The organism is Haladaptatus halobius (genome assembly GCF_020618475.1).
GTDB classification, from domain to species: domain Archaea; phylum Halobacteriota; class Halobacteria; order Halobacteriales; family Haladaptataceae; genus Haladaptatus; species Haladaptatus halobius.
This window is the reverse complement of the sequence record NZ_CP085336.1, coordinates 341,522-397,760: the sequence shown is the minus strand read 5'-3', so window position 1 is coordinate 397,760 and position 56,239 is coordinate 341,522. Positions and strand designations below refer to the sequence as shown.

The following is a 56,239-nucleotide window of genomic DNA, read 5'->3' as shown; positions in this document are numbered from 1 at the left end:
GCCCTCGAACTCCACGAGCACCTCCGTGAAGGCACGGGTTTCTATGAGGCACTCACTGATCTTGAACTTTAGATCGAGACCCTGGAAGATAGCTACGCGGAGTGGCATCCAGCACCGTACTCGTTTCACGGAATGCTCAATCTCTTTCTCTATCTGGAAGTCACCGGGGACAGCTATCGGACACTCACCCGCCACCCAGAACTCGCAGGCATATTCGGGCTCACCCGCATCCCCGACGAGTCAGTCCTCTCTCGGACGTGGCGCAACCGCTTCGACAATGATGTTCGTGGATATATCACCGCCAGCGCACACTATTTAGTCAAGGAGATCTACAATGAGAACCCCCCGTTCCCGAAGTTCGACCATTGGAGGAAGTGAAGCAATCATCCGAGGATGCTTCTGAACCCCCCGAGGGTGCTACCGAGTTCTCCGACGAGGAAATCTATCGAACAACTCGTCTCGCTCGTGATCATGGTTTTGGCTCGTTCGACTCAGGGAGAGCCCAGAACGCGATCTACGATGATACGCAATTCTTCGAGCTCCAGACGTTCATCGGAATGGTCGGTTGTGGTACCCCACAAGGCGCGGCTCGATTCAAATTCCGTCGAGGCAAAGAGCACGGACCTCATGGAGATACGCACCTTCGCGCAGTCAAGCAATTCATAGACCGGTGACGGAACGGTCTCTTTACGAGGAGTCTGATTTACTCGGAATTGATGATCTGGGTGAGGACTGCGCGAAGCTCATCACTGAGCTTCAATTGCCGGATCTCGGCCTCAACATCGAGATCAATATTCTCAACTTGTTCTTCGGTATCAGATGTTTGCTCAAGCATGCTTGCGTGATGCAAATAGGAAAGACGCAGTAGGAAGACTGCCTGTTTAATGTCGTCTTCGGATTCGATAGCAAAGGTTGTTGCACGGTTCGGAACCACGTGATGTTTCTCAGTGTGACCTTCCACAAGCAACTGTTCTCGAAGCAGTTGTGGATAGCTGATATCCACCAACCCCAGTTGATGCGGATGGACGTGTCCGATCTCTCTCTGTCCGACACTGAACATGGTTGAGTTGAATCGTCCGTCGCCAGTCGTGACCCCCGGCCACAACGACACTATTTCAATAACCTGTTCGACATATTGTTTGATATCTTGATTATCGCCGGCTGGCAATGCTTTTGGAAATCGATCATCTTCTGGCATGGATATACTACAAGTCAGAGAGAGGAGCGCATGTATCGTAGTTTCTCATGCGAACACCTTCGCGCACTCGATAAGACGAGTCACTGAGCAAGAGCCAGACTATGTGATGATACGTCACGAGAGTATTCGAAGTACTTATGCGCCTGGAGAAGAGGGAAAACGCAAAAGTAAGTCTCAGTCTATTCAACTAATTCTGCGAAGAATTCCTTGATGATGGTCTCTTCAGCGTTATGGAGCACGACACTTGCGGTCGACTTGCTGACGCCCAGTTCGTCGGCAAGGTCGGTGAGCGAAGACTCTCGTGGGGTATCGTAATAACCGCACTCGATGGCTTCGGTCATGAAATGGTGTTGGCGGTCGGTCAATAGATCGGTCGGATCGGTCGATTGTGTGACTGACATAATTTCATATGTGAGGCCAGTCGCGTCTAATTCATCTTTGAACTTCGATAGTCGCTCCTGTGAGGTGGTTATATCGGAGATCACCCATCCATTGCGAATGGTCAAGGGGAAGCGTGGCAGGTTCTCCGAGGCGATCAGGGCACGATACGGTGGGGGTATGAATGGGAGCGAGTATTGAATGAGCAGGGTCTGTTCATCGGCATGCAGTAAGTCATACGATGTCAACCAGGGTGCTTCGTCGAGATCTCGAATGAGCGCTTCGGTGTCCGATGTCTGAATTTCGAGGATCGCTAGCAGCCCATCCTCTGTCGGATTACTGGCTAGGATTCGGAACTCATCGTCCGGATGTTGAGCTGAGAGGGCAGCTGGTCCACCAGGAATTTTTGCCTTCAATTGTGCTCTGGGCATATATCGTCTATTAGGTTGTCAGGGTTATTCATGTAATCGCGAACATATTCGAGCGACTAGCGACAGCACTAACTTGCTCTGTCGGTAGCATTCGTCAGCAGTTACTCGAACCAGAGTGTACTTTATGCACTTTATTTGGCCCAACGAGGGGTAACGAACTCGGCGGTGGCTCAAGGAAAGTATTTAGCCAGTAATGACCGACCAGCCGTAGCTCCCAGATAGCACCCGTCTCCGCATGAAGAAGATGCCAATCAAGTCATGAATACGAACATGTTAGAGTGAACATCCACGATTCTTCTCACCAGAATTGTAATGTGATGTCATCCGATACCGAATCTCGGCAGACCACGACCGAGTCGCCAACGCAATCTAGCCATACCCATAGGAGTTCGCACACACAAGATATACCGCAAGATGACGGCTCACAGCCCGACCAAAACCTAGATTCAGTTCGGACAACGGCAGCCCGTCGACGATTCCTTCAATTACTGGGAACTGGGGGTGTGCTATCCATAGCGGGGTGTGCAAACAGCACTGGCAAGGCAGCAAAGGGGCAGGTGAGTTATCAAGATCACCCCAAAGGAAATCAACAATGCTCGAACTGTCAGTTTTATAGGACGGCGGAAAATGGTGATGCTACAGGCACGTGTACCCGAGTGAAGGGAGAAATAGCTCCTGATGCGTGGTGTAACGTCTACTCTAAGGGGTGAACAGGATCAACGGCTCTGATTTCCCCGACAGCGATACAACGAACAGCCAATCAAGAGCAGTGAACAAACGAAGTTAGGATTTGACCAGCAGTTGCTAGAATGGATCTCCGATAAGTAATCGAGTTGCAAATCACTCGGCCGATTTTTTATTTCTGCTCAGATGGACGACCGTGCTCCCCCGCACAGTGAGCAAGTTCGCGCTGAGTGGTGTATTGACTTGCCCTCTCATCGATATTAATCACTGGAACGGGTGCTTCCTGATGGATGCGAGTGAAAGTTTGCTCGAGGAACGATTGGTTGGGGGGAGTCTGCTCGTGTGTGCTCAGAACGATGCAGTCGATCAGGTTCGCTGCGACATAATCAAGAATCGCTTCATGCGGCCTACCGTGAAGTACATCGATCGCGGACACGCATCCGTGGTTTCGGTTCACTGGGTAGTGAGGTGATAACCGAGAGGAGGATCGCTCCGGTTGTCTGTGTTCGTTCTGACCGCCACCATCGTCGGTCCGGATGATCACACCTGAGTCAAGACAATCGAGGACATCGATGCGATGAACCGTTGCTTCGGACGCTTCACTAAAGACGAGCTCCCATTCGGCGATCCGTTTCGCTCGCTCGCTGCCATCCGTGAGCACAAGAATCGATTCATATGGGAGTGTATCGTGCTGACTGCTAGTTGGCAGCATTGCTCAATTATGATTTCCAAGAGCTCTATACTATATTCACGAACACCTTCGACCGAATCTTCATGACACGTCTGTTCCTATGATCTGGCCTAGTTAATTATCGCCGTAAGTTCAACCCTCCCGTTACAGGAACGATTGTTCCGTTGACGTTACCATTGGCTGGAGATCCGAGAAATACGACAAGATCAGCAACATCCTCGGGCGTCGTGATTTGCCTCGAGGGCGTCTGCTCCGCAATTGCCTCGCGGTCGGATTGAGGCACTTGCTCAAGATTTTTCTCGGTCAGCACCATGCCCGGCATCACGACATTTGAGAGGATCCCCGTCTCACCAAGTTCGGTGGCCAACACGCGGGTCAAGCCGTGGATGCCAGCTTTGGCTGTTGCGTAGGGGGCCATGTTTTCTGATCCGATTTCGGCTGAGCTTGAGGAGATATTGATGATCCGTCCCCAGTCAGCGTCTCGCATGGCCGGAAGTGCTGTTTGGACTGTTTGAAAGACTCCATCCTGAATTCCATGAACCAACCGCTGCCACTCTCCCAGTTGAATATCTCCAAACGGAATGGGGCGGATATCCGATGGAACAGCGTTGTTCACGAGCACATTGATCGTCCCCCAGTGATCGATCACCGCTTGCACCGCTGTGTCAATCGATTCGTGATTGGTCATGTCGTATTGTATGATAAATGCGTCCCCACCCGCCTCGCGCACGCGATCAGCGGTTTCCTCTGCCCCATCCCGATTAGTGTGATAGGTAATCGCCACGCGGGCTTCTTCCCGGCCGAAGGCGATGGCGATTGCCCGGCCAATTCCAGAGGAGCTTCCTGACACCAATACTACGCGATTCTGTAAACCTGTTGTTTTCGGCGTCATCAAACGCTGATTGGTTCGGCTGCCACACGAATGTTCAGTCGAACATGTTCCTCTTGACATCAATTAAAACATGTTCGAGTAAACACCCACGTCACACGCTCGCCAACTGTGTTCTGTGAAATCATCCAATACCAAAACACAGCAGAGTGCACATCAGTCACTTCGCACTGAGAGCGAACAAAGAACCGATATCAGAGGCACACGAGGGGATCAGTCGATGGAGTCGACAATTGTTGAAACCACTAATCTCACCAAGCTCTACGATGATATTACCGCTGTAGATAGTCTCGATCTGACTGTACAGCGAGGCGAGGTGTATGGATTTCTCGGTCCTAATGGAGCAGGCAAGACGACAACACTGCGGATGCTGCTCGGTCTCATTCGGCCAACTTCTGGTACGGCTACTGTGCTTGGTGAGCAGCCAGGAACCGCGACGGGGCTTGCACGGGTCGGAGCACTAGTGGAATCACCTGCCTTCTATCCCTACCTCACAGGGAGGCGCAATCTACATGTACTAGCACGATACGCTGGTATCTCATTATCTCGAGTTGAGACCGTGTTGGACGAGGTCGAGTTGACCGATCGGGCGAGAGATCAGTTCAAGACGTACTCCTTAGGTATGAAGCAACGGTTGGGGGTAGCTGCGGCCCTATTAAAGAATCCCGAGTTACTGATTCTCGACGAGCCGACGAACGGTCTGGATCCAAAGGGGATGACGGAGATGCGCACACTCATCCGGAATATCGGCCAGGGGGAGCGGACGGTATTGCTCTCTAGTCACCTGATGGGTGAAGTGGAACAAATTTGTGATCGAATTGGGGTAATACAGAACGGTGAGCTGATCGCCGAGGGAAGAGTTGACGAGCTTCGAGGCCACGCCGAATTGCTCGTGCGAGCTGAGCCGCTGGATCAGGCTAAACAGCTCCTGGAAGGGATGATTGGAGATGAACACGTACAAGAGTCCGATGGTGCACTTCTGCTGACTCCAGATACTGTGCAGGCGGGTGAGATCACGCGAGTATTGGTTATGGGCGGAATGACAGTCCAGGAAGTGCGACCTGTTGAGCGATCGCTCGAAGACACATTCCTGGAATTAACTGGAGGAAGTCAATAAATGGCCGAAATGACTAAAATGTCGACAACCATCTCGGGCAGTTTCATGGCGGAATTGGACAAAGCAATCCGAAGACCAGCCATTTGGGTCGTAATTATGGTTGGAACCACACTGTCAGTAGCCTTCAACTATGGAGTTTCGTATGTTACCTATACTAACCCTGGGAGCGGCGTTTCCGCTGCCGCACAGCGGGAGATGTTGACAACCATGTTGCCAGGCCAGTTGATCGCGACAGTGATCGCTGGTTTCCCAGTCTTCGCCAGTGCGTTCGCACTCGTGCTCGGCGTACTTATCATGGGCAGCGAGTTCAGTTGGGGTACATTTAAAACGACTCTTGTCCAGCGACCGGGACGGCTAAGCGTGCTAACCGGCAAGCTACTGGTACTCTCCGGTGTTGTACTCGCATTTGTGCTTGCAGTGTTTGTATCTGCTGCGATAAGTAGCTACATTATCGCCACAATCGAGAATGCATCAGTGATCTGGCCATCGATATGGGACGTTCTGGTAGCGATCGGTGGCGGATGGTTGATTCTAGCTGTCTGGGCGGCGGCTGGGGCCGCGCTCGCCACCCTATTTCGGGGAACATCACTCGCCATTGGACTCGGGTTAGTCCACCTCCTACTAGTGGAAGGAGTCCTTGACGTTGGTAGCCAAACATCAAATATCTTAGCTGATCTCTCGGCGGCCCTACCGCGGTCGAATGCGAGTTCGCTAGCTGCTGCGGTGATTCCGTCCTCATCAGAGGTAAGCGAAGCTGGTGTTGAAGCAACCGTTGGCTCGACTCAAGCCACGCTCGTACTCATTGCATACCTCGTCGGATTCGTATTGGTTACCAGTCTGGTCTTTTATAACCGCGACGTGACGTGATTGTCTAATCGTTCGAGTACACTCCTCTCTCAGGGAAATCGACACTCTTCGGTGCAATTTTCAACACGGGCCAATGAGTGAGCTAGCCGTCCGAGCCACTACCGCCTTCATTGGCTTCCGAGATGGGTTCCATCCGAGTACTGGGCAGACGCCGTGATATCGCTTACCAGAAACATCCGCCTATCAACGAACATGTTAGAGTGAACATCCAGGGCACGTGCCGACCTTGTCGTTCTCACGATGGTAACCGTCTATACACTGATGGACATCCTGCACGTGCTAGTCGGTGGCGTGTGGGCCGGCTGGACCGTGTTTATGGCTGCGCTCATTATTCCGTCGGCACGTGACGGCCGTCTCGACGTCGAGGCACTCACGTGGCTGACGGGGCGGTTTGCCCGGTTTTCGCAGATAGCTCCAATCCTCATGCTTCTGACTGGGGGTTACATGGTGAGTCAAGGGGCCATCACCGACGCACCACTGAATTCGCTACAAGGTCAGCTAGTGGTGACGATGGTTGGCCTCTGGCTCGTTCTCTCGGCCCTGAGTAACATGGCAAGTCGGCGGCTCGTCGCAGGTATCGAGCCTGGTGGTGTCGAACCTGCCGCACGCAGCGCTGCCAAGTCGTTCTACGTCGCGGGCGGTGTCGCCCTTGCGCTGTTACTCGTCGGGGGGTGGCTCTAGGGAAGATTGAATCACAGGTTGACAGTTCTCGTCACCTACACCTGTTTATGAGATCGTTCAGAGCCAGCACGACCGGCCAGCAACCTGCATCACCACGCGAACTACGCGCAGCAACACTACTCAATGATAGATAGAACTCCCACAGAATCACGGACGCATCAATCGAAGGACACGGCAGAGTAATTCTATGTCGTCGGCATTCATGGAGCGATCGAACAGCACGAAATCGCTCGTCAGGCGCTGACTCAGGCGCTGGCAGGGGCTGAGAACGCAGGGGCAGCAACCACTCTCCTCGACCTCTCGGCCTTGACGCTCCCGCTCTTCAATCCGGATCACCCAGAACCACGCGTTGCAGTCGTCGTCAGGCGTTGCATTTCCCTGGCTGATGCCGTTCTGCTTGCCACCTCATCTCGGCATAACTCATACTCGACACAACTGAAGAATGCACTAGAGTACTGCGGATCCGATGAGTTCCACGGCATGCCCGTGGGATTACTTGGCGTTGCTCGTAAATCGGAATCCACACCTGCGTTAGATCAGCTCCAAACGATTTGCACGACGCTCGATGCACAGATACTCACAACGCGGGTCGGTATTGCGATCGAGGCAACGTGCGAGGACAACGAGTTGCCTCGTGACTGTGTGACCGACCTCTGGACATTGGGTCAGCAGGTCGTTGAATGGATTTCTCCCTGAGTGGTCGAGCAACGTTTCACCCACGATATGACTTCTTGACACCTGGCAAGCCATGGCTCGGAGAGAGATAGCACTACCGCGTTCCAGTTTCGCGAACATATTCGAGCGAATACCCACGGAACGCGCCTTCTTACTGAACGACGAGGCTACAACGATGCAGAGCCACCAACGCACAACAGAGACCGACCACGAACAGACGTTGGCAATCGAGGCGATCGGCCTCGAGCTGACATATTCGAACAGTACTGAGGCAGTGAGGGACGTCTCACTCGAAATTCCGGCCGGCGAATGCTTCGGATTTCTCGGGGCGAACGGTGCTGGAAAGACCACGACAATCAAAATGCTCACGACATTACTCCAGCCAACGTCGGGACAGATTACCGTCAATGGATACGATGCCATCACGGAATCCGAAGCAGTTCGCGAATCGATCGGCTATATGCCCCAACAAACGAGTGTCGACCCGGCACTCACCGTCCGCGAAAATCTCAGATTCGCCTGCCGCGCCTACGGTGTTCCGACCGCCGAACATGGAGCCCGGATCGACGACCTTCTCGAACTTGTCGGTCTCAGCTCCAAGGTAGACGACCGCGCGCAGACGCTCTCCGGCGGGCAGAAAAAGCGCCTCGATGCTGCAATGGCGTTGGTTCACCAGCCTCCAATCGTTTTCCTTGATGAGCCGACGACGGGCCTAGATCCAGCGGCACGCACTCGTCTTTGGGAGTACTTTCGCGAGATCAATCAACGAGGAACAACCATCTTCCTCACGACCCAATATTTGGAAGAAGCCGACGCACTCTGTTCTGATCTTGCGGTCATCCTCGACGGTGAGATTATTGCAACCGGCTCGCCCGCAGACCTCAAAGCTGAAATCGGTGGCGAGGCCATCGAGATCACACTCGCCAATCCGAGCGAGACATCCGTCGAACACGTCCGAGCGATCATCGAGGAGTCCGAGGTGATGACCTCAGATGATATCGAGACTATTCAACCGACAGAAGACGGACTCAGCGTGAAGTCCACCGACGCCCGCGAATTCGGAACCAATCTCCTCGTGCGACTCACAGAGGCTGACGTCACGATTACCGAGTTTACCATCCGCTCGCCGACACTCGACGATGTTTTCCTCGCATTGACTGACGAGCCGGTCAACGATGTTGGAGATCAAGACGTCTACCCGACCGATCATCACACGGAGGCACGAGAATGACGACGTCCTCACACCCCGAGGATGAACTTGACTATCCTCCCGAGAAACCTCCCGGCAACGGCTTTTTCGGAGATTTCTGGACGAATTTCCTCCGCTGGAACCTGAAGAAAGTGCGCGAACCGTTCGTTCTCGTCTTCGCACTGGTACAGCCACTCATCTTCCTCGTGCTGTTCAGCCAGGTGTTCGGCCAACTCGCTGCGGACGCCGTGCCAGGAGGTGACTACGTCGCGTATCTCGTCCCGGCGATTGTCATTCAAGTTGCACTGATTACGGCGGCTGGCTCGGGAACGGGATTCGTTCAGGATATCGAGTCCGGAATGTTCGAGAAGACGCTCGTTTCACCGATGAGCCGCGCCGCCGTGTTCAGCGGAAAAGTCCTCTCTGATCTTCTACTAATCGTGGTGCCGACCTTGATCATGGTGGTGCTCGGGCACGTGGCCGGTGCACCGGTGACAACCGGCGTGCTCGGTATATTCGGTCTCCTTGCCGTGGCAGTCGTGTTCTCGGTGTGGTTCATGGCATTTTCGAACATCCTCGCCGTTGTGACCGGTAGCACCCGTGTGACGGGCATTGTGACGAACCTTGTTCAGTTCCCGTTGTTGTTTGCGAGCACAGCATTCGTTCCAGTAGACGCATTGCCAGGATGGCTCCAGACTGTGAGTTCGGTAAATCCGATTACATATGGGGTGGATGCCGCACGGGTGATCATGCTTTCCGGCTGGGACTGGGGCATCATCTTCCAGTCGCTCGTGGTGCTCGGGATGCTCGATTTACTGTTCGGCATGTTGGCCGTGTACTTCCTCAATCGCGCAGCAAGTGCAACCGTCCGTTAGATCGTACCTGCTTCACCCAGCTGTTCACATGTCTAACTCCCATCACGGAGTCCAATGAACTTCCTGCTTTGGCCAGGCTCGGTAGAAGAACATGTTCGAGCGAACTCCTACAACACATCCAACCGTCTTTCAGATATGGATTCATCCACCGACGACACGGAGCATGCCGAGTATCGTTCAACGAAATTAGGATCCGAGTCACCGGCCGAATCACGAGAGTCATCCACAGCAGAGCATGCCGTCGTTGCTGATTCTACGTATTCGAGAGCACAGTTCATCGAACCATCGTCACTCGGCTATATTCATATCGGGGCCACGGTACGTCCTCGCTCACTGCCGCTTACGCTGCTGCCAAACGGGCGCGAGAAGACAGAACTTTTGACCCGCCTGAAGGAACGGGCACGCCACCTCGAAGAACTTGAAGCAGTCGAGACTGCGGCCATCTTCGAGACAGCTGCCATGCCGCCACTGCATCGGCTCCCATATATCAAGGAGCACAAAGACTCGATCCACCTTGCTCGATTCGACGTTGCCGTACTCATCGAGACGAAATCGCCTGTGGCGGCACGCGAAGTCCAGGACACACAGGCCTATCAGTCCCTCATGGACGCTATCCAGAACGCAGCGACGGACGTTCATGTCATGGCCGCACGTAATGAAAAGCGCATTGGTGATGTCGACAAGACCAAGCAGGGCGTGTTCATCTTCAACTACTTCGTTGCCGACGACCCCGATGTGATGTTGGAATTGTTCGACTATCTAGCCGGAGGCTATGTGGCTGAAACCGGCCTTGATAACTCGACACTACTCGTTCCGCTCGATAATGAAAACGCCGATTATATCGCCATCAACAATGCCCGATGGGACATCGGGATCCTCCGATTCCTCTGGCGCGAATTGACAAATAAATCTCTCCGAAGCTTTGTCCAGACAAACCTCAAAGCGAATCAAGTTGGAGCTATGCCTGTCTTGTATCGGCTTGCATGATTAGAGAGCGATTCGAAGCAGGGTTCTAACCACCTCTACCGTGAATGCCTCGATTTAGAAACAGCCTATCTGATTGCGTCTGTCTGTACGGCGATTATTTCCCCCACCTCTATTTATTATACTACACATCTAAATGTGCACGATACTCGAACGAACGTGTTCGCGAAAACATTGGTACAAGATCGGCACCTATCGACGCTTGATGACAGCAGAACCGAAATCGAACCTAAGAATCAAGCAGTCGGTTGGAAGAGTACCCATTAGCAGTCCAGAAGACGAGAGAGAACCATGACTGAACAGGCTACACAGACACCATCTCAAATCCAAGAGGCAAACATACAATGGCTAACTCTTCAGCGCGCTGTCGCCCTTGGAATGGTTATCGTAGTCCTGATTCCGATGGTTATTGTCTTACAGCAGGTTATCCCTCCTCTCGCCGTTGCTGGCGTGTTGTTTGGTACTGCGTTCGCACTTACATGGCGACGTCCGCGTGCTGCCGCGCTCGCAATCGGTGTCGTCTCCGTATTGTGGTTATTGTTTCAACTGGCCAACTTCTCGCAGGTTTTCTCCATCCTCACTCTGCCATCCGAAACGCTGTTCTTTCTCGCTACGCTGAGCACTCTCGTATTACCCATTGCTGGGCTCGTTGGTCTCCTTGGGCTGGTAATGGAGCTGTCCGATACGCTCGCGATTCGGACATTGCAGGCAACGGGAATCGTCCTACTTGGCGGGATAGCAGTTGCTCTACTAACTATTGTGTAACTGTCCTCACACCCAATCCTTCTGCATTTGTTCCTCAGTGGAGGAGTTGTTCTATTATATAGACTACTGGACGTAGTCGGCAGTGTTCTTATGCGTGATATGGTTTCGCACTACTGTGTTGTGCCTTTGAACAAGTCAAAGCCTGTGTTGTATACCTGCTCAATTCAATTGTATTGGATTAATTCGTAAAATCTCTGATAACCGGTAGAATACGGCAAGCTCAGATGAAATAGTCTCTGCTGCCCAGAATGTGTATATACACGTATCGCATAGCGTTCATGTGGATCTCTCCGCCACCAAGGACTGCCACTGCTTCGCAGCCCGCCGCCGCGCACGAGAGATAACGCGACTCTACGAGGAGAGGCTCCGCCCGCACGGACTCCGGGCGACGCAGTTCTCCGTGCTCGCTGCGCTCGCGTTGAAAGACCCGATCCCCCTCAGAGAGCTCGCTGACGTTCTGGGCTTGGAGCGCACGACGCTCACCCGGAGCGTCAATCGCCTCGGGGACGAGGGGTGGGTCGCCGACACCGAGTCGGAGGACGCCCGGGAGCGCCGCCTACGGTTGACCCCGGCCGGCCGTGAGAAGGTCGAGAGCGCCTATCCAGCGTGGAAGGAGGCCCAGGATGAGGTGGACCGGCAAGTCGAGCCGCTGGAGACGGAGTAAGACTACAACAGGAGACATGACCATGACAGACAGCGGACTCGAACTACCGGCCGTCGTATCGCGAGACGAGTGGCGCGAAGCCCGCAGAGAACTGCTCGAAAAGGAGAAGGAGCTCACCCGGAAACGGGACGAACTGAACGCAAAACGCCGTCGGCTGCCAATGGTGGCGATTGACGAGGACTACGTCTTCGAGGGGTCGGACGGCGAGGCGAGCCTGCTCGACCTGTTTGATGGACGTCGTCAACTCATCGTCTACCACTTCATGTTCGATCCGGAGTGGGAGGAGGGCTGTCCGAGCTGCTCGACCTGGGCCGACCACATCACACGGAGCCACTGCAACCACCTCTGTGCCCGCGGCACCACCCTGGCGCTGGTCTCCCGAGCACCGCTGGCCAAGATTGAGCCTTTCAAGGAGCGAATGGGATGGACAATCCCCTGGTACTCCTCGTCCGGCAGTGACTTCAACTACGACTTCCACGTCACTACGGATGAGGCCGTCGCCCCCGTCGAGTATAACTTCATGAACGCAGCGATGCTCGAACGGAAGCATCTCGACTACCATCTAGAGGGCGAACAGCCCGGCATCAGCGTCTTCCTGCGAGATGGCGACACGGTCTATCACACCTACTCGACGTACGGGCGGGGCACCGAACAGGTCGGCGGTGCGAACTACTTCCTGGACCTGACAGCACTCGGTCGGCAGGAGGACTGGGAGGAGCCGAAGGGTCGTGTGATAGGGCTCGGGGCTCAGGCCGGCAGTGGTCGGATTCGGTACCCGGACGAATACGACGAAAGCGAAGAATAGGCCGAGTCGTTCGTTGAGGGAGAGGACGGATAACCAATGATTTTCGGTACTGGACGCCACGTCAGTCCCCGGTCGACGTCGAGAGACCATAACTACAGAAGTTGGCTAGGTAAATTCATTATACATAGCTATTTGCGAGATTTAGGCATTCGGTGTTGATTTCGAGCCCAGCTGTGCATGAGCAAGCTACCAAGTCGACCTTAGACCCCTCGAAGATAGAATTAGCTACAGAAGAGTGGCTCGTATGATTTTCGACTCGGCTTTTCGTAGATGCTCGGCTGCCGTGCTCGATGCACATCCTATCCGTGCCGCGATATCCTCGTAGGTTCCCTGGCGAGGGATATCATAGTACCCAATGTCTTTTGCAGCTTCAAGGGCCTCGTGCTGTCGCTCAGAGAGTAACGGTTCCGACAAACCTGGTATCGCCCCCAATCCACTCACTTCATTGACTTTCACCTCGAATGGAGCAGGAACTTTTGCGACAGCTGCCTGTACCTCGTCGGTCGGGCCGAACAACGAGATCGTTACAGAACCATCACCGTACATGTAGGGGGGAACCATCAGCAGGCTTCCGCGGGTAAGGGTTGCGAAGAGCTGCTGTGATAGCTCGTTCAACTCGGTCTGAAAATATGTGTAAAAGCAGCTGTCACCGGTCTCCATGATCGCAAAGTCCAGCACTTCCGCTTTCTGCTGTATCTGGTTTCGAAAGACGTCGACATCACCCTCGATATAGATCAGCAGCCCAAGACGGGTATCCGAGGCGTTCAAATGGAGACCGACGACTCGATCGAGATACGGTGCATTAGAGAGCTCCTGGAACATCGAAGCGCTCTCATCTTGGCCGCCGCCCGCTTTGATCGTCAGCCGGAGATGTTTCATACGGTAGAATCCTCACAATGCCTTTTAAACCCCCGTTGAACTCTGGCAGCAGCGCTACAACGACAAGGAGATAATCACCAGTTACCATGCAAGTATTCATCGCAGGATCGACTGGTGTACTCGGTCGACGACTTGTCACGGAATTCGGGGATCGCGGACATTCCGTTATCGGACTCACACGAGATGCTACCGGTGATGAAATCGTCGAAGCGCGTGGCGGTGAACCTCGTCGCGGGGACCTGTTCGATGAGGCGTCGATACTTCAAGCCGCGGAAGGTGCTGACACCATCATCCATGCTGCAACGGCGATACCGACCGACTCAGCCACCCCCGAAGCGTGGGAGCTCAATAATCGAGTTCGGACAGAAGGGGCAGAGGCACTTACAAAAGCGGCAGTCGAAGTTGATGCTGACCAGTATCTCCAACAAAGCATCGTTTACGTGGCTCGTCAACCCGATGGAAGTGCATACGATGAGAGTTCGGCACCCAATCCGGTTCCTTGGACGCAGTCTGCGCTCGACGCCGAAGAGATCGCGGTAGAAGCTGGCGAGCAGCATGGCTTCGACGTATCGGTTCTTCGGTGTGGCAACTTCTACGGAGTGGATTCCTATTATACGCGAGCTGACGGGGAGGGTCTTATTCATGGTGAACGACCGATAATCGAGGGAACACAGGAAACATTGCTCTCGTATCTTCATGCGGACGATGCAGCCAGAGCATTCGTCGCCGCTGCGGAGGCTACGCAAAGCGGTCTGTGGCATGTCGTTGATGATGAACCGATGAGCGACGCTGAGTATGTCTCGATCCTTGCAGAGCGACTTGACGCATCGGCTCCAGGGCACATTTCGAACGAAGCAGCTCGTGAGGCGATGGGTGACATTACTGTGGAATTGCTAACGAACGCGTGGCCGACATCGAACGACAAGTTTCGGAGGGAGATTGGCTGGGAACCGACGTATCCGACATGCCGAGAAGGGCTTACTCAGGTCGTGAACGAATGGGAATCGGAAGGGTTCCTTCCCGACTCAGAATAACACCATTTCCATACGTCGAGAATTCCGGTCTCAATGCATAGCAACCGAGTTCTTTTCCAATAGGTGGTTCTATTGAATCCGCAGAGAGCGGTGGATTTCAGCGGATTCATCTCGGATATCACCACCATCGCGCAGTCTCGATGTGAGCATTGCGAGGACTACGCCGACATCGAGACGCTGGTCTGTCAGCTGCCGGTCGATCACCTCACGTTCGCCGCACACGACGCATTCGCGCCGTACTCGGGATCATATTCGATGGTGCTACTGGTTCGGGCGTGCCTGCTCAAGGAGATCAACGGCTGGAACGAAACTACCCTCCACGACTACCTGCGAGCGCATCCTGTGATCCGCCGTAGGCTCGGCTTCGAGACGCTCCCGGACCAATCGACGTTCTGGCGGGCATGGAACGAACGTTTCAGTGTGGAACTGTGCGACGCCGTGCAGGAGTGCGCTGACAGAATCATTACAGCTGCGCGTGCCTGCGATGTTTCGCTTCCCGACCGGATCGGCACTGACGAACCGGATGAACCACAGCCCGACGAGCGTCCGAAACACCAGCTCATCGCCGAGACAACCGATGAGGTCTGGCAGCAGGCGAAACCGTTCGTCTGCGATACGTTCGCGCTTGATCGCGGGCAGAACTGGCAGATCCACGAGAACGCCTTCTGGGAGCAACACGCCTACATGGGGATGCGTGAGGACTTGTATGCCCGGAGCGGCCCGGCCTCGTTTTTTCTCGACGACAGTCGAGTCTCTCACTCGGAGCGGCGATCGCTACGTGTTGGATACCGGCGCAGAGCGCATTGCGGCGAACCACGTTGTGGTAGCGACTGGGCCGTATCACCACCCAAACGTTCCCGTTTCGCGCCAAGACTTGCCCCGTCGATCACCCAATTCCACTCGAGCGAGTACCAGAACCCCGACCAGCTGCCCGAGGGCGACGTTCTCGTCGTCGGAGCTGGCAACTCCGGAGCTGAAATCGCCATCGAGCTTGCCGCTGACAGACGTGTTTGGCTCTCTGGACGAGATACCGGCCACCTCCCTCAATGGGATTCTGATGACCTCCCTCGCTGGTTGTTTTGGTTTGACGGGCGCATCTTCAAGTGGCTGTTCAGCGATCTACTGACGGTTAATACGTGGCTCGGTCGAAAGCTGAAAGAGCGCAGGCAGGAGGGAGGCGACCCGTTGATTCGTCTCACACCCGAAGATCTCCAACAGACAGGCATCAAGCGGATTCCCCGGGTGGAGGGGGTGGTGGACGGCACGCCACGTCTCACCGATGGGCGACGCCTCGATGTGGCCGCCGTGATCTGGGCAACAGGGTTCCGCCCGGACTTCAGCTGGATTGAGGTTCCAGGGCTAAGCCGTGGTGCGGACGGCTCCCTCATCCACGACCGAGGAGTAGTGGATGATGAACTAGGCCTGTACTTCCTCGGCCTGCCCTACTAGCGTTCGCTCCTCTCGGCCACTCTCGTCGGTGTTGGGGCTGATGCTCGGTATATCGCTGCCCACATACGAATGCGGGCCGACGCCGGCGGGACGGAATGACCCGTCAGATGATGCTCGAGGCGCAAGTCAGACTTCATCTCCGAGACGACCGGAATAGGTCTCCGACAATGGGAGCCGTTCAAAGTCGGTCGTCCTTCGTCCAGATTCGATAGAGATTCAGATTGATCACCTATAAACTATTTACATAGTCTCTCTGAAGCTGATCCATTGAGCTCTTATCGACCGACATGACCGATCGCTCGAGCCAGCTCGTGGGTGTCCTCCATGGAAGTGGCCATCGTGAACGCGTCGACTGTTTCGGCCCACTCCTCGTACTCGTCATACGACAGAAACGCGTGTCCGTAAGGGCAGAAGAGGCCGTAGGCGACGATCGGACTCACGACGTCCTTGGGTGGTTCCTCAACGGTGGCGTCGACCCCGAACGAGAACACGGCGTCCGATGGCTCGGCGTCAATGCCGGATTCCGTCACCGTCAGTTCAATCGCCTCGTCGCTCACGGGGCCTCGCGTCTCGATCTCAACGGTGTCGACCTCATCGGCGAGGAACGGTGCGATGATCGGATCCTGGACGCACTGGTAGTGCTGGGTCTTTCCGCTGAACCGTGCTCGGTGCGGAGACTCCTCTGTCGTACAGAGCATGTCCAGGTCAACGTCGATGTCGTCTCGGTCCGCGATCTGTGACATCGCGTTCACCCAGTCACCAAACGTCTCTGGTCGGTCGTCCAGCCCAAGCGCGAGCTTGAGCCGCTCGCCGAGCGGTGCTGGGATGTCTGGACCGCGATACACTGTTTCAGGGTCGGAATTATCCATTCGTGGTGCCTCCAACCGTGTCGACGTCCCTTCGCTCTGAGAGTGTTGCTCCCAGTATATGGGAGGGGTTTTTGTCGGGTCTTTATGCGGCGGGTGGCCGTGGTCGGCTGGCTAATTGTGTCCTTGGGGTACCTTCCGCAGCAATGGCACGACGTTTGCGGGGGATAATGGTGCGGAGACACTGTCAGTCACCGAAGCCCATTGCTCGTAGGTTGCCTCGCTCTCGAAGGCGTTGGTGTACTGGCAGATCGACGCCTGAATCTTGGTATTATCTTCTTGGACGGACCACGCGGCGAGCGAGCCAACGGCCTTGATGTCTTCAACGTCTAGGCTCGACCCGAAACAGATCAGTGCTCCCTCGGGTGACACCTCCACGGCGTCGTTACTGACAGTGATCGTCACTGGGGTGGCAGCCACGGGGTCGATCGAGCGGACAGTGACCGTATCCTGCTCTTCGAACACCGCTGCCTGGAGAGCGTCCAGTACACAGTACGTGTAGCGGATGCGCCCGTTCACGTGTACCTCGTGGCGCGTCGGAGATTCACTGTATAGATGCGTGAGCCCCACCGTGAGGTCATTCGTCGAGTACTGTTCGACCACCGCCGTCCACCACTCCTCCAGCGTCGCCGGGGGCGCGTCGAGGTCAGTCACGGCAGCCGCATGTTCGGCGAAGTCAGTCGGCAGTTCAGTTCGTCCGTTCGTCAGATCGGATTCAGTATCCATTGCAGGAATATGTACGTCAAAGCGGTCGAAGATTCTGCCTCCCACTCAACAGGGGGGGTTTATGTTGATAGCGGAGTTGTCCGTCGACTTCGCCGTGAAGCTAGAGAAGTAGAACCCGGTACTACCCCGAGCGAGCCAGTGGTCTCGGCCGGTGCATTTGACCACCTTCCATGAGTGTTCTAGAAAAGATAGCGAAGTCAATTGCTCTCCAACGACTGGATGGATTTCAAGAGAGCCCACAATTCCAGCGACAGATACCTATGGAATGATCTATCCAGAGTGTTTTAAACCCTCCCAGTATATGGGTAGCAAGGCCTATCGACCAAGCTACCCACATCATCGTAAGGAACGTCGCACAACGCTCACCGAATAACGACATAACCAAAAACTTCCTACACCATGCGCGAAGCAATCATTCACATTCCACACGCGGAATACGAAACAGTCGGACTGGGAGAAATCATCTCTTTGATTCGAGAGGCCGGGCTTCGAGATATCACGGAACTCGCTTGTGAGAGCGAGGGGTGCCTCGTCGTCATAACAGTGGCGGCACCGATGGCTGAAGACGAACTAGGCGCAATTGACTATTTGGAGTGGTGGGAACGACTCTCCGACGGGGGGAACCAGGTGGTATATCTTTTCAAAATCAGTTTCTCGGGCTTCGATGAGGACATCCAACCCATGCTCACTTCGGACGTCTCAAGCGACGAAATCCGTGTCGACGATAATGGAATCGACGTTGCCCTGGTCGGCTCACAGGAAGACATCGCGCAAGAAATTAACGAGTACGGCGATGCGGGGATGACTGTGCTCCTCGAGCGCATCGCCGATTATGGTGGCCCAAAGAATACTCTGGACGCGTTGACGGATCGCCAGCGGGAGATCCTCCAGACGGCGTACGAACTAGGTTATTTCGACGTACCGCGGAGTGGCTCGACGGCTGACGTCGCCGACACGCTCGAATTGGACCCGTCGACAGTCGCCGAGCATCTCCAGCGAGCCGAACGAAACCTGATGGCAAATCTGCTAACTCCCCCGTAGGTCTCCTCGTTACTCAGCAGCTAAGTCGTTACTTCGATGAAATGGACGACAGATTTTGATGATACGGTATGAGTTCTGATTGACACTTGTATCAGAGAGGAGGTATATAAACCCACCCACTATCTTTGGAAGAGAGGATATGCTGGTCTCGTGGCGTAGGTTAAGTCGATGTCAGAGATAACACCAGATGCGGTCTCCGAACGACTCGAACAAGGCGATTCTAACCTCGTCCTTCTCGATATCCGCCCCAAGGACGGATTCGACGACTGGCATATCCCCGGAAGTGAGCACATCGACGTCTACGACGACTTGAAGACCGACCCCGGGTCAGCGACGGAGGCGCTCGAACGACTCCCGCAAGGAGCAGAGATCGTTACTGTCTGTGGGGTGGGGAAGGTATCGGCGGTTGCGACGGATGTGCTGCAGGAGATGGGGTACGAGGCGATTACGCTTGCCGACGGCATGCAGGGCTGGGGTCGCGTCCATCGCTCCGCGCCGATACCAATCGATACCGGTGAATTGATCCAGGTTGATCGCCCGGGTACCGGATGCCTTTCCTACATCTTCATCGCTGATAGGGAAGCTATCATCGTCGACCCGAGCAGGTACATCGACCGGTACGAGGCAGTCTTGGAGCGGTACGGCGCGAGGTTGACGGCCGTGCTCGAAACCCACGCTCATGCCGACCACATCTCCGGTGCCCACGACCTGGCTGATAATCACGATGCGCCGTATTATCTCCATCCCGCTGATAGCGGCAGCCTCGCGGGTACGACCGACCTCGAAGACGGACAACAGATCGCCGTCGGCACCGCTGAAATTGACGTCATCCACACGCCTGGCCACACCGAAGGGAGTGTGACGTTCGGCATTGGGAACGGGGCGCTTCTGACCGGCGATACGCTCTTCCTCGAGAGCGTCGGCCGCCCGGATCTCGAGGGCGGAGACGAGACCGCCGTTCGAACCCGTGCGGCGATACTCTACGCAAGTCTTCAACAGCTTATTGACAAACCGGATAAAGCGGTCGTGCTTCCCGCCCATGATCCAGAGTCTCCCACTCCGCCGACGAGTGCCACGCTCGTCAAAGTCCGCGAGCGAAACGACATCCTTGATCACGACCAAGCGGAGTTCGTCAACACCATCACGACGAATATCCCGGAAACGCCTCCTAATCACGACCAGATCAAACGGGCGAACGTCGGGAAAACGACGCTGGAGGAGGACGAAGCTCGCCAGCTCGAACTCGGACCAAACCAGTGCGCCGCAGAGTAATTGTTTTCGAATATGCCAGCAAAGTCAGCCGAATATACGCAGGAAATCCGCGAGCACTTCTCATAGGTTTCCCTGCACGTTTTCCCCGTCTTCGCCACTGAGCTCACGATCAGAGCGGCTCGATACGACACGAGAGCGAGTCCCAACGGGATCGACACGCCCACTACCAGATCGCAAACCATTGGTCGCTGACATCGCTCGATGCTCCGGAACACCACGCGAATGCTGATCGCCCCCGTCCGCGAAAACGTCGAGTTCGACGAAAGCCAGTCAAGAACACCTGTGGAGAGTACGACGTCCACTACCTGAATCCGACACGTATCTTCGGAAGTAGCGACGAGGCTGGGATGAGTATATAAATGTACCCAGTATTGTGGGAGTTAGCTCAATTACTTTCGATCACGTAGTCTCCCGCAGTGAATTCGCATGGAAACCCTCCGTATGTCGTCGCACCGGCTTAAAAACAACATTACAGATGCCACCTCATTGCTCGTGACACTCGTGTGGATGCTGGCATTGTTCACTGGACAAGACTGGTGGCTCGCAGCACTCCTCATCGGCTACATAGCGATTGTCCCATTTGTTGCGTTACTCTTCAGTGACGAACCTGACCGAGAAACGTGGTGGAATACCTGCTCTGGCTGGTGCACAGGAATGCTCTCGAATGCACCCACCGAGACGGTGCCCACTGAGATTGAAGAGAGCGAAGAGACGCCACTTGACACACTCCAGCGGCGCTACGCCCGTGGCGAACTGACGGACGAGCAATTCGAACGGAAGCTCGACCAATTACTAGAAATGGAAACCCTTGAAGACGTAGCAGATCGCGCACGCATCCGTGAACGAGAAATGTAAACATGCATTTGCGGTTTGTATCCGTACTTATACAGTCGGTAGCATTGGCACAGATCTCGAGAGTCGGTAGAATCACGTTTCAATATACGATAACCATATTCTAGATTCGTCCCTATTGCTCTACAACCGTGGGTCTGTCGATACAATCCTATTCTTCTAGAGAGAGCTCCGGTGCAATTCAACGACTGGCTCTAATCCACTGCCATCGGCTGTTTCTCGCCAAATCACCTCCACAACATTGTAGACATCACCTTTGAGGCGCACGATCTCGTTCTTTCGAGGTGGTATATCCATCTCATAGATGAGTTCTTCAACTCCATTCGCATCGATGGTGACCTGCATGTGAATGTGCTGGATAACTTTCTATCCAATATTAATATTTTCTTATAATATGGTATCGGCCACATCATAACGTAACAACCCTACAACAGCAAGTATCCATTATCCATATTCAGACTGAACTCAGATGGAAAACTCACCTGACAAAACAATATAATTTTGCCCGAGATTGATTTTTCTAGTAACGACATGATAAGCACACTTCTTCGGAGGAGTCCGAATTTATTCATCAACTGTCCGTAGCTTCCGTCTGTTGTCGGAATCAATTCGACCTCCTCAAATAGTATTCTAGCACTGGTCGAATAGAGAATTGAATCATCTGCTACGTCACTCACTGGATGCTGAGAAAGCGGCAATGGAATTGAGCGGCGACTCTCGGTAGATGGACACGAATCCCGAACGTAGGAGTAATTCTGTGGACGTGCATCAGTAGTGTGAAAGCATGCCTCCCACGTTGTCGGGTGAAGGCTGATAGGTTCCTCTGTGAGCGAGCCCAATTCTTTTCCCCACCCGACAAAGTGCGTTAGTCACTCATACTCTTAGGCACTCTAGTCACGTGATGCCAGTGAGAATATACTTCACCTTCTGGATTCATGCAACTGGAGCGCACACCCACATTCCTGGAGAGAGATTATGCCTGTCATCCGCACATAACCCACTTCCCCACGTTTTCTTCTCTTACATTAATTTATCACGTGTTCCAACTGACTAGAGGGGACGTCTATTACACATTCCTTGAACGAAGAGCGGGAATATTCACTGGGCAGATTACTCTTCATCCTCGATAATGTATTCGACGAGAAGTTTTGGTACCTCGTGTTTTGAGTGATCACGGCGAAAATGGGTTTCTAATCCATCCGACGGTACTTCCTTGCAGAGGGGACAGTCGTACGAAAATCGTTGGGCTTTCATGCTATACTGTGACTATATCGTGCGTATGAAAAGATGTAGTGCCATGATGTAACATCGTGTCGCCGACTTTCTGGCGCTCGAACCTAACTCCTCAATTCAATAGAAATAATGGCTAGTGCTTTCAGCTCTAGTCAGATGGATGTCCAGCTATGTATCGTCACTTTCGTCGGACATGGCAAGATCATCAGGCATGGCAAGCTGGAGATAGGGCGTCAGCTGGTCAACCGTCTCTAAAAGAGTAATCGTTTCAGCATCAACATCATAGCGAATGATGCCCGCATCACCTAATTTCGGCAACTGTTGGTGGTGAAGACCAGTAAGAATACGCTCATACTGGTCATACGTGGGCTTGTCTTCCCAGATCGCGATTTGTTCGGTCAGTTCACTTAGTGAGACTGCGCCAACTTTCTGCGAGAGATACTGGAGGATATATCGGCGCCGATCGTGGGCAAGCAATTCAAAGACGGCTGTCGGCGGGAGAGTGCCATTATCGGTACTGCCTGCAGATGACCCAGGTGTTTTGGTTGTTCTCATTGGTTGATTGTTTCTCAACTGGCTAATTGATCGATGACTCACGATCGTGACGTTGACTTCAGGGAAGTCTACTGTTGAAAGGGAAAAGGAGGTACTTAAACATTGTCGACATCTATATAGGATATTCAGATATTGCACCTAGTGCTACAGTAGATATTCTTACCACGCTTGGGCAGCAGTCTTACTCCTCAATGAACTCCAAGTCATCCACCGAGTGCTTCTCAGAGCGACGTTTGGTAATTTGAATTGTCCAGTCTGGTGCGGCCTCAACTGGGAGGTTTATCTTCCACTCCCCCTCGACTGCTGCACCGTTTGCGAATGCTTCTAAGAGGAGTGCGTTCAGATCTTGCTCAAATGCAACTGTTGCTGCACTTTTTTCTGGGAGAGAATCATTTGTATCCATTAGTTGTCTGTGGCGATCTGTTGAAGGAGAGTTCTCCAACTTCACACTCCTTAAAAGTGCTACACAGATATATCCATATCGACGACTGCCCGACAACAGATTCATATTAGGCGGCTAATATCCTCCAGGAATTAGATTAATTCTATTATTAACTAGGATAAAATTGAGATCATATACAACTATCGACAACAGCACACTCGAAATTGGTTAATCGATCCTTTGAGCCCTCCGACAAACAGAATACCTTACACCCTGTCAATCGTCGAGTCGCGAACGTTCTAGCGTTGCCTTTGAATTTTCAAGTCGAGACCTCATTCGGAGAGTCGTTCGGTATGTCAGAGGCACGGAGAAGCACGATCGTGCTTCTCGCGTGTGCACAGCAGTTGGCGATGTGTCGCGGAGGACTTGCAGTAGGGCTGGTGATGGCGCCAGCAGGCCTGCATCCATTGGCCATCGTGAGATTGACCGTTCCAGCGACATCACAGCATCTCGTCCACGACTTTTTATACTTCTTGACTGTAATTCGCTAGAGCATCTCAAGGATGTTTCAAAGGGTGTTCTCTAAAAGTCCCCTCAGTATAGGTAGCTCCTCACTTGTATGCTATACTGTGATCAACTTGTCGTGGGTACACTGCTGACGTAACAGTCATCGAAGACGACATGACGTTTTGGGACACAACTGTAAACGAACACCGTCTACGTCCGTTTCGTCCGCTGGAGTAATCTTACTAGCCTCACGATTACGCCCCCATTGTTGTAACAGACGTCGTAATATTTTCACCTTTTGCAACAGTTTACGAGATCCGTTCCGCCACGATCTTTTCTCAGTGTCCCGGCGTGACGTCCGGTTACAGTTTTAGTGGCATCTCTGTCCGCGATGTGGCAACTCCCGTGTCGAAACCCAGTGCTGGCAATAGCTCCTCATGAGATCTAGGAGAGACACCGGAAATAACTCCATCATAGGTACTTCATGAGGGAATGCTAGAAAGCAGTAGCACAGAAGGATGGAATCTCAATCGAACTCCTGGCACTGGTTAGAACGTGGGAGATAGTAGGTGTTAGCTATTGTGACCACGTTCGTCGAGTGGAAGACAATGTGCGTTACCGACAAACTCACTGTGATCCACCCGGCAATAAATGTATGCTAGTCACCCACTTAGTAGTTAGGTTCTTGGAGTCAGTAAGAGGGGGATCGGGGCACACGAATAGTCTTCTCATGGGTGTCTCCTCCTCGGAAGGGTTAATTAGCCAACCAAAAGCTATAGATTGAAGCAAGTGAATCAAAACGCCATAGCTACGCTCGTTGTCAGCCTGAACGGTGGGAGAGCGGTGGTGAAGCCGTGAGTGTGCTGCCCTCGTTCGTCGGGTGAAAATGATGGGTTCTAGCGCCAGGGTCTCTATGTGGCTCCCCCACCCGACAAACGGTGGTGGGCTCTCACATGCTTAGTTGCTCTGGCCACATAACAGCAGTGAGGAGAAGAACGAGCATCTAGCCAGCTTACCGCTGACTAGCCATGATTGACGAAGTTATAGAATATTCATACCACGATACCTGTCACTGCGCAGCCTTGCGGTTTTTCACTCGACGTGTTACATGTATTATCATACATTATTATTATTCATCCTCGCGGACACGGGCGTAAAGCCCTTCATCCTCCCATATTTCGAGCGTAACCCCTTTTATCTCGAGCTCGACGGAATTGATCGTGTCCGGGCGGTGAGCGAACAGGTCATTGAGGGCGTCGGGATCGACGTAGTCGTAGAATCGGAACCTTGGTGAGTCTAAGTCAATGCTGTCGCAATCGGCCAGTGCTTCGAGGGCGATCTCACTCGCGTTTGTGGGGGTTCCCCCGGTCGGTGTCTCAGGCATAGCGTCCGGATTTGAATGTTCCATGCTTTTCTCCGGGGCCCCAACACTGAGTAGTACACTGCTGTGAAAATTAGTAAAAATGACGGCCAAAGTGAAACTGATGCGAGATACCACGCCTCTCAAAGGAGGTCAAGATCATTCCCACTATTTAGTGAAGTCGTCTAACTGATCGCCTGCATACCTGATCCGGCCTTCTGGATGATCGCGCTCAAGCCAGCCACTTTCTTCGAGTTGGCGGAGGACCTGCCGAATCGTGCTGTTTGACAGTGGATTTTCCGAAAAGTGCAGGTGCTCTTTGAGATCGGGAAGGCGAAATGCTCTTTCCTCGCTCGCCACTTGCAGGACTACCACGACGATTTGCGTCGCCCAGTGCGTCGCCATCAGTAAGAGAACACATGAACTATCAAAATACGTATATAGCGCCTCTCGCTGATTTGTGATCTAAAACTACTCGAACGCCGAATCACACTCTTCGGTTCAGTTAAGGGAGATCTGAGACGTCCTCGATTTGTTGTGCGGCCGCCCGGTATTCTGCGTACAGGTTCATTGCCCACGCGTAGAGCGTTGAGTCAGTGCTTTCGAGGCAGGCAGAGAATTGTCCATTTTCATCGTGCGTTCCAACGAACACACGCTCATCTAAGAGAGTTAGTCCAAACGAACCCACTTGTATGTCTGGAGTCGCGTGAGCGCTCGGTGGACGGTCGGCCGCGAACATGAACAGCGATCTGCTAACGTCCCCGGCTTTTGCGGTTGATTCGCCACTTCATGGAGGAGTTGATACCGTACAGATGAGCTCGCGAGGAAATTTACGTAGTCATGAGGAGGCATAGCCAGTACCATATATGGCCATTCAGTAAAATCATTTGATCCCCGATTTCGTCGCCAGTGACCGACGATAACAACCGCTCCCACTACAGCTGCAGTCACCTGCTCGATGATTCAGTTTACCACTGAATATTCTACTGATTGAGATAAAACAACACCATCAACGGATGAGTAGAGACCTGTTTAGAATCTTTATGGAAATACTAGATGAGGGCATCTCCTGAAACAGATGTAGAATCTCGTAATCAATAACAATCTCTTTTACAACGTTGGGGGTGTCATGGATAGCTAGAGAATTGAAGAGACCACTGGATATCGAAGAGCGTATCACCACGAGCGATCCGATCCGCATGGTTATCATGGCAGATACCTAATGTCGTTATGGATTCCGAAAGGAACTGTAATTCATGACATCCAACAAGAACAACACACGATGGCCAACAGGTAGAAATGTATACCAAGTACGACTATAAGCGTGAGATCGAACGGAAAATTTTCCATAGTTGTGAATTCTCTTCCCGTCTTTTCCACTATGTATTCTTTCGCTAGTTTTTCATTATTCCATACAGCCAAAAACAAGAAGACAGAGCTCGTGAATAGTATCAGTACGCCATGCCAGAGACCCTCAGTGCGCGCATCCGAACTCTCCAGGACGCACAGCCAACGCAATATGGGCTACTCTCGACGTATTATCGGGAGGTTCACCAGGCACTTGAAACATGCCAGCGCAACTATCCGTGCGTGAGTCAACTCTATGAGACACTTGATGAACCCGAGCTCGATCGGCGCATGCTTGGGACTATCCTTTCACTGCTCGTTCAGCTCGACGTCCTCGATTTCTATAGTGAGCGAAACAACAGTAATCGGTATGATCTCACGCAGTATGATCAGACGGCGATGCAGGAACTAGCAGATGTTCTTGAAACGGAAGCCCATTGATAGTCATGCTTTGGAAAATCGTGCGTACGTGAGTTGGACCATTTCGAGTATGATGTTCACTCCCACTTAGCCCATAAACGGAAGTAGAACCACCCCGAGACCCCCCGATCAATCTGTGTGCAACCCGTAGTGCAAAATTATTGCTCCGAGTACAACTCAGCGAGTATTCCGTAGAAGCCGATCATAAGTCCACCGACTACTAGATTCTAAGAAATTCGGCCACATCCACTTAGGCATTTGATAGGGTGTCACTCCGACAGTGTCGCATTGGGCTTGAAGCAGGCCACTTTGGTTAAGACAGTGGCTAGCGTATACCTATCAGACAAGCGTGGAAGAATGTCTGACATGAGTTGGGTGGGCAAAAATGCCAAACAATAACGATATGACAGCATCAGAAATGAACGCCAAGCAAGAACAGGGAAACGTCACAACAGGACTCTCAATGTCGCTGGATGGATTTATCGCCGGCCCCAATGATAGTCCTGAACAGCCCCTGGGCGACGGCGGCGAGCGACTCTTTGAGTGGTACTCGAGCGGCGACACCGGCTACACGATGCCGAGTGGGACGATGACAGTCACGGTCTCACCAGTCAGCGCCAAGCATCTTCAAGAGGAGTTCGAAAAAGTAGGGGCGTTGGTGACGGGACGAAGGACGTTCGACATCACAAACGGGTGGGATGGACAACACCCATTGGATGTCCCGGTCTTCGTTGTCACCCATACAATCCCAGAAGAATGGAAGACCGAAGACTCACCGTTCACGTTCGTCACGGACGGCGTTGAAAGTGCCGTCGAACAGGCAAAGGACGTTGCCGGTGAGAGGAATGTCGCTGTGGGTGCTGCGAGTCTTGTTCAACAATGCCTCAACGAGGGACTCCTTGACGAAATCCATATCGATCTAGTACCTGTCCTGCTCGGCGATGGAGTCCGACTGTTTGACCACCTCGACACGGGTCCAATCGAGCTCGAAGAAACAAGTGTGATTGAGGCCCCGGATGTAACGCATCTCGGATACCGAGTCAAAAAAGGAGACGAAAAATGAGCGACGTTCTTGTCGATATCGGAATGTCGCTTGATGGGTTCATCGCCGGGCCGAATGCCAGCCCGCAGAACGCTTTGGGCGACGAGGGTCACCGAATCCACCAGTGGATGGACAATATCGAAGGCTGGCGTGAGCGTCAAGGTCGCAGCGGTGGCGAGACGAATACAGACGACGAAGTCGTCAGGGAGTATTTCACTCGCGTTGGTGCGTACGTGATGGGCCGTCGGATGTTCGATGAGGGAGAGAAGGGCTGGCCGAATCCTCCACCCTTCCAAGCACCAGTGTTCATCCTCACCCACGAGTCGAGAGAACCGTGGAAACGGCAGGGTGGAACGACCTTCACATTCGTCACAGACGGTATCGAGAGCGCCCTTGAGCAGGCAACAGCGGCCGCAGGTGAAAAGGACGTCAAGATCGCAGGCGGCGCGAACGTCGTCCGGCAGTTCCTCGAAGTCGGGTTGATCGACGAACTCCAAATCCACCTCGCTCCTGTGCTGCTCGGCGATGGGGTGCGATTGTTCGATCACACTAGTAGCGAACCTATCGAGCTGGACATTACGCGAGTCATCGACTCCCCCAAGGTCACGCACCTTGGATACCTAGTCATAACGGAGAAGTAACATGGCAAAGTTAGTCGTCTCGGAGTACGTATCGGTGGACGGTGTGATGGAAGCCCCAGGTGGGGGAGAAGAATTCGAGCACGGTGGTTGGACGTTCCAGTTCGACCGTGGACCCGAAGGTGACGAGTTCAAACTCAATGAACTGCGCGCAAGCGACGCGCTTCTACTGGGTCGGGTGACCTATGAGGGGTTTGCAGCGGCTTGGCCCTCCATGACCGATGAGCAAGGGTTCGCCGACAAGTTCAACAGCATGCCCAAGTACGTCGTTTCGACGACGCTCGAAGAACCTCTCGAGTGGAACAACTCGACGCTGATCGAGGAGAACGTCGCGGATGAAGTCTCCAAGTTGAAACAAGAACTGGACGGGGACATCTTGGTCAACGGTAGCGCACAGCTTGTTCACACATTAATGGAACACGATTTAGTGGATGAGTATCGACTCATGGTCTTCCCTATCGTCTTGGGTAGTGGGAAGCGCCTCTTTGGAGACACAAGCGACACGACTCCTCTGCAACTCCAGAAAACAAAGACGGTCGGTTCAGGCATCGTCATCCTCACCTACCAGCCGGCAGGAGAGGAGGCGGAGGAATAAACGGAAACAGGACGGTGACGAGAGTCACTCCGGAGGTCCTCGCTCTCGTGTTAAAGGAACTCTTCTCTAACTGAAGGGGTACTCGATTGAAAGTGGAGAAATCAGTATGACAAACAATAACGACACACAGACGCCACGTCAGTATCTTAGTATTGCAGAATCAAGTGAGCTGATCCGAGAGCAAAAAATTTCGCCTAGCGAGCTTGTTACAGTATGCTTAGAAAGAATTGAACAGCTTGATCCGACCCTCAATGCGTTTATTACGGTCACTGCTGACCAGGCAGCGGAAGACGCGGAAAGAGCTGACGCAGAAATACAAAGTGGCAACTGGCAAGGTTCGCTGCATGGCATTCCAGTTGGTTTCAAAGATATGTATGATACCGCTGGGATCAGAACGACTGCGGGCTTTAGCGGGTTTGTCAATCGCGTGCCAGTAAGAGATGCAGAAGTGATAACGACAGTGAAAGAAGCGAGGGCGATAGCGCTCGGCAAAACGAATATGCACGAGTTGGCGATGGGAACCACCTCGGTCACGAGCCATTTTGGAACCGTTCACAACCCATGGAACGAAGGGTATATCGCAGGAGGATCATCAGGCGGTTCTGCAGCAGCCGTCGCTGCTGGGTTATGTTATGCGACGATCGACACCGATGCTATCGGCTCTTGCCGGTTGCCGGCGGCATGTTGTGGTGTCACAGGCTTCAAACCAACTTCTGGTCTACTCAGTACGAAGGGTATCCTCGAAGGCGAGGAGGCTGATGAAGCAATCATTCGACTTAGTCACACCGCAGTAATGTGTCGGACAGCCGAAGATGCGGCCATTTTGCTAAATGAACTTGCAGATCAATACGCGAATTATAGTGCAGTTCCGGTTGACTCCTGGCCTGATAATGAGACGGCGAAAAACACGAGAATTGGAATTGTTACAAATTATGCGGCAACGGAAGAGGTGGAGACTGTATTCAGAAACGCTATTGAAACGTTCCAGTCGATAGGGGCGATAACCAGTGATGTTGCTGTTCCATTCGATGTTCCCTCGTTCAATATCGAGAATATTGAAGAAGATCGCAACACGATCTCACAACTTCTGTTCGACGATATTGATGCTCTAATATTACCCACCACTACGGAACTGCCCCTCCGTATTGAGGAGGCGATAGAGAAACCGCCCGACGAATTTTCCGCTGAAAATACATTTTTCTGTAATTACTATGGTTTGCCAGCAATAACTATTCCATGTGGGTTCAGCGAACACGGCTTGCCGATCGGATTGCAGATCGTCGGACCGAGAAACGGTGAGGAAAATATCTTGGAATTAGCTCACAAATATCAGCAAGTAACTCGATGGCATAATCAACACCCTATGAACGAACATTGAAAATTGAGCTGAAGAGTGGGGCCACAGCAAAAAACGCGGCTGAACAGAGGAAGAGCCCGATAACAATGAGGAGTATCTGTAACTGTGTCTGCGGGTTGGGATCTGAGCTGATTGACGGGACTAACGTCTTCATTATGAATATTTGATCCCTACTCGGAATTCTATAACGTTATGGCACGCGTGCGAGCAGGGGAGGACATGGCGGGGTGAGAGTGGATCTAGAGTGATGGCGCCAGATCCAGGGGGAGCCTCATTCAGGTCTTGTCAGAGGCAACCTCGCCACACCGAGAGTCTTTGCGGAGACAGTAAATACTTTGTGGTGGTATTCGAAAAGAAAACAGTCGTCGACACGACCATAAAATGAATCTTCAATATTCGTCCTCCAGCGGGTCATTGGACAGTTAGCGGAAGTGCAATCCGCCGGGTCACCGCCCTCGGCGAAGCAAATTTCGTCTGTTCAAATACGATGCTGCGCTGGATCCTTGATGGCTGGCGGATTATGCCTCTGGTTTCCTCTTTACCCTCCTAATAAGCTGTAACTTCCCCGCAACACTGTTGTATGCCTCTAACTCCGGTACAATTGCTGCTGTTTTTCAGTGAACGCAAATTCCTCTTCTGGATAGGGAGAGATTTTGAATGAACGACCCCCGTAAACTATTGCGAAGGGTGAAATAGATTGCATTGTCTGTTACAGCAATGGGTATGTAATTGTTGAGGGACAGTAAGGATACTCATTATACGCAACGTGACGAGGATCGTGTTCGCTTCTCAGTGTCTCTCCAAACCACTAGCAAACCCTCTCTGACTGTTAAATCGGCTGTAGGCAAAAGATAGGTTGATCACGGCATGGCATACGCGTGAATGGGGTGGGTAGGGGATGTGGCGAGGCGGGGACAATGGATCCGGAATGATTGTGCTAGATCTATAGGCGACTCATCCTACTCGTGTCAGAGGCTATCTCGCCACACCGAGAGCCTTCATGGTGGATAGTTTATGCTTGATAGTGATATTAGGAAATAAAACAATCGTTGACACGACCACAAAAGGGTTCTCCAATACTCACATACTCACTACCGCTTGTATCTTAGACCCTCAATTGGATCAATTTAAAACTCTGAGAAGCTTGCCTACTATTTGTGAAGTAGAATTTTCAGATGATGGAGTATCTACTCAAGCAGAGTTTAATAAGCGTCGCTCATCAATGTCTCCGTTTATTCTTAAGCTCGAAGGCAGCGGAATTCGTCGACATCGAAATCGAGCGAGTCAGCGAGTACGGGTCCGAAGATCGCCTCAGTTCGGCGCTCACTGAGCGCCAACGAGAGATATTGAAGGTGGCTGTCGAACAGGGGTACTACGAAGTCCCGCGGCAGGCGACGATCCGGGACATTGCCGATGCGATGGAATTGAGTCAGGCGACGGTTGGCGAGTACCTCCAGAAGATCGAAGCACGAGTTCTCTCTGCCAGTGTTCACTGATCTCTGTCGAAGGGTAGTGGCAGCAGGGATGCTCTCAGTTCTCGAAATTAAGAGTCTTTAGCCACTGAAGCCGGCGAGTCAAGAGATGCTACATCGGTCACAACGATATTTAGGTTGCTGAGGTTGGTTTCTCCATCTCTCGTGCATGAGAAATTCACCTTTCCAACTTCAGTTCCACTCGAAATACGTCGCACACACGCCTGGCTGACTCCTAAAACAAATGCGACCGCAATCGTCCACCACTGGATGGAGAACATGACTATCAGGCTTGAAAAGGAGGAAATTGGACACTTATAGAATGAAGCAGACGAGGAGGGCGGATCCAGAAGTGAATACATCAGGCAGATCATCCAAAATCGTGATAGCGCGAAATCAACTGCTGGGTGACATCGAAGTTCGGCAGTGCCGCCTACTCGAACGCAATATTGGGTAGGTCAGTGTATTCCTCACGGTTCTTCTCGATAATCGATCTGGCGGCAACGTAGCCAACAATCTGCATGGTTGGATAGTCGGTCGCCACCTTGACCGACAGTGAACTGGGGCCCCACCCGACGAACGCTGCGTCGTCTGGAACGCCTGATTGCTTGAAAAACCGAACGATGTGCTCGAAGTGGCTACTGCTGACGCTTGCGGTGTACTCTTCGACTGCATCCTCGCTCCAGTTCCGCCAATACTCGTCCTAGTCGATGGTGTCGGTGAACTCCTGTCTTCGAGCAGTCATAGACTCAGTACGGTTATGGGTCATAATAATGCATGAAAGTACCGTAAGAACAATTCACGCTCTCTATTCAGTATGAAGCCGATCTTCTGCCGAATAAAATCGTAAGCGGAAGTGCAACCACCCCGGGACCCCCGAATAGATCTGTGTATAATATTTCCTCAGATATCAGATCGAGTACCCTTCTTATTAGTTTGCCGTGTCAGTCTTGACTCGAAATCGTAGATGCATCACATCGGGTGATTCTACCATTCTCGTTCGTTCCAGTTCGACCGGTCCGCCGGCGAGGTTTTCCAAGTTCATACCTCCGCCTGTCGCGGCGTCTTCTTCGGGGGTTGGCTTGGGATGCCCGGGCTCTAAACGGTAACTGCCAAGAGCGTGGGGGCGACCCACTAGGCTCCGTCGAGCTCCTCGGCCAACCCGACGATGATGCCTTCGGGGCCGCGCACGAAGCAGAGACGGTACACGTCTTCGTACTGGGCGACTTCGCCCACGAGTTCGGCTCCATGGGAGCGGAGGCGGTCGAGGACTTCGTCGATGTCGTCGACGGTGAACATGATACGGCGGATCCCCAGGGTGTTCACCGCCGGTTCCTCGGATCCGTCACGGGTGGCCTCGGGCGTGATGAATTTCGAGAGCTCGACGTGGCCGTGGCCGTCGGGGGTCCGCATCATGGCGATGTCGCTCTGGACGTTCTTGAGGCCCACGACGCGGTCCGCCCACTCTCCCTCGACGCGCGTCTCGCCCTCCAGCTGCATACCGAGCTCCGTGAAAAACGCCTTCGCAGTTTCGAGGTCCTCGACCACGATGAGGACGTTGTCCATTTGCTTGATCGCCATGGCTGAATAAACTAGGTGAGGGGTGCGCAAATAGGCTTCGCTGGCGGGGGAAGCGTGGCGGGAGGTTTCGTCGTGCCTTAGACCGGCCCCATCTGCTAAGGCGGGCGGGGCCGGTCCCGGGCTCTCCTTACGCCCACTCGGGTCGGGACGTTGATGTGCCCTTGAACTGTATCTCACACGCCGAATCTGTCATCGACTGAGGATTTCAACAGAGCCTGGAACGGAGAATATCGTTTTTCGTCGACGATCAACGCTCGCGATCGTCACCGTCGTACACTGGACGGTATCGATGCAGGACGTTTCCATTCCCGAACGTCTTCGTGTCGAGCAGCCGCAATTCGAAATCGTCGGCCAGTCCTGCGAACAGCGAGTGCCCATCGCCCAGCAGGATCGGGTTCACGATTATTCGGAGCTCGTCGACCAGTCCCGCCTCGAGCATTGAAACCGTGAGCTTTGAGCTGCCGAAGATCGCGAGATCGTCGCCGGGCTGGCGTTTGAGCTCCGAAACCTCCTCGACGACGTTCGCCGAAACGACTCTTGTGTTGTTCCAATCCGCCTCCTCCAGCGTCGTCGAGACGACGACCTTGGGGAGGCTGTTCATACGCTCGGCGACGCCGGAGTTGTCATCGGCCTCCGGCCAGTAGTTCGCCATTAGCTCGTAGGTGACACGACCGAAGAGGAGAACCTCGATTTCGTCCAATTGCTCGATGGAGAACGCGTTGAACTCGTCGTCAACATGGTGCCAGTCAATCTGGCGGTCCGATCGCTCGAAAAACCCGTTGAGCGACACCATTTCGAAGGCGAACAAGCAGCGCTCGGCGACCTCCCCCGTTAGCAATCGCGAAGACTCGGCCTCGTTTCTGGAAGACGGCATGGTCCGTGAGAAGTTGACGCGTCGAGGTATAGTTATTGATAGGGTACGGCCCGAAAGCCGACCTTATCCCTCTGAGATGTCTCATTCATCCTCCGTGTCTGGAACTGGAGATTCGTTCCCGAGGCAGCTGCAACCGCAAGAGCGCTGTCTATTCAGCAGCCTATGAGAAAACTATCAAGGGTCAACGAGGGTGCAGCAGGGTTGTACCGATCGAGTGCACCGTGAAACTAATCCGACGACTCGTGTGTGAGCACTACTTCATAGAAGTGTGGATCCGGTTCGGCGGTAGCCATTGCATCACTCATTTGTTCTTCCCAATCGCGCGAGTCGCGAATCGCCTCAAACGCTTCTTGACTTTCGAACTGGACGTAATTCACGATGCGCTCGCCGTCGAGACTGCGGTGGAGGCTGAACGAGACAAACCCTGGGAGGTCACTCATTGATTCGACGTTCTCTTGGATCTCGTCGATGAGTGGTTGCTGGTTGTCGGGATCAATCTTGAAGACGTTGATTAGCGTCGCACCGACTCTCTCGTCATTAATTTCAGGCATGGGATCACTTCCCTCCTGAATTTGCTACTTTACTCGCCGCAACGAGTCCAAGAACGACACTGAACCCGAAGACGACAAAGCGAGGCGGACCCCGTTGCATGGAACGCTTGCTATCTGCCCTCTGTTTTGTCTTTGTATATTTTGTACCACAGGACGTGGGTCGGTTCGCGCATGACTTTGGAGTCATCGCCTCTATAGACGGGTCGTCATACCCTCAAGATTCGTTCGAACATGTTCGAGTAAATAGTCATCGTGGCTGCTATCGTCCTCTAAGGTATGAAATCACCTGCTGCTGGAATACCAAAGAATGAGTCGAATTACAAAGTAACACGATTTCGTAACAAAGTCCGAAGTAGCGAGGGAATCCCGATGAGACGACTCATGCGCGTACTGCTGGGTGTTGAGACTGCATCATTCTTCCTTGCCGCTATGATTCATGCAGGAGTGCTTATCAGTGGCTATGAACATCACGAAGCAATGATTGCCGAGAGTGTAATCGGTACGGTTCTGCTCGGTGGCTTAGTGATTACCTTGCTCCATTCACGTTCAATGTTCACAACCGCCATAATCGTCCAAGCATTCGCATTACTGGGTACGCTTGTCGGAATCTTCACGATCATCATCGGCATTGGCCCACGTACTGTCCCAGATATTGCATACCACGTAAGCATCGTGATAGTGTTAGCAGTTGGTCTTGGATTGGCCCGACGCGGACGTAGAACTGAAACAATATGAGGCCCGTCACAGACTTGAATGTCGGTGATGCTGTGTATGGCTTCAGTGGATTCCCCAGCGGACTCCTACGCAGAATACACAACAGCGGCAAACACAAATTAGCTATTTTTGACTACAATCGTAGACGGAAGTAGAAACGGTGATACTACCACGCCCTCGAGGAAGCCCAAGGTCCAGCTTGTCGACAAACATAGGTTCATTAGGGCTTGAGGTCGTACAGTACGTTACTCCGAGTGAGTTGGCGCAACAGGTCTGTTTTTCGCCATCTCGACTCGCTACTCCCTCTCCGTCTGGTAGTGAAGTATCACGACCCTGGTCCCAGTCGTCTTCGTGTCCACGAGTTGCAGATTGGTTTTCTTGCTCCCATCTCTGAAGAGCCGCTTGCCACCGCCGAGAACGAGCGGGTGAATCATAAGCTGATATTTGTCGACGAGATTATGCTTCATGAGTGTTTGAACAAGCTCGCCACTGCCGATGACACGGATATCCTGGCCTGACTGTTGTTTCAGGTCGTCGACCGCCTCGGCAACATCTCCCTCGAGTAGTGTCGAATTCTGCCATTCCACTGTGTCCAAGGTTCTTGAGGCGACGTATTTGTCGATGCTGTTCATCACGTCGGCGAAGTCGGCGCTGACCTCTTCATCCGCCGTCGGCCAGTACGCGGCGAAGATCTCGTAGGTCTTCCGTCCAAGCAAGAGGGCGTCCGACGTGGAGATCCCTTCGGAGACCGTGTCTCCATAGACCTCATCGAAGTATTGCATCTGCCAACCGCCATGCTCGAACCCACCGTCGCGGTCCTCGTCTGGACCACCCGGGGCTTGCATGATCCCATCAAGCGACAGAAACTCGCTTACGATTACCTTTCTCTGTCCACCGCCAGTCTGGCTGATGTTGTCAGTCATTGTCTCGTTCTCACTCATTTGTGTCACCTCAACTTCCGCAGTGTAGATAGCTTGCCACTATCTTAACCAGAGTGGCCTGGATCCACGCCACTACTGATTAGAGCACCATTCAAGATGATCTACATTTGGTTTCGATAGAAAGAGACGTTGTCGCTTTCTGATTCTAGTTCTCAATTATTCAGCGAAACAGTTGATCACTGCCTCTTAGACTATAGTAGACCCCCTGAACACTCTTGAGTCGATCATTGTATATTCATGCTACATATTTAGCATGCTAGCTGGCGCTGGTTTCGATGATCGAATTTGGCTGCTCCGAGCAATTAGGGGAAAAGCAGTCTGTATTCTGAAATTTCGGTGTGTTTCAAGATGCGTGCTTGATTCTATAACTGAAATAGAACGTGCGACTGCGGTAAGGTCGATTTCTTGAATTTGGCCGATTTAGCCGATTGACTTCCTGGAGGCAGTATAAGCGGCAGTGCAATCGGCCGGTTCGATGTCAGGTACGCACATTTCTTTATCTGCCCCAGCGAAAGCCGACGCCAATGGTTTTTCTGTACTTTCCCAAGATAATATCTAATTTATATTATTAGAACACATAGCAGAAACTCATTCAGGTATATTATAAAATACATCCAACCTATTACATAAAATTGATTTAAATAACTTTATTATGTGCCAACTAATATATTTTAATTGTAATGGTTGATGAAGAATCAAACATACGTGAAACAGCGGAACAGATTACTGAAGCAGTTGATAATGGAGGAGGATGCGTGGAAGCTTGGGAAGCTATGTCCGACCTTCGGGCAAAGGAGCAATCAAACCGCAGAAATTTCCTGAAAGGGATGGGTGCTGCAGGAGCCGGTGCATTTGGGCTTGCAGGTATGGGCACCACTCTAGCCACCGCCGAGCCAAGTAATACTGAAGTCACACAAGTACTCCGCTCAGATGACGTACAAACTATCCTATCCGAACTGGGACAGCCAGATATCGATCCTGGTACAGTAAATAAGCTTATTCCTGAGAATAAAGTAGACGATGAACAAATAGATAGTTTAGAAGTTTTTGAAATTCCTATCGATTTCGGCACTATCCGTTACTCAGTAAATAAGAGTGAAGCTGGAGCACAGTTTAAGTTCAAACAAAATGGTCCGAGACCTCAAGAATATCGGAAAATTCCTCGAAACATCAAGTCCGGACTGGCTGCTACAAATAACGAGCTTATTTTTATTCGTGAAGCAACAACAAATGAGCGGCAGCACCTTGATAATTTGATAGATGTAGATATTACGGATGATAACACAGAAGTGATTAAAACATCGGATATAAACGGATTTAGAGTTGTTACTCATGCAAAAGGTGAGAAGGAGGGCCCTACAATATATGATGTTATTTTCGAAGATCGCGATATAGCTGACAAACGTGGTGAACTATCTTCTAATGATGCCAACTACTCATCAGATGATGTATCCATACAGCAGCAAATGGTGGCTCAAGGTTGCCTCTCCTGGTGTGTCGGCTGTGTTGGAGTACTTACAACTGGGTGTCCTGCTTGTGCTTGGTTCTGTTACGGTGTCACAACAGTTCCTGGTGCGATACTCTGCATTGGTTGTTGGACCGGGACCTGTGGGATAGTTCTCCCAGTTACATGTGGAAAATGTCTTGACTGTGGGACATGAAAAAAAGAAAGAAATATAGCTATCAGTCTATAATAGAAACCATGGAAATCAACTCGCAACACTTGATCATACTTGGTGTGCTAATTACAATAGCAGGTTTTGGAGCATACTCTGCTGGTCTCTATGAAAGCTTTGGAACAAACCCAGAGGGCTTACTGATAGCGATTCTTGTTGTTTCATTAGGTCTTCCACTGATATACCAGAGCTATAGAATTAGGAAAATGCAAAAGTCAGATTAGCAATATGCATTAGTCAAGAGAAGCGTCAACACTCGTCGGAATGTGACTCAGACTACGCTTATCACGTCACACTGTTCTCAAAGTCTTGCGTGCCAGGGAACCGTATTAAAATGTCGGATTTAGGTTTGGAAATGACGAAAGAGAGTATCCGTCGGTATTGAGAAACTGCAGGATGACACAGAATGAATTATGATGTATTTGGACTATTAGACTACCTTATCATACCCGTTCTTTTTGAATAATCATCATATTTGCCGATTATTCCCAAAATTGACTGCCACTGGTATCATTGACTACGACGCTCGAAGCAATTCTATCCGCTATCACAGTACCCCGCATCTTGAACGAGATCTGGCCTACACTAACGAGATGGGATAATGGATTTACATTACTTGGATAACTACCATTCTGAATACACTCGCATCAAAATTATTGCCGAGTATTCTGACTGTGGAACATCGTCACTCGCTATCTCGAGGAGAGCTACTATCGAAAATGGCCGAAAAATTGACGTATTTTGACAAGCCGGGGTAACATCATCTTGACGGACCGATCTCGGCTTCTCCTTAGTGCAAAATGGGATAGTGGATAGCCTATAGTCAGATGGCATGTGTGCGAACAGAAAGGGAGGATGTGGCGGGTCAAGCGTGGATCGGGAGTGATGGCGCCAGATCCATGGGAACTCTTTCAGGGAGTGTCAGAGGTACTCACGCCACATCTGTGGCTTTGCGGGATCCGGTAAATGCTTTGTGCTACAGTTCGAAAAGAAGACAGTCAAATAAACGATTATAAACACGAGTTTAATTGCTAGTTTAGTCCCGAAAGAAAGCCCGCCGAATCGCGCATTTCCCTCGGAAGGCAAGAAGTGTGAGTTTACGCGAAATAGTCTTCGCCAAGTCCGCGCGGTGTTCCTGTGCGTGCACGCGGTGCGTGGTGAAGGGAAAGTCGCCAATACGTGACCGATAGGGGTAGTTAGGCAGTGGTCGTGTTCAACCGACCGTAGTCGCGGTGTTTAGCCTGCTGCTGTTTGTGTATGAAATCTTGATGTTTGCTAAAGTCGGAGTCTGAGACGCGAATGTAGCCGATACGAACCAAATCAGTGTTGACCATGAAATTCCCGATGTAGACATACGCTTGTAGGTGGCCGTCTGTCGTGTTCTCCTGCGGGTCAGTGACGACAGTCACGACTTGATAGTCTAATTGTGACTTCGTATAGCGGAGCGCCTGCTTCTGGATCGTCTCATTCTCGGGAACGCTCGCACCGGTCAACTCCACGACGTGGGTTGTTCCGTCGTGGTTGATCTTGATTGTGGTCGGATCGATGATCGTGGTGACGCGCGCTTGGAAGCGATCGCTGCCCTTGGGAGTGTCAATTCTCGCTATCGTTGACCGCCAATACGTCGTCTGCGTCCGTGTCTGCGTCTGGGTTTCTGTGGTGGTCGTGGTCGCAGTAGTCAACTCTCCCGCTGCTATCGTCGTGCTGACGGTCGTCTGGGTCTGTGTCTCCTTGTTCGTGGTGGTCGGCGGTGGAGTCTCGCTACTGCCACCGAATCCAAGGCCACCGAGACAGCCTGCAAGAATGAGGCAGAGAGCGATTCCAAGAACGGGGAGGGATCGAGGCATACCAGACCTCCATTCTCTGTTTAGTTCAATATCATAAGTACAGAATAATGTCGAAATTGAGTGGTGTGCTGACCCATTCTCTCCTGGCAAGTGACTCACGGAGTTCCTCAATGTTGACGACGACTGACGCCCCCTGACGCTTTCGGCGTCGCCTCCGATTCTTCGCCCATTCACTTGGGATAAGTGCGCCAGTTCTTACAGGATTTTTTCATGTTTCGAGACGAGAAGATTGATAACTGGCACGCGGTTACCCTTCTGGAAGAATGTCCACTTCGGGGAGCGGCATCATCGACGAAGACACCGCACAGACTGTCGCGAGCGGTCGAGAAACACTCGGCTCGATGCTCTCGGCAGCACAGACACACCTCCAGAAAGTGTTCATCGTCTTCGTCGCCGGATTCCTCGGCACCTTCTCCGCGATCTCGGCCGTTGTGTGGCCGTTCCTCCGCCGAGTGATGAAGCAGGAGATGCCGGAGTCAGTGATGCAGCGGGTCGACATCGTCGCCCAGACGCCGTTCGACGTCATCCTCTTGAAGGCGAAGATAGCGATGGTTGCGGGCGTCATCCTCGCTATCCCCGTGTTGTTCTTCTTCGTTCGTGGCTCTATCCGGCGACAGGGTTGGTATCCCGACGCCTCCATTTCCTACTGGAAGGCCAGTCTCGTCGTCCTGCTTGGGGGCGGTCTCTTCGTCGTCGGCCTCGCGTACGGCTACTCCCTGTTCTTCCCGCTGATGTTCAATTTCTTGGCGAAAAACGCCGTCATCGCCGGATTCAGCCCGAAATACGGCATCGTCGAGTGGACGGAGTTCGTTCTTGTTCTCTCGCTCTCGTTCGGGTTGGCCGCCGAGATGCCCCTCATCATGAGCGCGCTCGGCTACATGGGCATCGTGAAGTACGAAACGTTTCGCGACAAGTGGCGATACGCCGTCGTCGGCATCTTCACCTTCGGCGCGTTCTTCTCACCGCCGGACCCGTTCACCCAAATCATGTGGGCGGCCCCGTTGCTCGTCCTCTACGCGCTCAGCCTCTATCTGACAAAAATCGTCGTCACCATCAGGCGCGGAAGCGAGGAGATCAGCCTCGGCGGCACGATTCGGCGGAAGTGGAACAACATCCTCGGTATCGTCCTCATTGGCGTCGTCGGCACGTACCTACTCATCTCGCAGAGGGCGGGCGTCTACCTGAATCTGGAACTGATTCCGACGCTCAATGACAGCCTGCCGGCGAAGTACCACGTCCCGTTTGTCCCGACCGTCGAGGACCTGTTCGGTATCCCCCGAGAACAGGCTCTCATCGCCGCGGCGGTGGTCGTCGCGGCGGCCGCGCTCCTGCTAGCAGTGTTGTACTACCTGTTCGCCTCGCTCGAAGCGGGCGCGGAGATGGACTCGCCGGGCGGCGCTCCGGCCGCCATCGACGTGGATGAACTCGACGCCGCAGGTGTGCGCTCGGCTCCGCCGGAGGTGTTCGAGGCGATGAGCGGCGACAAGTCGCTCGACCACGCTCGGACCGCGATGTCGAACGACAACCCGGAGAAGGCCCAAGCTATCCTCGACCGATACGACGAGGTCAACGAGGAAGACGCGGACGGGGAAGAAAGCGTAGCGACGGCCGAGGAGAGCGCGCCGCTGGCCGAGGACGTGGCCCGCCAGCCGAGTCGGAGCGACGATAGTAGCGCCAGCGGCGGCGGAAACGTCGTCCAGAGCACGGCCGCGGGCATGGCGAATGCGTTCTCGGAGGACGAGACGACCGAGGACGACATCGGCGGCTACTACTACGACATCGCGTTCATCTTCCAGTCCATCACGACGAAGATATTCTGGGTCGTCGGCATCTTCATGCTCGTCCTCGCAGGGTCGTTCGTCGCCCTCTATCAGGGCGGGATGAAGGCTATCAACAGAGATTTCACGCGGCGCGTCCCCGAGACCGTCGTGCAGGGTGACCCGGCCCAGCTGTTGAAAATCGTCACCCTCCACCCCGTCGAGGCGCTCATCTTTGAGGTGAAGGTCTCGACGCTCCTCGGTGCGGTCGCAGCCGTGCCCGCGCTGCTGTACTTTGCGTGGCCCGCGATGAAAGAGCGCGGCATCGTCCGCGGGAACCGCAACGTGTTCTTCCTGTGGGGCTTCGCGCTGTTCGCCGGACTGTTCGCCGGGAGCTACGTCGGCTATACTCAGATCGCGCCGCGTATCATCTCGTGGCTCGTCTGGGACGCCCAGCAGGCGAACATGGTCATCTACTACCGAGTCAAGAGCTTCTTCTGGCTCATGTTCGCCACGACCGTCGGCATCGGCCTGCTCGCGGACGTCATCGTCACAATGGTCCTGTTCAACGAGGGCGGCATCGTCTCTTACAAGACGTTCCGCGAACGCTGGCGGATTTTCGTCATCGGAACGTTCGCGCTCGGCGGGCTGCTGACGCCGGACAGCCTCTACACGATGTTCCTCGTCGCTGTTCCGACCACCATCGCCTACGTCCTCGGACTGGGCCTGCTGACGGTTACGACCGTCGGCGGCCACCGTGAATAGGCCTCGCGCGCTGCGATTCGGCTCGCAGGCGACTCCCGTTTCTCAGCGTTCGACGCGACCCAGTCGAACCTCTGTTTCGAAAAACGAAATCCCGCGACAGAGCGGAGAAATGACCGCGAGGGGAGTTATCCGAGGCGTTCGTCGAGAATCAGCCGGGTCTTGGTGTTCACGACCTCTTCTAGTTCCCGGACACGCGTTATCAACTAGTTGACGCCATGCGTGTCGGCGGCGTCTACGACGAGAACGATGTCGTCTTTGCCCGAGACCTGCTAAACGAAGTCGACTTGTTCCCAGTCGGCGAGCATGTCGGACATCTCGGTGGTGTCAACGGCCACATCTACGCAGAGTCTAGGGTAGGGATCACCCGTCGGTCAAACAACTGTGTGAGGAAGAAGAGTGCGCCCCCAGCAACAGCCAGTGCAATTCCGAATCCAGCGACAAGTGGTGTGAGCGTGGTTGGATCATACACCGTTTCAAAGGTATAGATCTCTCCCTGATAGCGAACAGCGTTATTGGCGAACGTCTCCAGAGTAGTTCTCTCGACGGGGGCTGCTTGCCCTGTTTTCAGCCGGTCAAAGACGGTTTTCTCTGCTGGTGTGAGTCCTGCATAAGATACCGTTGATTCAGTGGTCGATGCGCTCACGTAGTCGATTTGAACCATGTAATCGCCGTCGATTTCACCGGAGATAGCAACGCCAGTGATCCCGAGTCCGAGGACAAACAGGCCGATGGCACTCACGTACACCGTAGGGCGCAACCAGGACTGGAGGTGCATAGTGGTTGAAATACTGTACTCAAAGTATAAATATTTATATTCTAATACCATTTCTTTGACTAAGATTACGAATTCAGTGCGTCAAGGGTCGATAATCAGGGCAAGTCCAAGAAGGGGGAGGGTCGCTGCATACTGAAGGTGGTTGCTCTGTTTAGTTCAACATTGGAGGTGCCGAATGATGACCGACACGAGCGGTCTGACTGCACACCCGTGAAGTGATCCGAAAATCGCTGTCAGAGACGGCAGTGATAGCTATTGCGCGAAAATATAGCCGACAAAGACGAGGATGCCTCCGACGGCAAGACTGGAAAGGATGCCGATCATGCGGGAGTAGAGCTGGTTGTGCCGATAGTCACCAGTAAGATGGCCGACCGACCAGATCAAGAGAGCAAGGCAGGTCATAGTCGTAATCACAAACCAGAGTCCCGATGGCATGCGAAACAACCCTTGCCATTGCATAGCGTATGCTGAGAGTGTTCGCCAGAGGAACAAGCCTGCAATAAGCAAGCCGATGAACCCGGCGGTCTGTTCTTTGTGACGTTGATCTTCGAATATTTCCATGTAGAGTGATCATGTTAGGGATAAATAATTCTTTGTACAATTCGAGTTCTTGTTGCTGCGGTCAATATACGCAGACTGGAGATGGGCAATGAACGAGCTCAAGCCATAGCTCAACAACACATCGACTATCACCAGTATTGGTGACCGAATGAAAGTGCCCCGCCCGAATGCTCGACGGCGAGCGAATGACCGCCACTGGTGACCAGTGGACAGTCAGCCCCAGCTCCTGACAGCCGCTGGTGATACACCGGATTCCGGGGTATCCAGGGCAGTCCGATACGAACTCAGTAGGTCTCGACTGGAACACCCAGCGCTTCGAAGTCATCGACGTTGTCTGTGAGAACTGCATCGTCGAGGACCTCGGCCATCGCGGCGATGTACGCGTCGTTCGGCCCGATACCAGCGTTTCCGCTCTCGCGGTCGTCTGCAGCGGCGAGTAGTTCGCCCGCCACCCGAGCGATCTCTTCATCGACCTCGATCCGGGGATAGCCCAGGAGACGGTTTCGTACCTCCTGCTTGGTCGTATTGCTCTGAGCCGTGGCGACACCGTAGTAGGCCTCGGCGACGACCGGAGTGGGCAACCACCGCATCTCCCCGCGCTCTACGAGTTCCGTCCCCTTCGAGAACGCAGCAGGATCCTCCGCCATCAGGTCGAACAGGTACGATGAATCGATGATCATTCGCCCGTGTCACTGCTCTCGAAGGCATTACGGGCGGCGTCGAGACGGACGCGGTCACGTCCGCGGAGGCGGTCAACTGCCTCCTTGGCGTCCTCCGCATCCTCTTTCGACAGGAGGCCGGCGATGTCGCTGGGGTGAGGACCACGCGTCATTCGGCGCAGCGTCTCCTCCATCGTCTCACCGCTCCTCTTGTGGGCGTTCAGCCACTCGTGATACTCTTCCGAGACGCGGATGGTTTTGACCATATAATATATTCGGATATATGGGCCTAAGAGTGTTACGCCGCCGGTTCTCCTCCTTCCTCGTGTACGTCAAGTCGCTACCGCCTTGGGCCGACCTCTCGACGTCCTAGCCGACCGAGTGTTCCGGCACCACCTCGGCGACGAACTCGCGTATCGTTGCCTTCCCGTTCGCCTGGAGGTACTCGTAGGCGGCGTGGACGGCCTCAATGCACTCTTCCCGGCCTTCGTCGTTGGGAACTCGACGTCGCTGAGCACGTCCTCCAAGGTTCCTGATGGAGCGGCGTCCTCGACCGGCTCCTCCACGGGTTCAACCCCTGGAGGCGATCGTCTTCAACCGGCAGCTTGGGTCAATCGCCTAAGGAGCCCAGGCGATTGACCGAAGTTTGCACTCGTAGCTGTGCGTGGCGACTGCCGAATGGTGGACAGTCGGCCGGCAGAAACGGGTGCCCACCCAGATGAACCACTCCAGTTTTCACCGGAAGTTTTGGCCAGCAGACCAGTCAGTCGTAGCTCTTCTGACAGTCACTCTGGTGACACACCAGAGTTCCGATGTACGTAGCGCTCGCTCGACAGTCCCACCGTCGCTGGAGATGACTCACTCCTGCTGGTACTAAGAGGACAGTCCAATCGGCTCTAGCACTCTCACTTGTGGTGTGCTGCTCAGTCTTGGACAGTCCAGAGTGCTGCTCTGTACCGTCGCAGGGGCGGTTCCCCTTGACTTCCTGTGGACAGTCTGGCAGTGCTGCTCACTGCCGCCCCCTCGTGCGTTCTGTGGAAGATGGTCTTTCTCCTATTGGCACCCCAGCATGGCGCCCATTTGGCACCCAATAGAGCCGTGAACTGGGATCTATCGTTGACTAATTGTGGTCGACTAATCGCGGAAAAACCCTGTACCGGTATATTTAGATAAACAAAAATATTTTAGAAATCTATATTATCACTGCCGTTGTAGTAGTGATTATGATCTCAGTTGTTCAGTCACTCAAAAAGCCCTATACTCGGAACGTTCTCGAAGTAATTGGTGCGTCTCTGCTCGCATTGATCTTCATTGGTCCACTCATCTATTCGGCCCTTGGAAAGCTCATCAGCGTTGGGCTTGACCTCGTTGGGGTCGCTCAGCCACTGCCGCTCCTCTGGATGAATGTAATCTTCATCAGCTCCATCTTCATCACTATCTGGGCTGTCTTCAAAGTCGTTGAGTTCTACTACCAACGCTAACACTCCTTTTTCGTTGCTGTACTTCTACAGGCTCGCTTGGTACCCAGACGTTACATGAAGACAGTGGGCACCCCACTCCAGTACGGTTATTGGCACCCCTCTGGTGTCCTACAGCGGATTTCTGCGGTCTGTCCCGGCAGAGTGCCTGTCGGATATCGTCGCTGCTGTGACTGTCCTGTGCCTTCTCACAGCCCTGTTATGCAGTACTGGCTATCACTCGGTCAGTGGGGTGACACAGTCATCGGGGTTTGTTGATCTTGGGGGCCAATCTTCTCAGTCGCTGCTATCTTTTTCGCTGGTACTGTTGGCTGGCGAGTTTCTGTTCGTGCTGATCAGGTTCTGCTGCACCCCCTTTGCTTCGGCTCTTTTCCTTGCGCTCCTCTTGCTGTCTTGGACGGTGTCGATCTGGCTGACTACTCCCGCTACTAGTTGGCCCCTTTTCTCAGCCCGGTTAGTGTGGATGATGGAAATAAGCGGAAAGACGACGAGATAGTTCTGGTCTCATAATGACCGTTTACTGATGGTGATTCTGATGACAAAGATGAGGGCTTCTCTCCGATTCCAATAGCTAAGTCATTTTTTGATTCTATTATATTTGCCATCCTGTGGTTGATATCTATTTGATGCCAAATTATATACTAAGAGAGATGACACGCTCTAAGCGGAGCTTCCCCTGGGTGCGTGGGTGCATCGTAATCCCCGATGTCGCCCACGAGCGACCAGCATACGGGCCACCGTCGTACGTATCTCGCGTGTTGATCGTCTTCTGGTAGGTGAGACCGCCATGCTTGATGTCGATATTCCGCGCCCGAATGAACGCATTCTCGGTCGCAGGATTCAGTCGGAATGGCCCCCGACATCCAAGCGAATGCATCCCGACTTGCCGAATGTTCTGAATCACCACACTGCCGGGAAATCGGTGATTCAGAATCTGCATTCCCTCGTTTTTCCCGCGTCAATCAGCCGTAAACCCACCAAACACGAATACTCTCCTGTGTGGCGTGTCAGGCACCCCGATTTTGAAATGTTGAGCGGGACCGTGATACTCGCCCTCGGTGACATCGAATCCCTTGATCGCATCCACACGGCCGTGCGTGAGGACGGCATTTTGTCCGATAATCCCGAGATTGCGGAGTCCAACGTGGCGATGGCTCGTATTCAGCTTATACCGACCAGGTGGGAAGTAGACGAGTGTATCGTCGTCGATCACACGGTCGAGGACGTTATCGATCGCTTGCTTCCCAGTGGTGTCTGCGCCTTTGTTCGCGATATTGACTCGGTGTTTGAACTGGTCGGAGTATTTTGTCGGATCGAGTCCCGACGGCATGCTGTTGAATTCGTGCGATTGGTGCCGCTCGATCCATTATCAACTGCCCCGATTCCACTGCTGTACACACATCCGGACAGTGATGCAAGGCCGAGGCTGGCGGTTGTTGCGAGAAACGCCCGTCTGCTGTGCGATACATGATCAGCGTCGTTCGGAGGTGAAATCGATGTCATAGGGATTATCACTCACGTTTCGATGCAGGCGGTGTTTCTAGGATTAGTTATTGCATCCACTAAGATAAGTTTCTCATGGGTTACTAAATAAATATAAATATATTTTCTATCAGATACCAATCTCATGCGTTAGCATGGTATACTAATAAGGCGTTGTTGAGATCCTCAGCAAATGAGAGATGAGAGGTGTCAGCGGGCGTGCTGAATACAGGGCGCGTATCTTGCACGATCAGACTCAAAGAATCGGGCCGTACCGATACTCGCGTAGTTCTCGTGAGAGGATCACTAACGCACGACTTCAGGTGGCCTCGACCAGGTGTCGTTCGAGGAATGCGGCCTCCTCCTCGACAATCTCATCGGCCGTATCGCCGACGAACGCTCCGAAATGATCGATATCGTAGGTGACCCACTTGACATCAGAGAGATGGGCGGCCGCTGCTTTGATGGCACTCCTCGGGGCGATCTGGTCGCGAGCTCCCTCGACAAGAAGCGCCGGGCAATTGATCCGGCCAGCTTCCGAGACGGGTCGGTACAGGCCGAAGGTCAAGAACACGCGCGCGGCACAGCGATTCACCAAAGGATCGTCTGCCTCCGGTCCGACGGCGGCCTCGTGACCCTTCTTCGAGCCCTTGGTCGGTAACGCCGGGAGGTCCTCGGGATAATTGCCCCAGATGGGGATGTAGTAGGGCTCCTGTCCGGTCCATTTTCGGGCTAGGTCCCGGATACCTGCCGCAGTCGTGCGGAGTCCGTAGACCGGTCCCATCTGTCGCGTGATGTAGAGGATGGCTCGCATCCCGTCAAGCACTGGATTTTGCCCGACGTACGCATTAACATCTTCTCTCGCAGCAGTAACGAATGCCCCGCCACCGCCCATCGAAAACCCCCAGACGCCGATATAGTCTCCGTCGATGCCGTCGATGGTACGCGCATGACCGACGGCAGCCTGCCAGTCGACGAGCTGTCGGAACGGGATCACGACGTTTCGCGGTTCGCCGCCGCTCTCACCGAGCGATCGGTAGTCGAACGTCATCGCCGCGAGTCCGTGTTCCGTGAGCCGCTGTGCGACGGCAGGGAGGCCTGCCTGACGGGGCAGTCCGAAGCCGTTCCCCATCACCACGACCGGCGGATCGCCCGTCGTGAGTGATTCGTCCGGGCGGTACAGAGAGCCCGCACAGCGCGTTCCCTCGCTAGTGAACTCGATAGGTTCGTATTCGGCCGGTACATTTTGAGACATGATACGGGTGATTTGCTATGCGATTACCTGCAGGAGAGTTTTCAACGAGGTCCATCCAGCGTATGGTAATCTGGCCGGCGAGTACATACTCCGCTTCGCTATTAGTTATGCGCTACCCCCAATACGGGTAACAGTCGCTTTCGACGGTAACTGGAAATATTCTGGCCCCACACGCGCCTAGTATACAGTTCGACCGTTCTAACAGTTCATACGAACGATTCTGTCGTTGGCTATCTCATCTGTCGGTAACGCTGCGCTGAACTCATCCTCTGTATGCAGCACGCACCTCTTGGCAGACTGTGAGGGTTTCATCTGAGCTACTACTAGGAACGGTTGAAGAGAGGTATAGAGGGCGGAAGAGTACAACACGCAGTCAAATCGAACGACTAGCTAGTAGTACCGGGAACGAGATCCCAGACTTTCACTGTCGCGACGTATTCGCCATCCTGCTCTTCGATGTATCCTTCGGCAAGAGCCTCGGCTATCGCGTTATCGAGATCTCCAACAAAGCGGCTGTGATGGCTTGCAATCACGCCAATGTAATCGTGATCAATTGTCTCAAGATTTTGCCCTCCCGTATTATGCTCGATAATCCGGGCAATGAGTGCGGCATTCTCGCTCATATGTTCTACTAGCGATCAGCACTCAATAAGATTCATATCCGAAGAGATCTATTGAAATAGTGCGCTAACCTACCACAATATTGGAGAGATCCGCTTAGTTGCGTGAATTTGAGTTCGCTGTACGATAGCGTCCGAAGGCATATCCAAGCCAAACAAGAGTCAGGGGGATCGCAATGAACTTCAGAACGTCGAAAAACAGCAGGTAATATACGACTGTCTTTCCAACTATCGAAAACTGAGGGAGCCACGCGGGAAGCGTAGTAACACCGTCCGAGACACCAATCACAAATTCCATGTACTCGATGAATTCATTGTATATGAACCCTGTGACACAGCGCGGAATATCACTGTAGAAAATCTCACGGAGTGGGCAGAGCTCGGGCGAGATCCGTGGCTCGCCCGATTAACCGAAGAGCACGACACATCCATCACATTCTGAACATCAATTAGAAACACCTCATCCGCATAAACGAGAACCGCTGCTGTAATCGTCATCAACGTCAACGAGATAGGTGACACAATGCCAGTAAGCCCGTTTAGCTATCCACATCGACGCTCGCCTGGCTCCGTTTAGAATAGGATCGGATACTGAAGGTTGTGACTGATTCTCGACTTCGGCATACATGAACCGCCCCAATGACGGGGAATTTCGGTCGAACAATTCTAGGGAACTGAAGCTCTTCTGATTCTCAACCGAACAGGGGAGTTTTTCAGGTGGGCATAAGAGTCTAATCGACGGCCATGGTAGAGAGTAACATGACCGCTGTGAAAGTCATTAAAGTCCTCGGAACGTCCGAAGAGTCTTGGGAAGCCGCCGCAAAAGAAGCGGTCAGCCAAGCAAGCAAAACGATCGACGATATCCACGGCGTCGATCTCGAAGGTTGGACAGCCACGGTTGAGAACGGCCAGATCACCGAGTATAAAACGACCGTCGAAATCGCGTTCCCCGTTCAGGAAGACCGCCAGCAGCAAGATCAGTAGTGAGAGGTAGATCGTGGAGTTTGAGTTGCTTGGGTGGATCTCAGAGCATGCTAGTCGGATTGACGGCCGAATAGAAGGATAATTTCGCGCCTTCTCTGAATTGAGGCAAGCTCTTGTACATGTTTTGCTATAGCACTATCTAATCTTATGAGTGGTTAATGGACATTTTCGGCAGTACAGGCATTCAACGGCATTTTTACACTGGGAGCAGTGATGTGCAGTTCCTTCCCATTCAAATATAAGTGGTCCGAGGGAGACTTACTTTTCTGACTGAATCAAAAACCCGTACTCACCGATAGACATCACCGCGGACAAAATATCAATGAGAATTTATATTTGTCCTACCTACACCATCGTGCTGTCCCGAATCTTTACGATATATCATGTAGAATAGTTCGAGTATGGCCAAGGAGGAGTACTTCGTCGACAACGAACGAATTCGTTCATTCATTGAAACGGTCAAAACGACCGCTAACGAACACGAACAGGTCGAACCACTTCTTGCGGATCTGGAGAAACCGTTTGGGGAGTTACTGACTGACGATGACTGGCTGCCCGAGATGTATCAAAAACTCCCACCTGACGATTACGAAGACCGAGGTGAGATGGGCGAGGACATCGCCCAGTGGCTGCTCTATCGCGAGGGCCACGATCTTGCACTGTTCACGCTGGTGCTCCCGCCGGGCGCAAAGACCCCCGTCCATGACCATCTGGCATGGGGACTCGTCGGTATCTACGACGGCGAACAGCGCGAGGATTTCTATCGTCGCGTAAACGACGACGACCATTACCATCCAGACGATGAGTATGCCGAACTCGAGAAGGTTCGAACTGAGCAGATGGAGCGAGGCGACTTCTACGAGTTAGTGCCGCCGAACAACGACATTCACTCGGTGACAACGACGTCGACAGAGCCAAGCGTCAGTGTCCATTTACTCGGCGCAGACGTGGGTTGTATTGAGCGCCATGCATTTAACCCAGAAGAGAAGGAAATAGAGCGGTTTCAATCGGGATACACAAACATCGAATGTGACGTGACGTTGGAACCCTTGGTGGATGACTGATGACGGGGCTTGCTGACCTCGTTTCCCGAGTCGATGACGGGGCGACTATCGCCTTCGCTGGCAAGACTCTCCACCGGGCCCCGATGGCGTTTGTTCGTGAACTCGTTCGCCAGGACATCTCGAACGTGACTTTGATGGGCCTGGCAAACTCGATGGACGTGGACCTACCCTGTGGGACCGGCCATGCTACGACGGTACACTACGGCTACGTCGGGTTTGAGGCACTTGGACTCGCACCTAATTTCCGGCGGTGTGCTGAAAATGGAGAGATCAATACCCGAGAAGGTACATGCTACACCGTGGCGACGATGCTACGTGGTGCTGTACAAGGCGTACCCTTCTTGCCTGTCGCAGGCCTCACTGGAAGCGATCTCCTTGACGTGAACGACGCCTTCGACTCGGTTGAGGATCCGTTCTCCGGCGAGTCAACCGCAGCCGTTCAAACGGTTAAACCCGATATTGGGGTAATTCACACCACTGAGGCTGACAGCGACGGTAATGCGCGTTTCGACGGCGCTGATCTCACCGAGAGCTTGGTGGCAAAGGCGGCCAACCGCACGTTCGTCACGACTGAACGAGTGGTTGGAAATGAAGCGTTCACTGACAACCCTGGCGAAACAGATATTCCGGGGTTCCTTGTGGACGATGTCGCCGAAGTGCCCTACGGTGCTCACCCCACGAGCTGCCCAGGTGCCTACGACTACGATGCCACACACCTCCGGACGTACCTCAAGCGTTCCCGCGAAGGTGACCTTGACGCCTATCTCGCAGAGTATCTCGGCGACGACGAACATACCTACCGCGAACGTGCTGTACCCGCTGTAGAGGCTATCAATTGGAGCAGTGACGTGGCAACCCCGGAGGTCAACCTGTGAGCAGTGACCCAGCTCCCAACGCCGACGTGACAGTTGCTGAGGTGATGACGGCGGCAATAGCTCGCCGACTCGCCGAAAAAGAGACTGTGTTCCAGGGATTTGCATCACCACTCCCCACTGTTGCACTTCGGATGGCCAACGAGCGCAATGGCGTCACTCACTTGAGTGCGTCGGGTGGGGTGAACAGCCAGCCTGAGGCGGTGCCCGTCTCGACCGAGAGCGCGCACCTGCTTGAAGGTGCAACTGCCCACTTCACCTCGCCGGAAGCATTTGACCTCGCTGCTCGGGGTGGCGTAGATGTGATGTTCGTCGGCGGTGCCCAGGTCGACCGTCTGGGCCGACTAAACAACACTATCGCCGGCTCATGGGACGAACCGAAGGTGAAATTCGGTGGTGGCGGTGGGAGTGGGTCACTGCTTTCACTCGTGGATGAGGCGTGGGCCTGGCGTACTGAACACCGAGCGCGCTCGCTCCCTGCAGAGGTAGACTTCACCACGGCACAAGGGAACCTCACGTACTTGGTGACGCCGCTATGCGAGTTTGTACGCCGCGACGGCGAATTGCGCGCAGTCTCCCTTCATCCAGGTATCTCGCGAGAGACGGTTCGCGAGCGTACCAGCTGGGAAGTGACCTTCGACGATCCCAGACGGACGGTTCCCCCGAACGAGTCGGAACTGGCACTAATGGAACACGTAGATCCAGATCGGGTTCGACGGTCGGGGTTCACCGATCTTGAACCGCTTGAAGCGTAGATGACCCTGGTATTTCGCGGCGCTTTGGATCGGAGCCGCCATTGCTTCTCTGCCATCAGGTCGAGACGTGCTGTGGCCAGGACTACTTTCGCGGTTGTCTATTCTCGACCTCATAACTAGTTGCTCTTCCCGGGTGTTCACGTCACTGCCGCCACGATAGGACGTTCTATGGTCTACCCCCTGGTGCAAATGAGGTGGCTGACGGGCGATTCGGGTAGCCGATTCAGATGGCGTTATTGCGCTTAAGCCGTGTGATCTCTATATCATCGTAGCCATATTCTTCGAGTACCTCATCGGTATGTTCACCCAAGAGCGGCGGGTGGGTACGCACACTGGCAGGCGTCTGGGAAAAGTGCATTGGAACGCCGGGCATCTCGACTTCCCCAGCGGTTGGATGGTCGACCGAGGCTCGCATTCCACGGGCGTGAACCTGGGGGTGGTCGTAGACGTTTTCCATATCGTTGATTGGCGTTGCAGGGACGTCGTGAGCCTGCATTTGCTCGACGATCTCCTCGGTAGTATAGTCGGAGATCTCCTCCTCCAGCAACGGTTCGAGAATATCTCGGTTTCGCACGCGATCATCGTTAGTGGCGAACCGCTCGTCGTCGAATAGGTCCTCCCGGTCTAGCGCCTCGCAAAAATTCGACCACAGGTTCTCAGAAGGTACAGCGATAACGGCGTAGTCATCCTGGGTTGGGAACACCTGATAGGGGACGATGTTTCTAATCTTACCTCCCCGGCGGCTAGGAGGGTCGCCAGTGGCGAAGTAGAACATCGCAGCATAGGTGTTGAGGGCCGCCGCGGAGTCCAGCAAACTCAGATCGAGCTTCTGTCCAGTCCCATCGCCAAACTCCCGCTCGAACAACGCGGCCAAGATTGCTTGCGTGGCGTAATAGCCCGTCGCGAGGTCGGTGATAGCCACGCCAACGCGGACGGGCGCACCATCTTCCTCACCAGTGATACTCATCATGCCGCCCTCGCCTTGAATGATGAGGTCGTAGGCTGGCCGGTCTCGGTCAGGTCCCCACTCACCGTAGCCAGTGATGTGGCAGTATACGAGGCTGGGGTTGCGTTCGCACAGGTCCTCATAGCCAAGATTCCACTCGGCCATCTTGCCAACGCGGTAGTTGTGGAGCAGCACATCGGCGTCGGCTGCGAGAGTCCGGAAGACCTCTCGACCAGCCTCGGTGGCGAGGTTAAGCGTCACCGAGCGCTTGTTCCGATTGATGCTCAAGTAGTAAGCAGCTTCGTCAGAGTCGCGATAGGTAGGTGGCGTCCACCTGCGAGTCTGATCCCCCCCGTCCGGCCGCTCAATCTTGATGACATCCGCGCCAAGGTCACCGAGCTGCATTCCACAAAACGGGCCTGCGAGAACACGCGAGGTGTCGAGCACGGTGAGCCCTGCGAGCGGCCCTTCGTCCCCAGTAGGGTCGCGGGCTTCGCCAGTCATTGTCTCCCTCTGGTGGTGTGCATACCGATAACAATCGACTGAACGATTGATAAAACTCCGGTCTGGGCAACAAAGCTGGATAGCATTTTTCAGTAGGCGGTAACATCCAAGTCGCATCGGCCCATTGCCACCCTTTACTGGCGTCGAGTGGTCGCACGGTCGGGCCTTGATGGTCGAATTACCGCTGTTGAAGGTGACTTAGACTGAATGTTTGAGTCCAAAAGGCGTCTGTAGTACAGAGAGAACGTTATCTGCGTGACCGAGCTCGTTCGACGACCCGTTGCGCCAGTTCACGTTCGAAGACATTCGACGGAAGTGTTGCAAACCACTCTGCATCAGTAATCGGCTCACCTGGTTCACCTAAATCATCCCCAATCTCAGTTGACGTCGGGTGTGCGGAGAACAGAACGACGTTGAATGACCGCGACTGACCATTGCACTCGACACGATTGTGCACCACTGCATGCGGACGATGAGGAACAATCTCGACGCCCGTCTCTTCCTTTACTTCGCGAATGGCGGTCTCCGCAAGGCTTTCACCAAGAATAACAGATCCACCTGGGAGCAACCATGAATCATCGTCATCATGATACGCAAGGAGGATCCGATCATCGTCGTCCAGGACGACCGTTGCGACAACCCACCCAGCGGTGAATGCTTCGTTGTCGGCTAAGGCATCAAATGTTGTAGTATCAACGTGCTCAGTAACCGTGTCTTCGATTAGATTTGGATACTGCTCTCGGGGATCGTTCACATCCATACACCTACTAGGTCAGGTGGAAACTAAATATTTAATATGGTTCGTCAAGATAGTTTGAATGTCTTCTCTCGGCCGTAGCGACAGCACTCCGCTGTCAGCGGCCGACCGTCACTCGTCACGTGGCATACCAGCTATGAAACGAGATGTCCACAACAACCTCGAAGCACAGTATACCACCTACCGAATCGTGCGCCAACTTCGCGATATGCCGCCGCATGAGGTCTACGAAGTCTATGTCGATGGCCAACACGCCGTCTACAAGGGCAATACTGAACCAACAGGAAAGGCCGCAACTGAGGGGTGCGTAACCGCGTTTGTCAGCGAACATACGTCCGTGCCAGTCCCTGAAATTCTGCACGTCGAGGATGACTATTATATTGCTGCGTGGCATCCAGACGCGCCAACACCTGACGTGGGACGAGAATTGAACGAAATGTGGGCAGACGCCGCGGGGCGTCTCCTTGCGACCCTCCACGATGAAACTGCCCCGCTACTCGACACCTACGGTCACTTCATCCCCGCTGGTGAAGCAATCTCGGTCGCTGGAAGTGATGACTGGCATGCGGCTGCAACCGACTATATCCGTCGGCATCGCCCGATTCTCGCTCAGTATGGTCACGCTGATGTTGCAGATGCTGTTATCGAGTTTCTAATCGACCATCCGGATATCCTCACCGGAGCAGGTGATTCTGTTTGCTGCCACGGCTGGGCAACTCCTGAACACATTTCGGTAGTGGATGGTCAAGCAGTCTCTATCGTTGATTTCGAGCACGTGATTGCAGCACCCGGCGAGTTCGATTACTGGCGAACCGCCCTCCCAACGTTCAACCACGACACTGATGGGTTGCAGGAACTCTTCCGAGCAGGTTACGAGTCAGTCCGAGCGCTGCCAACCGGA

At 53.4% G+C, this 56,239-nt stretch carries 61 protein-coding genes and 2 pseudogenes (1 of these 63 only partly in view); 34 read left to right on the top strand and 29 right to left on the bottom strand.

The genetic code is table 11. The annotated features are described in order from the left end of the window. Positions 1–132 precede the first annotated feature (132 nt). On the top strand, positions 133–378 hold the full coding sequence (locus LIW51_RS18745) for a hypothetical protein (protein WP_227377975.1): 246 nt from the start codon (positions 133–135) through the stop codon (positions 376–378). A 325-nt stretch (positions 379–703) separates the two neighbouring features. On the opposite strand, the gene LIW51_RS18740 is transcribed toward LIW51_RS18745, so the two are convergent. Next, the gene (locus tag LIW51_RS18740) at positions 704–1,198 is read right to left on the bottom strand and encodes a luciferase domain-containing protein (RefSeq protein WP_227377974.1); all 495 of its coding nucleotides are present in this window, start codon (positions 1,196–1,198) and stop codon (positions 704–706) included. A 179-nt stretch (positions 1,199–1,377) separates the two neighbouring features. Then, positions 1,378–1,824: a helix-turn-helix domain-containing protein gene (locus LIW51_RS18735; protein WP_227377973.1), complete on the bottom strand. Its 447-nt coding sequence runs from the start codon at positions 1,822–1,824 to the stop codon at positions 1,378–1,380. A gap of 500 nt (positions 1,825–2,324) precedes the next feature. Here LIW51_RS18735 and LIW51_RS39245 point away from each other — a divergent pair, with 500 nt between their 5' ends. Beyond that, the gene (locus LIW51_RS39245; protein WP_227377972.1) at positions 2,325–2,717 is read left to right on the top strand and encodes a high-potential iron-sulfur protein; all 393 of its coding nucleotides are present in this window, start codon (positions 2,325–2,327) and stop codon (positions 2,715–2,717) included. A gap of 146 nt (positions 2,718–2,863) precedes the next feature. Here the strand turns inward: LIW51_RS39245 and LIW51_RS39240 are convergent, their stop codons facing one another. Together LIW51_RS39240 and LIW51_RS18720 are read right to left on the bottom strand one after the other, a co-directional pair. After that, positions 2,864–3,403: a universal stress protein gene (locus LIW51_RS39240; RefSeq protein ID WP_227377971.1), complete on the bottom strand. Its 540-nt coding sequence runs from the start codon at positions 3,401–3,403 to the stop codon at positions 2,864–2,866. A gap of 97 nt (positions 3,404–3,500) precedes the next feature. Continuing rightward, positions 3,501–4,274, bottom strand: coding sequence for an SDR family NAD(P)-dependent oxidoreductase (locus LIW51_RS18720; protein WP_227377970.1), 774 nt, complete (start codon positions 4,272–4,274; stop codon positions 3,501–3,503). Positions 4,275–4,491: 217 nt separating this feature from the next. On the opposite strand from LIW51_RS18720, the gene LIW51_RS18715 reads away from it, so the two are divergent. From LIW51_RS18715 to LIW51_RS18670, 10 genes are all read left to right on the top strand, one after another. Beyond that, a complete protein-coding gene (locus LIW51_RS18715) occupies positions 4,492–5,388 on the top strand; it encodes an ABC transporter ATP-binding protein (protein WP_227377969.1) in 897 nt (298 codons plus the stop codon). Then, on the top strand, positions 5,389–6,255 hold the full coding sequence (locus tag LIW51_RS18710; protein ID WP_227377968.1) for an ABC transporter permease subunit: 867 nt from the start codon (positions 5,389–5,391) through the stop codon (positions 6,253–6,255). A gap of 261 nt (positions 6,256–6,516) precedes the next feature. After that, on the top strand, positions 6,517–6,936 hold the full coding sequence (locus LIW51_RS18705) for a hypothetical protein (protein ID WP_227377967.1): 420 nt from the start codon (positions 6,517–6,519) through the stop codon (positions 6,934–6,936). Positions 6,937–7,134: 198 nt separating this feature from the next. Beyond that, entirely contained in the window at positions 7,135–7,632 is a 498-nt protein-coding gene (locus LIW51_RS39235) for an NADPH-dependent FMN reductase (RefSeq protein ID WP_227378274.1), read from the top strand. 154 nt (positions 7,633–7,786) lie between these two features. Further along, a complete protein-coding gene (locus tag LIW51_RS18695; RefSeq protein ID WP_227377966.1) occupies positions 7,787–8,842 on the top strand; it encodes an ABC transporter ATP-binding protein in 1,056 nt (351 codons plus the stop codon). Further along, positions 8,839–9,675 (top strand): ABC transporter permease, encoded by an 837-nt coding sequence (locus LIW51_RS18690; protein ID WP_227377965.1) that lies wholly within the window; start codon positions 8,839–8,841, stop codon positions 9,673–9,675. The genes LIW51_RS18695 and LIW51_RS18690 overlap by 4 nt, the downstream gene beginning before the upstream one ends. A gap of 54 nt (positions 9,676–9,729) precedes the next feature. Continuing rightward, positions 9,730–10,662 carry a hypothetical protein gene (locus LIW51_RS18685; protein WP_227377964.1) on the top strand — a complete coding sequence of 311 codons (933 nt, stop codon included), beginning with the start codon at positions 9,730–9,732 and terminating at the stop codon, positions 10,660–10,662. Positions 10,663–10,950: 288 nt separating this feature from the next. After that, complete coding sequence (locus LIW51_RS18680; protein ID WP_227377963.1) at positions 10,951–11,424, top strand: hypothetical protein; 474 nt, start codon at positions 10,951–10,953, stop codon at positions 11,422–11,424. A gap of 280 nt (positions 11,425–11,704) precedes the next feature. Beyond that, a complete protein-coding gene (locus tag LIW51_RS18675; RefSeq protein WP_227377962.1) occupies positions 11,705–12,088 on the top strand; it encodes a MarR family winged helix-turn-helix transcriptional regulator in 384 nt (127 codons plus the stop codon). A 22-nt stretch (positions 12,089–12,110) separates the two neighbouring features. After that, positions 12,111–12,893 carry a DUF899 domain-containing protein gene (locus LIW51_RS18670; RefSeq protein WP_227377961.1) on the top strand — a complete coding sequence of 261 codons (783 nt, stop codon included), beginning with the start codon at positions 12,111–12,113 and terminating at the stop codon, positions 12,891–12,893. 225 nt (positions 12,894–13,118) lie between these two features. Here the strand turns inward: LIW51_RS18670 and LIW51_RS18665 are convergent, their stop codons facing one another. Continuing rightward, the gene (locus LIW51_RS18665) at positions 13,119–13,715 is read right to left on the bottom strand and encodes a helix-turn-helix domain-containing protein (RefSeq protein WP_227377960.1); all 597 of its coding nucleotides are present in this window, start codon (positions 13,713–13,715) and stop codon (positions 13,119–13,121) included. Between the two features lie 143 nt (positions 13,716–13,858). Here LIW51_RS18665 and LIW51_RS18660 point away from each other — a divergent pair, with 143 nt between their 5' ends. The 3 genes and pseudogenes from LIW51_RS18660 to LIW51_RS18650 all read left to right on the top strand — a co-directional run bounded on the left by LIW51_RS18660 (position 13,859) and on the right by LIW51_RS18650 (position 16,255). Next, on the top strand, positions 13,859–14,806 hold the full coding sequence (locus LIW51_RS18660; protein WP_227377959.1) for an NAD-dependent epimerase/dehydratase family protein: 948 nt from the start codon (positions 13,859–13,861) through the stop codon (positions 14,804–14,806). Between the two features lie 63 nt (positions 14,807–14,869). Beyond that, positions 14,870–15,556 (top strand): annotated as a pseudogene (locus LIW51_RS18655) (transposase); the annotation flags it as partial. Positions 15,557–15,691: 135 nt separating this feature from the next. Beyond that, a complete protein-coding gene (locus LIW51_RS18650) occupies positions 15,692–16,255 on the top strand; it encodes an NAD(P)/FAD-dependent oxidoreductase (RefSeq protein WP_227378273.1) in 564 nt (187 codons plus the stop codon). A 275-nt stretch (positions 16,256–16,530) separates the two neighbouring features. Here the strand turns inward: LIW51_RS18650 and merB (LIW51_RS18645) are convergent, their stop codons facing one another. Together merB (LIW51_RS18645) and merB (LIW51_RS18640) are read right to left on the bottom strand one after the other, a co-directional pair. Beyond that, positions 16,531–17,124, bottom strand: a complete 594-nt coding sequence (merB, locus tag LIW51_RS18645; protein WP_227377958.1) for an organomercurial lyase — start codon at positions 17,122–17,124, stop codon at positions 16,531–16,533. 111 nt (positions 17,125–17,235) lie between these two features. Beyond that, positions 17,236–17,847 (bottom strand): organomercurial lyase, encoded by a 612-nt coding sequence (gene merB, locus LIW51_RS18640; RefSeq protein WP_227377957.1) that lies wholly within the window; start codon positions 17,845–17,847, stop codon positions 17,236–17,238. Between the two features lie 399 nt (positions 17,848–18,246). Here merB (LIW51_RS18640) and LIW51_RS18635 point away from each other — a divergent pair, with 399 nt between their 5' ends. The 3 genes from LIW51_RS18635 (at position 18,247) to LIW51_RS18625 (ending at position 21,015) form a co-directional block, all read left to right on the top strand. Next, positions 18,247–18,888, top strand: a complete 642-nt coding sequence (locus LIW51_RS18635) for a helix-turn-helix domain-containing protein (protein WP_227377956.1) — start codon at positions 18,247–18,249, stop codon at positions 18,886–18,888. 168 nt (positions 18,889–19,056) lie between these two features. Then, positions 19,057–20,160 (top strand): MBL fold metallo-hydrolase, encoded by a 1,104-nt coding sequence (locus LIW51_RS18630; protein ID WP_227377955.1) that lies wholly within the window; start codon positions 19,057–19,059, stop codon positions 20,158–20,160. A gap of 426 nt (positions 20,161–20,586) precedes the next feature. Next, positions 20,587–21,015 carry an SHOCT domain-containing protein gene (locus tag LIW51_RS18625; RefSeq protein WP_227377954.1) on the top strand — a complete coding sequence of 143 codons (429 nt, stop codon included), beginning with the start codon at positions 20,587–20,589 and terminating at the stop codon, positions 21,013–21,015. 156 nt (positions 21,016–21,171) lie between these two features. On the opposite strand, the gene LIW51_RS18620 is transcribed toward LIW51_RS18625, so the two are convergent. From LIW51_RS18620 to LIW51_RS39965, 7 genes are all read right to left on the bottom strand, one after another. Further along, the gene (locus tag LIW51_RS18620) at positions 21,172–21,357 is read right to left on the bottom strand and encodes a hypothetical protein (RefSeq protein ID WP_227377953.1); all 186 of its coding nucleotides are present in this window, start codon (positions 21,355–21,357) and stop codon (positions 21,172–21,174) included. Between the two features lie 1,056 nt (positions 21,358–22,413). Continuing rightward, complete coding sequence (locus LIW51_RS18615; RefSeq protein WP_227377952.1) at positions 22,414–22,800, bottom strand: DUF7344 domain-containing protein; 387 nt, start codon at positions 22,798–22,800, stop codon at positions 22,414–22,416. A 181-nt stretch (positions 22,801–22,981) separates the two neighbouring features. Further along, on the bottom strand, positions 22,982–23,248 hold the full coding sequence (locus tag LIW51_RS18610; protein WP_227377951.1) for a hypothetical protein: 267 nt from the start codon (positions 23,246–23,248) through the stop codon (positions 22,982–22,984). A gap of 1,570 nt (positions 23,249–24,818) precedes the next feature. Next, on the bottom strand, positions 24,819–25,097 hold the full coding sequence (locus LIW51_RS18605) for a HalOD1 output domain-containing protein (protein WP_227377950.1): 279 nt from the start codon (positions 25,095–25,097) through the stop codon (positions 24,819–24,821). Between the two features lie 120 nt (positions 25,098–25,217). Continuing rightward, the gene (locus LIW51_RS18600) at positions 25,218–25,454 is read right to left on the bottom strand and encodes a hypothetical protein (RefSeq protein WP_227377949.1); all 237 of its coding nucleotides are present in this window, start codon (positions 25,452–25,454) and stop codon (positions 25,218–25,220) included. A 100-nt stretch (positions 25,455–25,554) separates the two neighbouring features. After that, positions 25,555–25,788: a transcriptional regulator FilR1 domain-containing protein gene (locus LIW51_RS39970; RefSeq protein ID WP_438267391.1), complete on the bottom strand. Its 234-nt coding sequence runs from the start codon at positions 25,786–25,788 to the stop codon at positions 25,555–25,557. After that, a complete protein-coding gene (locus tag LIW51_RS39965; RefSeq protein ID WP_227377948.1) occupies positions 25,719–25,901 on the bottom strand; it encodes a helix-turn-helix domain-containing protein in 183 nt (60 codons plus the stop codon). Before LIW51_RS39965 ends, LIW51_RS39970 begins: the two co-directional genes overlap by 70 nt. A 609-nt stretch (positions 25,902–26,510) precedes the next feature. On the opposite strand from LIW51_RS39965, the gene LIW51_RS18590 reads away from it, so the two are divergent. From LIW51_RS18590 to LIW51_RS18565, 6 genes are all read left to right on the top strand, one after another. Then, complete coding sequence (locus tag LIW51_RS18590) at positions 26,511–26,837, top strand: hypothetical protein (RefSeq protein WP_227377947.1); 327 nt, start codon at positions 26,511–26,513, stop codon at positions 26,835–26,837. Between the two features lie 364 nt (positions 26,838–27,201). Beyond that, positions 27,202–27,879, top strand: coding sequence for a dihydrofolate reductase family protein (locus LIW51_RS18585; RefSeq protein WP_227377946.1), 678 nt, complete (start codon positions 27,202–27,204; stop codon positions 27,877–27,879). Further along, positions 27,876–28,499 carry a dihydrofolate reductase family protein gene (locus tag LIW51_RS18580; protein WP_227377945.1) on the top strand — a complete coding sequence of 208 codons (624 nt, stop codon included), beginning with the start codon at positions 27,876–27,878 and terminating at the stop codon, positions 28,497–28,499. Before LIW51_RS18585 ends, LIW51_RS18580 begins: the two co-directional genes overlap by 4 nt. A gap of 1 nt (position 28,500) precedes the next feature. Next, entirely contained in the window at positions 28,501–29,091 is a 591-nt protein-coding gene (locus tag LIW51_RS18575) for a dihydrofolate reductase family protein (protein WP_227377944.1), read from the top strand. A 106-nt stretch (positions 29,092–29,197) separates the two neighbouring features. After that, on the top strand, positions 29,198–30,469 hold the full coding sequence (locus LIW51_RS18570) for an amidase (RefSeq protein ID WP_227377943.1): 1,272 nt from the start codon (positions 29,198–29,200) through the stop codon (positions 30,467–30,469). Between the two features lie 1,154 nt (positions 30,470–31,623). Beyond that, positions 31,624–31,944: a helix-turn-helix domain-containing protein gene (locus tag LIW51_RS18565; protein ID WP_368411824.1), complete on the top strand. Its 321-nt coding sequence runs from the start codon at positions 31,624–31,626 to the stop codon at positions 31,942–31,944. Between the two features lie 1,110 nt (positions 31,945–33,054). On the opposite strand, the gene LIW51_RS18560 is transcribed toward LIW51_RS18565, so the two are convergent. The 3 genes from LIW51_RS18560 to LIW51_RS18550 form a co-directional block, all read right to left on the bottom strand. Beyond that, positions 33,055–33,501, bottom strand: a complete 447-nt coding sequence (locus tag LIW51_RS18560; protein ID WP_227377942.1) for a VOC family protein — start codon at positions 33,499–33,501, stop codon at positions 33,055–33,057. A 247-nt stretch (positions 33,502–33,748) separates the two neighbouring features. Beyond that, the gene (locus LIW51_RS18555; protein ID WP_227377941.1) at positions 33,749–34,375 is read right to left on the bottom strand and encodes a dihydrofolate reductase family protein; all 627 of its coding nucleotides are present in this window, start codon (positions 34,373–34,375) and stop codon (positions 33,749–33,751) included. 227 nt (positions 34,376–34,602) lie between these two features. Then, positions 34,603–34,926, bottom strand: coding sequence for an antibiotic biosynthesis monooxygenase family protein (locus LIW51_RS18550; protein ID WP_227377940.1), 324 nt, complete (start codon positions 34,924–34,926; stop codon positions 34,603–34,605). 276 nt (positions 34,927–35,202) lie between these two features. On the opposite strand from LIW51_RS18550, the gene LIW51_RS18545 reads away from it, so the two are divergent. Then, positions 35,203–35,661: a hypothetical protein gene (locus tag LIW51_RS18545; protein WP_227377939.1), complete on the top strand. Its 459-nt coding sequence runs from the start codon at positions 35,203–35,205 to the stop codon at positions 35,659–35,661. A gap of 275 nt (positions 35,662–35,936) precedes the next feature. Here LIW51_RS18545 and LIW51_RS18540 read toward each other — a convergent pair whose 3' ends face one another. Continuing rightward, the gene (locus LIW51_RS18540) at positions 35,937–36,581 is read right to left on the bottom strand and encodes a dihydrofolate reductase family protein (RefSeq protein WP_227377938.1); all 645 of its coding nucleotides are present in this window, start codon (positions 36,579–36,581) and stop codon (positions 35,937–35,939) included. Between the two features lie 680 nt (positions 36,582–37,261). On the opposite strand from LIW51_RS18540, the gene LIW51_RS18535 reads away from it, so the two are divergent. Together LIW51_RS18535 and LIW51_RS18530 are read left to right on the top strand one after the other, a co-directional pair. Beyond that, the gene (locus LIW51_RS18535; RefSeq protein WP_227377937.1) at positions 37,262–38,242 is read left to right on the top strand and encodes a twin-arginine translocation signal domain-containing protein; all 981 of its coding nucleotides are present in this window, start codon (positions 37,262–37,264) and stop codon (positions 38,240–38,242) included. After that, positions 38,239–38,481, top strand: coding sequence for a hypothetical protein (locus tag LIW51_RS18530; RefSeq protein WP_227377936.1), 243 nt, complete (start codon positions 38,239–38,241; stop codon positions 38,479–38,481). The genes LIW51_RS18535 and LIW51_RS18530 overlap by 4 nt, the downstream gene beginning before the upstream one ends. A gap of 972 nt (positions 38,482–39,453) precedes the next feature. Here LIW51_RS18530 and LIW51_RS18525 read toward each other — a convergent pair. Continuing rightward, positions 39,454–40,104 carry a thermonuclease family protein gene (locus LIW51_RS18525; protein WP_227377935.1) on the bottom strand — a complete coding sequence of 217 codons (651 nt, stop codon included), beginning with the start codon at positions 40,102–40,104 and terminating at the stop codon, positions 39,454–39,456. Positions 40,105–40,367: 263 nt separating this feature from the next. Between LIW51_RS18525 and LIW51_RS18520 the strand changes: the two genes are divergently transcribed. Then, positions 40,368–42,626, top strand: a complete 2,259-nt coding sequence (locus LIW51_RS18520) for a twin-arginine translocase subunit TatC (RefSeq protein ID WP_227377934.1) — start codon at positions 40,368–40,370, stop codon at positions 42,624–42,626. A gap of 125 nt (positions 42,627–42,751) precedes the next feature. On the opposite strand, the pseudogene LIW51_RS18515 reads toward LIW51_RS18520, so the two are convergent. The 6 genes and pseudogenes from LIW51_RS18515 to LIW51_RS18490 all read right to left on the bottom strand — a co-directional run. Next, a pseudogene (locus LIW51_RS18515) lies at positions 42,752–42,967 on the bottom strand (Lrp/AsnC ligand binding domain-containing protein); the annotation flags it as partial. Beyond that, complete coding sequence (locus LIW51_RS18510) at positions 42,964–43,287, bottom strand: DUF7979 domain-containing protein (protein ID WP_497007401.1); 324 nt, start codon at positions 43,285–43,287, stop codon at positions 42,964–42,966. The gene LIW51_RS18510 and the pseudogene LIW51_RS18515, both read right to left, overlap by 4 nt. Positions 43,288–43,653: 366 nt before the next feature. After that, positions 43,654–43,962 carry a hypothetical protein gene (locus LIW51_RS18505; RefSeq protein WP_227377932.1) on the bottom strand — a complete coding sequence of 103 codons (309 nt, stop codon included), beginning with the start codon at positions 43,960–43,962 and terminating at the stop codon, positions 43,654–43,656. A 284-nt stretch (positions 43,963–44,246) separates the two neighbouring features. Then, on the bottom strand, positions 44,247–44,642 hold the full coding sequence (locus LIW51_RS18500; protein WP_227377931.1) for a PIN domain-containing protein: 396 nt from the start codon (positions 44,640–44,642) through the stop codon (positions 44,247–44,249). Next, entirely contained in the window at positions 44,639–44,887 is a 249-nt protein-coding gene (locus LIW51_RS18495) for a hypothetical protein (protein ID WP_227377930.1), read from the bottom strand. Before LIW51_RS18495 ends, LIW51_RS18500 begins: the two co-directional genes overlap by 4 nt. 975 nt (positions 44,888–45,862) lie before the next feature. Further along, positions 45,863–46,096 (bottom strand): hypothetical protein, encoded by a 234-nt coding sequence (locus LIW51_RS18490; protein WP_227377929.1) that lies wholly within the window; start codon positions 46,094–46,096, stop codon positions 45,863–45,865. A gap of 790 nt (positions 46,097–46,886) precedes the next feature. On the opposite strand from LIW51_RS18490, the gene LIW51_RS18485 reads away from it, so the two are divergent. Beyond that, positions 46,887–47,570, top strand: a complete 684-nt coding sequence (locus LIW51_RS18485; RefSeq protein ID WP_227377928.1) for a hypothetical protein — start codon at positions 46,887–46,889, stop codon at positions 47,568–47,570. A 330-nt stretch (positions 47,571–47,900) separates the two neighbouring features. Here LIW51_RS18485 and LIW51_RS18480 read toward each other — a convergent pair whose 3' ends face one another. Continuing rightward, complete coding sequence (locus LIW51_RS18480) at positions 47,901–48,836, bottom strand: alpha/beta hydrolase (protein WP_227377927.1); 936 nt, start codon at positions 48,834–48,836, stop codon at positions 47,901–47,903. A gap of 386 nt (positions 48,837–49,222) precedes the next feature. Beyond that, positions 49,223–49,459 (bottom strand): hypothetical protein, encoded by a 237-nt coding sequence (locus LIW51_RS18475; protein ID WP_227377926.1) that lies wholly within the window; start codon positions 49,457–49,459, stop codon positions 49,223–49,225. A gap of 756 nt (positions 49,460–50,215) precedes the next feature. Here LIW51_RS18475 and LIW51_RS18470 point away from each other — a divergent pair. The 4 genes from LIW51_RS18470 (at position 50,216) to LIW51_RS18455 (ending at position 53,131) form a co-directional block, all read left to right on the top strand. Then, a complete protein-coding gene (locus LIW51_RS18470) occupies positions 50,216–50,440 on the top strand; it encodes a dodecin family protein (RefSeq protein ID WP_227377925.1) in 225 nt (74 codons plus the stop codon). Positions 50,441–50,841: 401 nt separating this feature from the next. Then, on the top strand, positions 50,842–51,504 hold the full coding sequence (locus LIW51_RS18465) for a cysteine dioxygenase family protein (protein WP_227377924.1): 663 nt from the start codon (positions 50,842–50,844) through the stop codon (positions 51,502–51,504). Beyond that, the gene (locus LIW51_RS18460; RefSeq protein WP_227377923.1) at positions 51,504–52,379 is read left to right on the top strand and encodes a CoA transferase subunit A; all 876 of its coding nucleotides are present in this window, start codon (positions 51,504–51,506) and stop codon (positions 52,377–52,379) included. Before LIW51_RS18465 ends, LIW51_RS18460 begins: the two co-directional genes overlap by 1 nt. After that, a complete protein-coding gene (locus LIW51_RS18455) occupies positions 52,376–53,131 on the top strand; it encodes a CoA-transferase (RefSeq protein ID WP_227377922.1) in 756 nt (251 codons plus the stop codon). The genes LIW51_RS18460 and LIW51_RS18455 overlap by 4 nt, the downstream gene beginning before the upstream one ends. 223 nt (positions 53,132–53,354) lie before the next feature. Here the strand turns inward: LIW51_RS18455 and LIW51_RS18450 are convergent, their stop codons facing one another. Then, positions 53,355–54,581, bottom strand: coding sequence for a CaiB/BaiF CoA transferase family protein (locus tag LIW51_RS18450; protein WP_227377921.1), 1,227 nt, complete (start codon positions 54,579–54,581; stop codon positions 53,355–53,357). 247 nt (positions 54,582–54,828) lie between these two features. Continuing rightward, entirely contained in the window at positions 54,829–55,341 is a 513-nt protein-coding gene (locus tag LIW51_RS18445) for an NUDIX hydrolase (RefSeq protein ID WP_227377920.1), read from the bottom strand. A gap of 133 nt (positions 55,342–55,474) precedes the next feature. Between LIW51_RS18445 and LIW51_RS18440 the strand changes: the two genes are divergently transcribed. Next, a protein-coding gene (locus LIW51_RS18440; RefSeq protein ID WP_227377919.1) for a phosphotransferase family protein crosses the window boundary here: on the top strand, positions 55,475–56,239 show its 5' portion. Its footprint extends 153 nt past the window's final position; 765 of the gene's 918 nt are visible here — the first part of the coding sequence; its start codon is at positions 55,475–55,477; its stop codon lies off the right edge, out of view.

Excerpts from the sequence above, each read along its gene's own strand:
- LIW51_RS18745 (WP_227377975.1), top strand. The coding sequence starts at position 133 with ATGCTCAATCTCTTTCTCTATCTGGAAGTCACCGGGGACAGCTATCGG.
- LIW51_RS18740 (WP_227377974.1), bottom strand. The coding sequence starts at position 1,198 with ATGCCAGAAGATGATCGATTTCCAAAAGCATTGCCAGCCGGCGATAAT.
- LIW51_RS39245 (WP_227377972.1), top strand. The coding sequence starts at position 2,325 with ATGTCATCCGATACCGAATCTCGGCAGACCACGACCGAGTCGCCAACG.
- LIW51_RS39240 (WP_227377971.1), bottom strand. The coding sequence starts at position 3,403 with ATGCTGCCAACTAGCAGTCAGCACGATACACTCCCATATGAATCGATT.
- LIW51_RS18720 (WP_227377970.1), bottom strand. The coding sequence starts at position 4,274 with ATGACGCCGAAAACAACAGGTTTACAGAATCGCGTAGTATTGGTGTCA.
- LIW51_RS18715 (WP_227377969.1), top strand. The coding sequence starts at position 4,492 with ATGGAGTCGACAATTGTTGAAACCACTAATCTCACCAAGCTCTACGAT.
- LIW51_RS18710 (WP_227377968.1), top strand. The coding sequence starts at position 5,389 with ATGGCCGAAATGACTAAAATGTCGACAACCATCTCGGGCAGTTTCATG.
- LIW51_RS18705 (WP_227377967.1), top strand. The coding sequence starts at position 6,517 with ATGGACATCCTGCACGTGCTAGTCGGTGGCGTGTGGGCCGGCTGGACC.
- LIW51_RS18695 (WP_227377966.1), top strand. The coding sequence starts at position 7,787 with ATGCAGAGCCACCAACGCACAACAGAGACCGACCACGAACAGACGTTG.
- LIW51_RS18690 (WP_227377965.1), top strand. The coding sequence starts at position 8,839 with ATGACGACGTCCTCACACCCCGAGGATGAACTTGACTATCCTCCCGAG.
- LIW51_RS18685 (WP_227377964.1), top strand. The coding sequence starts at position 9,730 with ATGAACTTCCTGCTTTGGCCAGGCTCGGTAGAAGAACATGTTCGAGCG.
- LIW51_RS18680 (WP_227377963.1), top strand. The coding sequence starts at position 10,951 with ATGACTGAACAGGCTACACAGACACCATCTCAAATCCAAGAGGCAAAC.
- LIW51_RS18670 (WP_227377961.1), top strand. The coding sequence starts at position 12,111 with ATGACAGACAGCGGACTCGAACTACCGGCCGTCGTATCGCGAGACGAG.
- LIW51_RS18665 (WP_227377960.1), bottom strand. The coding sequence starts at position 13,715 with ATGTTCCAGGAGCTCTCTAATGCACCGTATCTCGATCGAGTCGTCGGT.
- LIW51_RS18660 (WP_227377959.1), top strand. The coding sequence starts at position 13,859 with ATGCAAGTATTCATCGCAGGATCGACTGGTGTACTCGGTCGACGACTT.
- merB (WP_227377958.1), bottom strand. The coding sequence starts at position 17,124 with ATGGATAATTCCGACCCTGAAACAGTGTATCGCGGTCCAGACATCCCA.
- merB (WP_227377957.1), bottom strand. The coding sequence starts at position 17,847 with ATGGATACTGAATCCGATCTGACGAACGGACGAACTGAACTGCCGACT.
- LIW51_RS18635 (WP_227377956.1), top strand. The coding sequence starts at position 18,247 with ATGCGCGAAGCAATCATTCACATTCCACACGCGGAATACGAAACAGTC.
- LIW51_RS18630 (WP_227377955.1), top strand. The coding sequence starts at position 19,057 with ATGTCAGAGATAACACCAGATGCGGTCTCCGAACGACTCGAACAAGGC.
- LIW51_RS18625 (WP_227377954.1), top strand. The coding sequence starts at position 20,587 with ATGGAAACCCTCCGTATGTCGTCGCACCGGCTTAAAAACAACATTACA.
- LIW51_RS18620 (WP_227377953.1), bottom strand. The coding sequence starts at position 21,357 with ATGCAGGTCACCATCGATGCGAATGGAGTTGAAGAACTCATCTATGAG.
- LIW51_RS18615 (WP_227377952.1), bottom strand. The coding sequence starts at position 22,800 with ATGAGAACAACCAAAACACCTGGGTCATCTGCAGGCAGTACCGATAAT.
- LIW51_RS18605 (WP_227377950.1), bottom strand. The coding sequence starts at position 25,097 with ATGGAACATTCAAATCCGGACGCTATGCCTGAGACACCGACCGGGGGA.
- LIW51_RS18600 (WP_227377949.1), bottom strand. The coding sequence starts at position 25,454 with ATGGCGACGCACTGGGCGACGCAAATCGTCGTGGTAGTCCTGCAAGTG.
- LIW51_RS39970 (WP_438267391.1), bottom strand. The coding sequence starts at position 25,788 with ATGTTCGCGGCCGACCGTCCACCGAGCGCTCACGCGACTCCAGACATA.
- LIW51_RS39965 (WP_227377948.1), bottom strand. The coding sequence starts at position 25,901 with ATGCCTCCTCATGACTACGTAAATTTCCTCGCGAGCTCATCTGTACGG.
- LIW51_RS18590 (WP_227377947.1), top strand. The coding sequence starts at position 26,511 with ATGCCAGAGACCCTCAGTGCGCGCATCCGAACTCTCCAGGACGCACAG.
- LIW51_RS18585 (WP_227377946.1), top strand. The coding sequence starts at position 27,202 with ATGCCAAACAATAACGATATGACAGCATCAGAAATGAACGCCAAGCAA.
- LIW51_RS18580 (WP_227377945.1), top strand. The coding sequence starts at position 27,876 with ATGAGCGACGTTCTTGTCGATATCGGAATGTCGCTTGATGGGTTCATC.
- LIW51_RS18575 (WP_227377944.1), top strand. The coding sequence starts at position 28,501 with ATGGCAAAGTTAGTCGTCTCGGAGTACGTATCGGTGGACGGTGTGATG.
- LIW51_RS18570 (WP_227377943.1), top strand. The coding sequence starts at position 29,198 with ATGACAAACAATAACGACACACAGACGCCACGTCAGTATCTTAGTATT.
- LIW51_RS18565 (WP_368411824.1), top strand. The coding sequence starts at position 31,624 with ATGATGGAGTATCTACTCAAGCAGAGTTTAATAAGCGTCGCTCATCAA.
- LIW51_RS18560 (WP_227377942.1), bottom strand. The coding sequence starts at position 33,501 with ATGGCGATCAAGCAAATGGACAACGTCCTCATCGTGGTCGAGGACCTC.
- LIW51_RS18555 (WP_227377941.1), bottom strand. The coding sequence starts at position 34,375 with ATGCCGTCTTCCAGAAACGAGGCCGAGTCTTCGCGATTGCTAACGGGG.
- LIW51_RS18550 (WP_227377940.1), bottom strand. The coding sequence starts at position 34,926 with ATGCCTGAAATTAATGACGAGAGAGTCGGTGCGACGCTAATCAACGTC.
- LIW51_RS18545 (WP_227377939.1), top strand. The coding sequence starts at position 35,203 with ATGAAATCACCTGCTGCTGGAATACCAAAGAATGAGTCGAATTACAAA.
- LIW51_RS18540 (WP_227377938.1), bottom strand. The coding sequence starts at position 36,581 with ATGAGTGAGAACGAGACAATGACTGACAACATCAGCCAGACTGGCGGT.
- LIW51_RS18535 (WP_227377937.1), top strand. The coding sequence starts at position 37,262 with ATGGTTGATGAAGAATCAAACATACGTGAAACAGCGGAACAGATTACT.
- LIW51_RS18530 (WP_227377936.1), top strand. The coding sequence starts at position 38,239 with ATGAAAAAAAGAAAGAAATATAGCTATCAGTCTATAATAGAAACCATG.
- LIW51_RS18525 (WP_227377935.1), bottom strand. The coding sequence starts at position 40,104 with ATGCCTCGATCCCTCCCCGTTCTTGGAATCGCTCTCTGCCTCATTCTT.
- LIW51_RS18520 (WP_227377934.1), top strand. The coding sequence starts at position 40,368 with ATGTCCACTTCGGGGAGCGGCATCATCGACGAAGACACCGCACAGACT.
- LIW51_RS18510 (WP_497007401.1), bottom strand. The coding sequence starts at position 43,287 with ATGGTTCAAATCGACTACGTGAGCGCATCGACCACTGAATCAACGGTA.
- LIW51_RS18505 (WP_227377932.1), bottom strand. The coding sequence starts at position 43,962 with ATGGAAATATTCGAAGATCAACGTCACAAAGAACAGACCGCCGGGTTC.
- LIW51_RS18500 (WP_227377931.1), bottom strand. The coding sequence starts at position 44,642 with ATGATCATCGATTCATCGTACCTGTTCGACCTGATGGCGGAGGATCCT.
- LIW51_RS18495 (WP_227377930.1), bottom strand. The coding sequence starts at position 44,887 with ATGGTCAAAACCATCCGCGTCTCGGAAGAGTATCACGAGTGGCTGAAC.
- LIW51_RS18485 (WP_227377928.1), top strand. The coding sequence starts at position 46,887 with ATGCTTGATGTCGATATTCCGCGCCCGAATGAACGCATTCTCGGTCGC.
- LIW51_RS18480 (WP_227377927.1), bottom strand. The coding sequence starts at position 48,836 with ATGTCTCAAAATGTACCGGCCGAATACGAACCTATCGAGTTCACTAGC.
- LIW51_RS18475 (WP_227377926.1), bottom strand. The coding sequence starts at position 49,459 with ATGAGCGAGAATGCCGCACTCATTGCCCGGATTATCGAGCATAATACG.
- LIW51_RS18470 (WP_227377925.1), top strand. The coding sequence starts at position 50,216 with ATGACCGCTGTGAAAGTCATTAAAGTCCTCGGAACGTCCGAAGAGTCT.
- LIW51_RS18465 (WP_227377924.1), top strand. The coding sequence starts at position 50,842 with ATGGCCAAGGAGGAGTACTTCGTCGACAACGAACGAATTCGTTCATTC.
- LIW51_RS18460 (WP_227377923.1), top strand. The coding sequence starts at position 51,504 with ATGACGGGGCTTGCTGACCTCGTTTCCCGAGTCGATGACGGGGCGACT.
- LIW51_RS18450 (WP_227377921.1), bottom strand. The coding sequence starts at position 54,581 with ATGACTGGCGAAGCCCGCGACCCTACTGGGGACGAAGGGCCGCTCGCA.
- LIW51_RS18445 (WP_227377920.1), bottom strand. The coding sequence starts at position 55,341 with ATGGATGTGAACGATCCCCGAGAGCAGTATCCAAATCTAATCGAAGAC.